Genomic DNA, 54,912 nt, shown 5'->3' with positions numbered 1-54,912 from the left:
TCAGGAAGCGATCGCGGGCAACATCTTGGTGCGTCAGCGCGGGACGAAATTCTATCCGGGCCGTAATGTCGGCATCGGCACCGACCACACTCTCTTCGCGCTCGTCGACGGCCGCGTGGTGTTCCACGACGGCAAGCTCGGCCGAAAGTTCTGTTCGGTCGACATTATGGCGGAAGCGGCCGAATAACATCGGGTAACCAGACGGGTTGCCCACCAGGGCGACCCGGGTTCCCGTAGCGGAACCAGCCAATCAAGGGAGACGGGTCCGCCCCGGCTCCCTTTTTTCTTGCTCCCTCGAAAACCGGTGTCGCGGGCACGTCATCCAGATGTGCTTGAGGCGCGCGCAGGCGAGGAGAGAAGGAATGTTCGCGCGGACGAGAAGGTTGACGCTTCGGCCCGGCTGGCCGGAGGATGCGACGGCATTGACGCAGGCGATCGCGCACGAGAGCGTCGCGATGAAGCTGGCGCGTCTGCCGTGGCCGTATGACGTTGCCGACGCGGAGGCGTTTCTGTCCGTCCCACGCGGGCCGGTCGAAGCGCGCTTCCTGATCCTCAGCCACGACCACGATTACCCGCGACTGGTCGGCGGGATCGGCCTCGGCGCGCTGGATAACGGTGCGCACGAGCTCGGTTATTGGCTGACCCCGGCGGCGTGGGGCCGCGGTTATGCGACCGAAGCGGCACGCGCGGTGCTTCACATGGCGCGGCACGCGTTGCCGGTGCGGCGGATCGAGGCGAGCCACCACGCCGACAATCTCGCGTCGCGTCGCGTGCTGACGAAGCTGGGATTCCGCGAAGTGCGGCGCGAACCGCATTACTCGCTCGCCCAGGGCCGCGACGTCGATTGCGCGGTGCTGGCGCTCGATCTGGACGCGGAGGACCGAACCGACGTGCCGATGGCGGCGTGAACCGTTGAAATCCTCCCCGGCGTGGGAAGGATTGAAATTCCCACTCAAACGGCCGACAGCCTGTGCCATGTCCGTCACCCCTCTCCCCTTGCGCAAACGCCTGTCCCCGGAGGAGTCGCGCGACGCCGCGCTGGAGGCGGCGCGGGCGTTGCTGGTTGAGGTCGGGCCACAGGCGGTGACGCTGAAGGCGGTGGCGGCGCGGATCGGACGGACCCACGCGAATCTGCTGCATCATTTCGGATCGGCCGCCGGGCTGCAGCAGGCGCTGATCGAGCGCATGGCGGCGTTCGTCACCTCGACGATCCGCGACGCGGTGCTGCGCCAGCGCGCGGGCGACCAGAACCCCGCCGAGATCGTCGACATGGCGTTCGACGCGTTCGATTCGGGCGGCGCGGGCGCGCTGGCCAGCTGGATGATCCTGAACGGCAACGAGGATGCGCTCGACCCGATCCTGAACGCGATCCACGACCTGGTCGACGATCTGTCGGTCGAACATTCCAACCCCGAACAGCCGATCGCGGACGAGACGCTGCAGTTAATCCTGATGGCGCTGGGCGATGCGCTGTTCGGCGGGCCGCTGACGCGCGCGCTGGGCGTGCCGCGGGAACGCGCGCGGGAGTTGGCGAAGGGGTTGTTGATGCGGGGGCGGGAAACAACCAAAGATTAGGCGCGTCACGGCAAAGCCGTGCCGTCGGTCGCGATGGATCGCGCCGGCCGGGCGCGCTGCTCTGTCGCTTTAGCGGTGCTAAAGCGCTAGGCAGCGCGCCATGCACTTTCTTGACCAGGCAAAGATCTTCGTTCGCTCCGGCCTCGGCGGCCCCGGCGCGGTCAGTTTCCGGCGCGAAAAATTCATCGAATATGGCGGTCCCGACGGCGGCAACGGCGGCAAGGGCGGGGACATCATCTTCGAGGCGGTCGCGGGGCTGAATACGCTGATCGACTTTCGCTACACCCAGCATTTCCGCGCGCCGCGCGGACACGGCGGATCGGGCAGCAATCGCACCGGCGCCGGCGGCGACGATCTGCTCATCAAGGTTCCGGTCGGGACGCAGGTGCTGTCCGAGGACAAGGAAGAGGTGCTGCTCGACTTCACGAAGGTCGGCCAGCGCGAGATTTTCATGCGCGGCGGCGACGGCGGGCGCGGCAACGCCAGCTACAAGACCTCGACCAACCGCACGCCCCGCCAGCACGGCACCGGCTGGCCGTATGAAGAGGCGTGGGTCTGGCTGCGGCTGAAATTGCTCGCCGATGCAGGGCTGGTCGGACTGCCGAACGCGGGCAAGTCGACCTTCATCAATGCGGTGACCAATGCGCAGGCGAAGGTCGGCGAATACGCCTTCACCACCACGCGGCCGCAGCTGGGCGTCGTGCGCCACAAGCAGCGCGAATTCGTCATCGCCGACATTCCCGGCCTGATCGCGGGCGCGGCCGAGGGTGCGGGGATCGGCGATCGCTTCCTGGGGCATATCGAACGCTGTCGCGTGCTGCTGCATCTGGTCGATGCGAACGACACCGATGTCGGCGAATCGTACCGTATCGTGCGTGAGGAACTCGCGAACTATGGCGGCGGGCTGATCGACAAGCCGCACGTCGTCGCGCTGAACAAGATCGACACGCTCGACGATGAACTGATCGCCGCGCTGTCTGCCGAACTTGAGGAAGCGAGCGGTGCCGAAGTGCTGCCCATCTCAGGCGCGAGCCACGTCGGGATCGACTGGGCGCTCGACCGGCTGATCGAGGCGATCGGACCCGAAGCGGCGAAGATCGCGGCGGACGACGAGGGCGAGGACGCGATCGAATGGTCGCCGGTCTGACGCGCCGCTCTTTAGCCGTTCGCGACCATTAGCGGCGGCGTGGCGTCGAGCGTCGGCGTCGCCGCCCCCATCACGGCCCAACGGGCGCGGAGCGCCGCGTTCAGATACGGCGTATCGATCGCCAGGAACTGGCGCGGCGTCATTCCCAGGAAACGATGCGAATCGCGCAGGAAGTGCGACGCGTCATGATAGACGTCGGGCACCTTTATGTTCTTCGCGCGATCGGGGCGCATCAGCATGGGCACGAAATGGCGCAGGAACCGTCCGCGCATCATCAGCGTCTTGGGCGGAAATCCGAAATATCGTTTCGAGACGCGGCGCAGGTCGTAACCATCGATCCCGATCCGCGCGGCGATGGTCGCGACATCGCCGACCGTGCCGTCCGCGATCAGCGCGAGGACCGACGCGATCAACGGCTCGTCGGGATGCGGCGTCGCCAGGCAGCGGCCGAAGACGTCGTCCAGGATCCCCTTCACATCGCGCGCCTGATCCGACTTCTGCAGGCGCCCGACGATCTCGTCGACGATAGGCTCAGGGATCACCTCGCGCAGCGGGGTCACGCGATCGCGAAACTCCTCCGCGGGCCGGTCGATCAATCGCGCCCATCCGAGCGCGGTCAGGTCCACGCCGACGGTTACCCCGCCGTGCGACTGCACCGGCATCGCGCGGCTGGTGACGCCGTACAGCGCGGGCGTGGGCATCGGATCGTAACGGCGATTGCCGATCTTCACGGAGATCGGCCCATCGGTCAGGATGAACCAGATTTGCGCCCACGCCGGAAGCATCCATTCGCCCTGCCCGCCCGGCAGATCATCGGAATCAAGGACAACATAGCTGGTGATCAGGGATTGCAGCGCGACCGCGGGCTGTTCGTAACGCAGTGCGGTGTGCGGCGGCAGGCCGAACATATCCGCCGACACGCCCGGCGTAAGGCTTCCGCTCTCGATCATTCCGCACCGCGCCCCGTTCGACCCGCGGATGTCATCGCTCCGCAAGTTCGTGTTCCTTCAACGTCATAGCCGCGAAACTGCAAATTTTGCGAATGTTTTGTCCGAAACGGGCGTAATATTTGGCGGCCGATTGATCGGCGGCGATCATCGCGACACCATTGGCGCGAACCGCCGCGCACAGTACGGCGCTGCCGATGCTGTTTCCCCCCGCCTCCGTCCCGCGATTGATCGTGAAGATCGGCTCCGCGCTGCTCGTCGATCCCGACGGCGGCGTGCGGCGCGACTGGCTGACCGGGATCGCGGCCGACATCGCCGAACGGACGCGCGCCGGTCAGCAAGTGGCGGTGGTTTCATCGGGAGCGATCGCGCTCGGTGCACGGCGGCTGGGCTTGGCGAAGGGCGGTCGTGCGTCGCTGGAGGACGCTCAGGCCGCCGCGGCGACGGGGCAGATCGCGCTGGCCGGCGTGTGGGCCGAACTGCTCGGTGCTGAGGGGCTGACCGCGGCGCAGATGCTGGTCACGCTCGACGATCTGGAGGACCGGCGGCGCTATCTGAACGCCGCCGCCACGCTGTCGCGACTGCTGCAATTGGGGGTCGTGCCGGTCATCAACGAAAACGACAGTGTCGCGACCGCGGAAATCCGCTTCGGCGACAACGACCGGCTCGCCGCGCGTGTCGCGCAGGCGGCGGGGGCGCACGGCGTGCTGCTGCTGTCCGACATCGACGGGCTGTATGATCGGAACCCGGCCGATCCGGCAGCGGTCCACATTCCGCGCGTCGATCGGATCGATGGCGCAATCGAGGCGATGGCCGATGGCGGGTCCGCATCGGGCATGGGATCGGGCGGGATGGTGTCGAAGATCGCCGCCGCGCGTATCGCTACCGCCGCGGGCGCACATCTCGCCATCGCCAGTGGTCGCGTCGATCGCCCGCTGTCGACGCCTGCGCGGCATACGATGTTCGTCGCGGAACGTGCCGCTTCCGCGCGGAAGGCGTGGCTGGCGGGCGGCCTGACCGCAAAGGGCGTGCTGCATGTCGATGCGGGCGCGGCGAAGGCGCTGACCGATGGTCGCAGCCTGCTCGCGGCGGGGGTCGTCCGGGCCGAAGGATCGTTTGCGCGGGGCGATCTGGTGACGATCGCCGGCCCATCCGGGCCGATCGCGCGCGGACTGGCGGAATATGATGCTTCGGACGCCGCGCGCCTGCTGGGACGGCGCAGCGAGGATCACGCCGCGATCCTCGGCTATGCGCCGCGCTCCGCGCTGGTGCATCGCAACCACATGGCGCTGCTGTGATCCTCGCGCTGACCGGCGGCACCGGCTTCGTCGGCCGCCGCACGATCGACCGGGCACTCTCCGCGGGGCACCACATCCGCGCGCTGACCCGACGCCCCCAGCCCGATCGCGCGGGCGTCACCTGGATCGAAGGCGCGCTCGACGATCTCCCCGCCCTCGCCCGCCTCGTCGACGGCGCGGACGCGGTGATCCACATCGCGGGCGTCGTGAACGCCGCCGACCGCGCAGGCTTTGTCGCGGGCAACGTCGACGGCACGCGCGCGATCCTCGTCGCCGCGGCCAACAAGCGCTTCGTCCATGTCTCCTCGCTGTCGGCGCGCGAACCGCAACTTTCCGACTACGGTCGGTCCAAACGCGAAGCGGAGCGCGTCGTCGAGGCGAGCGACACCGACTGGACGATCGTCCGCCCGACCGGCGTCTATGGCCCCGGCGACACCGAACTGCGCGACATGTTCCGCCTCGCGAAGCGCGGCCTCGCCTTCCTGCCCCCGCCGGGCAAGGTCGCGCTGATCCACGTCGACGATCTCGCCCGGCTGCTGGTGACGCTCGCCGGACGGCCCGGCGACCGGACGATCTATGAGGTCGACGACGGCGCGGTATTGACCCACGCCGATCTCGCGCACGCGATCGGTGTCGCGGTAGGGCAAAAGGTGCTGCCGATGCATCTCCCCGCCCCGCTCCTGCGCCTCGGCGCGAGACTCGACCGCGCGGTCCGGGGACCAAACGCGAAACTCACCCCCGATCGCGTCGGCTATCTCTGCCACCCCGACTGGACCGCGCGCGCCGACCGTCGCCCACCGCCCCACCTGTGGACGCCCTCCATCCCGACCGCAAAAGGGCTCGCCGAGACCGCCGCATGGTATCGCGCCCAGCGGCTGCTATAAGCGCGCCGGAAAGCCGCCGCATTTGGCTGTCACCACGCAGCCGACACCAGGCATTTATCGTCATAGGGATCCCGCATGAGCGACCGCGCCGCCATCTTCGACACCGTCAAGGCCCAGATCGAACCGTTCAACAAGAAGGGTGTCGCGATCACCGATGCGACCACCTTCCAGGGCGATCTGGAATGGGACTCCTTGACCGTCATGGACTTCGTCGCTGCGATCGAGGACGAATTCGACATCATCATCACGATGAACATGCAGGCCGAAATTGAAACCGTCGGCCAGCTCGTCGACGCGGTCGCGCGACTGAAGGCCTGAGCGCATGACCGAAGCCGCCACCGCCGCCCACGCGCTGCCGATCGAGCCGGACACGATCGCGCCCGAACACAATCTTCTCTCCAAGTTCGACCACCTGATCGCCGAGCGCGAGGCGTTGCTGGCGACCGGCGTGCGCGATCCGTTCGCGATCGTGATGGACGAAGTGAAATCGCCGACGATCGCGACGATCAAGGGGCGCGAGACGATCCTGCTCGGCACCTACAATTACATGGGCATGACGTTCGACCCCGACGTCATCGCCGCGGGCAAGGATGCGCTCGACAAGTTCGGCAGCGGCACCAACGGCAGCCGGATGCTGAACGGCACCTTCCGCGACCATATGGAGGCCGAGGCCGCGCTGCGCGAGTTCTACGGCACGACCGGCGCGATCGTGTTCTCGACCGGCTATCAGGCCAACCTCGGGATCATCTCGGCGATCGCGGGCAAGGGCGAATACATCATCCTCGACGCCGACAGCCACGCGTCGATCTACGACGGCTGCAAGATGGGCGATGCCGAGATCGTCCGCTTCCGCCACAATTCGGTCGAGGATCTCGACAAGCGCCTCGGCCGCCTGCCGAAGGAGCCGGGCAAGCTGGTGGTGCTGGAGGGCGTCTATTCGATGCTCGGCGACATCGCCCCGCTGAAGGAAATGGTCGCGGTCGCCAAGAAGCATGGCGCGATGGTGCTGGTCGACGAAGCGCATTCGATGGGCTTCTTCGGCGAACACGGACGCGGCGTGTATGAGGACCAAGGGCTGGACGGGCAGGTTGATTTCGTCATCGGCACCTTCTCCAAATCGGTCGGCACGGTCGGCGGCTTCTGCGTGTCGAACCACCCGACGTTCGAGGTCATGCGCTTCGTCTGCCGCCCGTACATCTTCACCGCCAGCCTGCCGCCCTCGGTCGTTGCGACCGCCGCCACGTCGATCCGCAAGCTGATGACCGCACACGACAAGCGCGCGCGACTGTGGGACAACAGCCGGACATTGCACAAGGGGCTGACCGATCTCGGCTTCAAGCTGGGCACGAAGACGCCCGAAAGCGCGATCATCGCGGTGATTCTGGAGGATCAGCAGCGTGCGGTGGTGATGTGGCAGGCGCTGCTGGATGGCGGCTTGTACGTCAACATGGCGCGCCCGCCCGCGACGCCGGCGGGCACGTTCCTGCTGCGCTGTTCGCTCTGCGCCGAACATACGCCCGAACAGATTCGCCAGGTCATCGAAATGTTCGCCGAAGCGGGGCGTGCGACGGGCGAAATCGCCTAGAACGGGTTGCTTTTCACCGCACGCGTGATCGGTTATGCACGCGTTGTGGGTGGGATAGAGCGTCTGGACGCGATCAGGGCGAACTGGCGCACCATCATGCTGGTCGTGATGGGCGCGTTGGGAGTCGCGACCGTCGCGGGGCTGATCGTGACGCTGGGTGAAGTGAACCGCCAGCGCGATCGCGCGCTGATCCTGCAATCGCACAGCTACGACGTGATGATCCTGGCGCGCACGCTGTCGGGCGCGATCGCCCGGTCGGAGGCGTCGCTCGGCCGCTACGTCATCTCGGGCGACAAGCAGCAGGGCACGTTGTATTTCGACGAATGGCGTCTGGCGGGTCAGCAGATCAACCGCATCGACCTGTTGACCCGCGACAGCCCGTCGCAAACCGCGCGGATCGCGCGCTTGCGCGCCGCCTATGAAACGCGTGGGGCAGAATTGTCGCTGACCGCGCTCAGCACCAATTACGGCAAGAACAACCAGGCGCTTTCCCGTTATTATGCGGCGCGCAAAGCGGTTTCGCTGATGCAGATCAACGAACTGCTGGACCAGATCATCCGGACCGAACGTGCCTTGCTCGATCGCCGCACGACCGCGGCGATGGCGTCGGTCGAACGATCCAGCCGCACCGCACGCTGGCTGTCGGCGCTCGGCACGTTGCTGGTGATCGGCGCGATCGCGCTCGGCTGGCTGACGATTCGCGCAATGACCCAGCGCGGCGTCGCGCGCGCCGACGCGATCCGCGAACGCGAACGCGCCGACGAACTGTCCGATGCGGTCGACGCCGCCACCGCCGAACTGCGCCAGCAGGAAGCGCGCCTGCGACAGGTGCAGAAGATGGAGGCGGTGGGCCAGCTGACCGGGGGCATCGCGCACGATTTCAACAATATGCTGGCGGTCGTGCTGGGCGGACTCGAATTGGCGCAGCGCAATCTGGCGAACGGCGGCGACGTCGCACGACATCTCGACAGCGCGACTGAAGGCGCGACCCGTGCGGCCGCATTGACCCGCCAGTTGCTCGCTTTCGCGCGCGAGGGCGCGATCAATCCCGAACCGATCGACGCGGGCGGGCTGTTGTCGGGCATGTCGAACCTGCTCGATCGCACGCTGGGGGATGCGATCACGGTCGAGATCGAGGACGCGAGCGACGGCTGGCGCGTGCGCGCGGATCGCGTCCAGTTCGAAAACACGATCCTGAACCTTGCGGTCAACGCGCGCGATGCGATGGATGGGCGCGGGACGTTGACCATCGTGGCGCGCGCGCAGACGCTGGCCGCCAATGCGCACGGTGCCTGCGCGGCGGGCGACTATCTGACGATCGCGGTCACCGACACCGGTTGCGGCATGGCGCCCGACATCGTGGAACGGGCGTTCGAACCGTTCTTCACCACCAAGTCGGTCGGCCAGGGCACGGGGCTTGGACTGAGCCAGATATTCGCCTTCGTACGCCAGTTGAAGGGCGAGATCGCGATCGATTCGTTGCTGGATGAAGGCACGACCGTCACGCTCTACCTGCCGCGTGACCAAAGCGGAGCCGCTGTGCCACGCGTGGTCGACATCGCGCCGCCCGCCAGCACCGCGAGCGAGGCGCTGACCATCCTGGTGGTGGAGGACGACCCGCGCGTGCTGGCCGCGTCGGTCGGCGCACTCGAGGAACTCGGGCACTATCCGATCCCGTGCGACGATCCGCTCGCCGCGCCGCAATTGCTGGCCGAACATGGCGGCGTCGATCTGATCCTGTCCGACGTGCTGATGCCGACGCAGACGGGGCCGGAAATGATCGCCGCGCTCGGTCCCGAACACGCGCATATCGCGGTGCTTTTCGTCACCGGGTTTGCGGGCGAGATGGGTGACGGCGATGCGTTCGGCGGGCAGCACGTGTTGCGCAAACCGTTCACCCTCGTCGGGCTGGAACGCGCGATCGACGCGGCGATGGCGAAGGATCGGCCGGTCGGCCCGGCGCAGATCGCGGCCGAATAAAGCGGGATATTTCGGCTGACGCGAGCGGCACGCACGCCTATAGCCGTCGCACCCCGCCTCGCGCGCTTCGAGTATCGCCCGCCTTCATGAAATCGATCGACCGCTACATGGCCCGGCTGATCGCGCTGCCGCTCATCTCGACGCTGGTCATCGCGGCGATGCTGCTGGTGCTCGACCGGATGCTGCGGTTGTTCGATTTCGTCGCCACGCAGGGCGGGCCGATCAGCGTGGTGTGGAAGATGCTGGCGAACCTGCTGCCCGAATATCTGGGCCTGGGCATTCCGATTGGCCTGCTGCTCGGCATCCTGCTCGCCTTTCGCCGCCTCGCCACGTCCAGCGAACTGGACGTGATGCGCGGCGTGGGGATGAGTTATGGGCGGCTGTTGCGCGTGCCGTTCATGTATGCCGCGGTGCTGGCCGCGCTCAACATCGCGATCGTCGGCTACGTCCAGCCAAAAGCGCGCTATGCGTACGAACAATTGCGGTTCGACTTGCGTACCGGCGCATTGGGGGCGTCGATCAAGGTCGGCGAATTCACCCACCTCGGCGACCGCATGACGCTCAGGATCGAGCGAAGCCGCGAAAAGGGCCGAAAGCTTTCCGGCATCTTCGTCGAGGTGAACACGCCAAAGGGCGACAAGCTGGCGGTGACCGCCGACAGCGGACAGTTCCTGGCGACCGACGATCCCAACGTCATCATCTTCCGGCTGACCAACGGTACCTTGGTCCACGATCGCGCCGGGTTCCGCGTGCCCCGCGTCCTGACGTTCAGCGCGCATGACCTGCCGATCGATCTGCCGAAGTTCGAAAGCTTCCGCGTCCGCGGCGGGCGCAATCTGGAATATACGCTTCCCGAACTGGCCGTGCTCGGCAAGACCGCAGGCAGCGAACAGGCGCGCGACAGCAGCCGGGCGGAATTCCACTTCCGCCTGGCCGAAGTCGCGTCGATGTTCCTGATGCCGCTGTTGGGCGTCGCGCTCGGCGTGCCGCCCAAACGATCGACGTCGGCGCTGGGCGTCTTCCTGTCGATCGTGATGATCGTCACCTATCACAAGGTGAATCAATATGCCGCGGCGTTCGGCGAACTGGGCCGCGTCGACCCGTTCATCGCGCTGTGGGTGCCGTTCGCGATCTTTGCCGGATTGGTGTTCTGGATGTTCTACACGCTTGCCTATGTTCCCGGCGGCCAGCCGATCGGCGCGCTGGAGCGTGTTTCGGGCAAGGCGGTGGCGGCGATCATGCGGTATTTGCCGGGCGCCAGGCGTAAGCGCGCGGAGTTTGTCGCGGCATGACCTCGTTCTTTCCGTCGCGCACCGTGTCCTTCTACATGGGCCGGATGTTCCTGATCCGCACGTTCGGCATCCTCGCCGGGCTGATGATCGTCCTGCTCGCGCTCAACCTGCTGAGTGAATCGGGCAAGATCCTGGCGGTTCCCGGCAATGGCGATGGCGAGGTGTGGCGCTACGCGTCGCTACGCGCGCCCGAACTGATCGCGTTCCTGTTCCCGTTTTCGGTGCTGTTGGGGACGATCCTGACGCTGATCACGATGAACCAGAACAGCGAGATCGTCGCGTTAAAGGCATCGGGCTTATCGGCGCATCAGGTGCTCGCCCCGCTGCTGGTGGCGAGTTTCGGCGTTGCGATCCTCAGCTTCGGGTTCAACGAACGGATCGTCGCGCGCGCCAGCGCGACGCTCGCGCAGTGGCAGCAGGTCAACTACGGCCCGCTGCCGATCGATCGCGGCGACCGGTCGAACGTGTGGGTGCGATCGGGTGACGATCTGATCCAGGTCGCACAGATCAGGGGGCGCGGCGATGCGGCGCAGCTGGGCGGGATAACCTTGTACGACCGCGAGGGCGGCATCCTGCGCACGATCGTCACGGCGCCGCGCGGACGCCGCGACGGCGACGGCTGGCGGATCGGTCCGGCGAAACGGTTCGACGTGGCGCGCGGCACGGTCACCGCGCTGGGCGACCTGACCGTCGGACAGGGCGTCACGCCCGATCAGTTCACGCTGGCGACGGTCGATCCGAACGGCCTGTCCTTCACCGCGCTCCAATCCGCCATCTCCGATCTGTCGGAGGCCGGACGGCCGACCAAGTCGATGGAGGGCGCGTTGTGGCACAAATTGTCCGCGCCTTTATCGTCGGTGCTGATGCCATTGCTCGGCGCGGTCGCCGCATTCGGGATCGCGCGATCGGGGAAGCTGTTTATCCGCGCCGTCATCGGCATGGGGCTGGGCTTCGCCTATTTCGTGGCGGACAATTTCGCGCTCGCGATGGGCAATCTCGGCGCATATCCGCCGTTTCTCGCCGCATGGGCGCCGTTCCTGCTGTTCCTGCTGATCGGCGAGGCGGTCCTGATCCGCAGCGAGGAATGATCTATTTGGCGCGGACCATCGTGCTGCGCCCGATCTTCCACACCAGCCCCGGCAAGCCTTTATAGCTTGCCTTGTGATAAGGGGATTCCCTTTCGAGCGCGGCGGAAATGCGGCGGTGCGCCTCGCCGAGCGCATGATACGGCAAACCCGGCAGCAGGTGATGCAGCGCGTGATACCGCAGCCCGACCGGCGCCCACAACGCAGGCAGCAAAGTCGGCGGCGGCACGTTGACCGTGTCGAGATATTGCGCGGTGACGGTCATCGCCTCGCCCTCATTCTCCCACAGATGCGCGACGAGCGTACGGACCTGATTGAGCACCGCGACGCCCGACGCGACCGCCAGCAGGATCGCGAACGCACGCAGCGGGAGTACACCGGTCGCGACCAGCACGATCAGCGCGATCGCCCAGATGCTCGCGGCGATCTCGATCCGGGTCCATTGCGCCTTGAAATCGCCATCGGGCATCCGGCGGCGGAACGACGGGTTGATCGCCAGCGCCGAATAACGCTCGACCACGATGCGGCGCAGCGGCGGGATGATCGCCGACAGCGGCGACAGGATAGCATAGCGGAAGATCAGCGCGATCGGGGCCAGCGCCGACACGACGATGAACAGCGGCAGCGTCCACGGCTTCATCAGCGCGAGCGGGAGATATTCGGGATCTTCCGCCGTGCCATATCGCGTGCGCGCGTGGTGGAGGGTGTGGACGCCTTCGTACATGAACGACGGCACCAGCATCGGCACGCCGATCAGCGCATTCCACGCGGTGCGAAAGCCGGGCAGCGACGCATGCTTGATATGGGTCAGTTCGTGGATGAAGCTGAGCGCGCGATAAAGTCCCAGCACCGCAAGGACGCCCGCGCCGATCGCCAGCGCGGTCGGCCCCACCATGATCGCTGTGACCAGACCGGCATAACCGACGACGACCGACGCGATGAAGTCGCCCCAGTAAATCGCCGACCGCGGCGCATTCAGTTCGCGCGTCAGTTCCGCCGCCGTACGCAGCATCGTCCGGTCGTCGGCGATCACAGCACGCGTCGCAGGGGCGGCTGCCGGTCGATCGAACGTGAGCGTGGTATCCATAACTCTGTCCATTGCCTGCAGATAATGGCGGCAGCGTGACCTTTACAGACCCCTTGCTCTATGCGCGCCATGCAGAACGCCACTCGCCATGATCGAATGCCCCGATTAGGAAGCCCGCGATGGCCAGCAGCTTAACGATCCGACCCGTCCTGACGAAGCGCGACCGCAAGGCCTTCGTCGACCTTCCCTTCCGGCTCTACGCCGACGATCCGCATTGGATTCCGCCGCTGAAGGGCGAGGCGATCGGGCTTATTACACCCGAAAAGAATGGCTGGTTCAGCCATGCGACGGCGCAATTATTCCTGGGCGAGCAGGGCGGACGCGTCGTCGGGCGAATCTCCGCGCATATCGACACCCTTGCGCTGACGATGCCTGCCGAACAGGGTTTCGGGCCGGGTTGCGGGCAATGGGGCCTGATGGAGGCCGAAAGCGAAGACATCTTCGCCGTGCTGATTGCCACGGCAGAGGAATGGCTGCGCGAACAGGGCATGAAACGCGTCCTCGGTCCGATCAGCATGTCGGTGTGGGAGGAGCCGGGCCTGCTGATCGACGGCTTCGATCATGCGCCGACCGTGATGATGGGTCACGCGAAACCTGAGTACCGCGGCTGGATCGAGGCGGCCGGCTATGCGCCGGTGAAGCAGCTTTTCACTTATGAACTGGATATCACCAAACCCTTCCCGCCGATCGTGAACCGTATCATCCAGTCAGGTGAGAAGAACCCACGGATCGTGGTGCGCAGGGTCGACAAGTCGAAATTCGAACAGGAAGCAGCGATCATCCTGTCGATCCTGAACGATGCCTGGTCCGGCAATTGGGGCTTCGTCCCCCTCACCCCGCCCGAGATCGCCGATGTCGGCGTGAAGTTGAAGCCGATCGTGTTCAACGACTTGATCCGCATCGCCGAACTAGACGGCCGACCGGTCGCGTTCATGATCACGCTTCCTGATCTAAACGAGGCGATCAAGCCGCTGAATGGCAGTTTGTTCCCGTTCGGCTGGGCGAGGCTGCTGTGGTGGCTGCGTGCGCCGCAAGTGCGAACGGTGCGCGTGCCGTTGATGGGGGTCATCAAGGAATTGCAGGCGTCGCGCATGGCGAGCCAATTAGCCTTCATGCTGATCGAGTATATCCGGCGCGCCGCGGTCGAGAACTACGGCGCGGTGCGCGGCGAGATCGGCTGGATCCTCGACGACAATCAGGGAATGCGATCGATCGCCGAGACGATCCAGTGCGACATCAACAAAACGTATCAGATCTACGAAAAGACGCTCTGAACGTCAGCCGATGATCGGCTCCAGTCCGAGTTTTCGCCAATCGGCGAGCGTTCTGCATACACGGCGAGGGTTGTCCGGATCGGTCATCCGATCGTCGAAACAATAGCGCCGCTCGGCGCGGACGCGTCGCGGGCGTGCCGGCGCGGTTAGCGCGATGGTCAACATGGTACGATCGGACCCGCGCGCATCCGCGTCGATCACGGCCGCGCCGGTCGACAGGGACACCAGCGCAGCGGCGGTAAGGATCAACATGGCAACCTCCTTCGATCGCGCCGGCCCGGCGCTGCGCCGGGCCGGCGGTTGGCGCTCACTTGGGGTCGAGCGGGTCGAAGCCTTGCTTCAACCAGTCGGCGCGGGTGCGGCATTCTTTCCGCTCGATCCGCGAACCGGTCGGCGTCTCCACGATGCAGTAGCGCCGGGCTTCGTTCTGCGCGCCGGACGCCGCAGTCGTACCCGACGCGGCGGATGAGTTTACCGACGCGCGCGCCGGTTCGGCCATCGCGGGTGCCGCCGCAACGCCGCACGAAAGCGCCAGACCACTGGCGATCACGAGAGTTTTCATGACTTGCATCCTTTCACGAGTCCGCAGCGCTATCTGCTGCTGACCGTGTCAGTGCATTAGTCATGCCATACACTGAAAGACTTAGTTTTCAGATATTTAGCAAATTCATCGACTGGTGCGATGTGCCAAACCTTAGGCAGATATACCGACTACAAGTGTAATCCACCATCCGTCCAGAAAATGTTCTAAGCAACTCGCTACCGAAGTGTGACCCAAGTCGGCGCATGATCGCTCGCCTTCTCGCGCCCGCGATATTCCTTGTCGACGCCTGCATCGATCAGGCGGTCCGCAGCAGTCGGGCTGAGCAACAGGTGATCGATGCGAAACCCCGCATCGCGTTGCCACGCGCCAGCCTGATAATCCCAGAACGTCCACATGCCGCCATTCGGATGCCGGGTGCGCAACGCGTCGGTCCATCCCTGCGTGACGAGCGATCGATACCCCGCACGACTTTCTGGCTGCATCAACGCGTCGTCCTGCATCGCGCGCACGGAATAGGTGTCATCGTCGTTCGGGATGACGTTGTAATCGCCCGCCAGGACCGCGAGCGTTTCATCGGCCAGCAACGCCTGCGCGCGCGCGCGGAGCCGATCGATCCACCGAATCTTATAGTCGAATTTCGGCCCCGGCCGGGGGTTGCCATTGGGCAGATAGATTGACGCGACCACCAGTCCGCCGACGTCGCATTCGAGGTAACGGCTGTGTTCGTCCTCTGGCTCGCCTTCCAGTCCGCGCAGGCGCTCGACCGGGTCGATGCCCTTCGCCAGCACCGCGACGCCGTTCCAGCTCTTCTGCCCGTGCCACACGACACCATAACCCGCGTCACGAATATCGTTCTCGGGAAAGGTTTCGTCGCTGGTCTTCAATTCCTGCAGACACACAACGTCGGGCTGCTGCTCGGCCAGATATTCCAGCAGACGCGGAAGCCGAGCCTTGATGCCGTTGATGTTGAAGGTGACGATTTTCATGCGCGCGGTATCACACCGCGAAGCTAGTCCCGCAACCGCAGCCGCTGGCCGCATTGGGATTTTCAACCTTGAACGCCGCGCCGCCGAGCGACTCCACGTAATCGACCGCGCACCCGCGGACGAGATCGAGGCTCATGTCGTCGACCAACAGCCGCACGCCGTCGGTTTCGGCGATCGCGTCGCCAGGCTCGGGCGCATCGGCGAACCCGAATTTATACTGGAAGCCCGAACAGCCGCCGCCTTCGACCGACAGCCGCAGGATCGCGGGTTTACCTTGTTTCGCCGCGATCGTCGCGACACGCGCGGCGGCGGCGGAGGTCAACGCGATGTCGGTAGCTAATGTCGCCATGCCGCAGAGATAGGCCCTCGCCCGCGCCGCGGCAACCGGACGATCAATCCTGGGCGGCGGGTCCGCCGGCCGCGACGGGAATCTGGCCGACAGCCTGATCCTTCGACGCCAGCAGATAGTCGGCGGTGGTCAGGAACGGCACCGGATTGACCGCATGGCCATCGATGCGGACCTCGTAATGAAGATGCGGGCCGGTCGAGCGGCCGGTCGAACCCATCAGGCCGATCATCTGCCCGCGACGCACGCGACCGTTGGCGGTCACCATGATCTTCGACAGATGGCCGTAGCGGGTCGAAATCCCCTTGCCGTGGTTCACCTCGATCATGTTGCCATACCCGCCCTGACGATCGGCGTGGCTTACGATGCCATCGGCAGTGGCGTAGATCGGCGTGCCGGAAGGGCCAGGAATGTCGACGCCGGCATGCATCGCGGCTGTGCCGCGGAACGGATCGCTGCGGATGCCGAAATTGCTGGTGAAGGTCAGGTGCTGGACGGGCTGCACCGATGGGATCGAGATTACGCCCTGTTCAAGCGTATCGAGCTTCTTCCAGGTCATGAACAGCGACCGGAACTGCTGATCGGCGGAAAGATCGGCGGTCGCCTCTGCGCTGCTCGCCGGGATCAGCGGACCGCCCATCGCCCCCACAGGCAGGCGACGCACGACGCGGTCGGGGCGGAGGCCGAGCTTGCGAATCTGCTTCGTCGCCATCGCGTAGCGTCGATCGAGCATTTCTTCCGCGGCGGCGGCCAGCGCGACCTGGCGCGCCTCGACTTTCTTCAGCGGCGCAATCGCGTGTGCCGCGACGCGGTCGGCGACGGGATCGATCGCCAGCGTCGCGAGCGCCAATTTCTTCGCATCGCCCTTGCCGGTCATCGCGGCGGCGATCAGCGCCTGACGCTGCTCGATGCGGTCGGCATGCGCCTGCGCGGTCTGGCGGATCGTCGCGACGCGCGCCTGCATCGACGCGACCTTGCGCTCCATCTGCTTCAGCCGCGCTTCGGAAACGGCGGGGGCGACGATACCGGCGGCGGTAGCGGCTTCGGTCGAGGCCTGCGCCGCGCCATAGCCGGCGAGCAGCAGAACCGCGGCGGCGGTTCCGGCGGTGACGCCCTGAACCGCGCCGCCGACGCGAAAGCGCCGCAAGGTACGGCCATCATGGAAGATCAGATCACGCGCGGTGAAAATGGAACGTGCTCGCTCGGTTAGACGGGCGACCGGCGTGTTGGACAAATTGGTCATCGAACCCCGATGCGATAATTATCGAACGAACGACGGGATCCCGCCGTCCGCTAACGCGAACTATAGCCTGGATCGCGACCCCCGCGCCCTGACGATGGTTACTGACCAGCCCGGACGCCCCAAGGCAAGTCCATCATGACGGTCTCGCGTCAAACCGGGAGAGTCATGCGCCGAAGCGTTGGAACGAAGCCCTGCAACCCGCGGAAATGACGGCCATCAGGGCGCGGCGCGCGTGATTTCGCGCCGTTCAAAGCGCTTTCGCGGCGGCCAGAACGGCGTCTGCGTGACCCGGCACTTTCACCTTACGCCAGTCGTTTTTCAGCGCGCCATCGCCGTCAAACAGGAAGGTCGAACGCTCGATCCCCATATATTTCTTGCCGTACATCGATTTTTCGACCCACACGCCGAACGCCTCGCAAACGCTGCCGTCTTCGTCGCTCCCCAGCGGCACCGACAGGTCATATTTCGCCGCGAACTTCGCGTGGCTTTTCGGGCTGTCCTTCGACACGCCGAGCACCGTCACGCCCGCGGCGGCGAAATCGCCCGCCAGCGCAGAGAAATCCTGCGCCTCACGCGTGCAGCCCGACGTATCGTCCTTCGGATAGAAATAAACGACCAGCGGCAGCGGCAGATCGCGCAGCTTCAGCGGCGCGCCATCGGCCCCGGTCAGCGTGACGTCAGGCATCGTATCCATCGCTCAACTTCCTCCATGCCGCCGCCACGTCGTGCCGCGTCGACGCAAACCCCGCAAGCACCGCGCCCCAATCCGCCAGCCCCAGCGCGCGCGCGATCAACGCCCGTGTCGCATCGGCTGCGGGTTCCTGCGCATCGGGCGCGACGAGCCGAAGCGTCACGAGCAAACGTGTCAGCAGATCGTGCGCCGCGCCCATCCCCGGCGGCAGCAGACCACCCAACGCGGCGATCGCGCGATCGAGCGCGGGATCGAAGCCGGTGCGACGCGACAGTTGCGTCGCGTGGACGACGAACTCCAGATCGACCAGCCCGCCTGGCAGCAGCTTCGCATCGAGCGGCCCCGCTGGCGGCTTGTGCGCCGCCATCTCGGCACGCATCGCGACCGCGTCGGCGATGACATCACGTTCGCCGTTAGCCGCCAGCACCTCGGCGATGATGGCGCAAACCTGAACTCTCGCCGTCTCCGACCCGAACACCGGCCGAGCGCGCGTCAGCGCCATATGCTCCCACGTCCACGCCTCTTCGTGCTGATAGCGCGCGAAGCTGTCGAACGTCACCGCCAGCGGGCCTTGCGCACCCGAAGGACGTAGCCGCGTGTCGATCGGATAGAGCGGCCCGGCCGCGGTCGCGACCGACAACGCGCCCGTCACGCGCTGCGCCAGCCGGTTGTAGTACAGCGTCGCGCCAAGTGGTTTCGCACCATCGGATTCAGCCGAGAAATCACCGGTAAAAAGATAGATCAGGTCGAGGTCGGATGCGTGCGTCAGCGCCCCGCCCCCAAGCCGCCCGAGCGCCAGAATAACAAATTCGCTGTCCGGAACACGGCCGTGTGCGCGCGTGAATTCCGCGACGGTCTCCGCGGCCAGCACCTCGATCGCCGCCTCCGCCACACGCGAATAGCCATGCGAAACCGCCAGCGGATCGGCCGCGCCGGCGACGATCTGCGCCCCAAGCGCAAACCTCTTGTCGCCTACGATGCGCCGCACATGATCGAGCCGCGCCTGATAGTCCGCGCCGCGCTCCCCGCGCCGCATCTCGTCCGCCAGTTCGGCGACCGATCCCACCGCGTCGAACGCGCTGGCATCGATCAGTCCATCAAGCAGATCGGGGCGACGCGCCAGTTCGTCGGCCAGCGTCGGCGCGTGGCTCAGCAACGCCGCAAGCAGCGCCGCAAGACCGGGCCGCGCCTCCAGCAGGCGGAAGATGTTGATCGCGCTCGGCAGCCGCTCGAGCAGGGTATCGAGCCGGATGAGCGCCGCATCGGGTGCGGGAGCCTCGGCGAACGCGGCGATCAGGCTGGGCAGCACCGCCTCCAGCGCGGCTTGCGCTGCAGCGCTGCGCAATGCGGGATAACGACCCGCACGCCATGCCTCGACCCGCGCCGCGGCCTTGTCGTCGAGCCCCGCAGCGGCAAGCTGTTGCCGCAGGCAATCGCCATCGACTGACAGCGTATCGCCCCTTGCAGGTGCGAGCCCGTCAAACACTGCCGCTACACGCGCGACGTGCGGTGCGAGCAACTTCAGCAGCGCCGCGCCGTCCTGCAGACCATGAAGCTGCGCCACATTGTCGAGCGCCGCACCGGTCGGCAAATGGTGCGTCTGCCGATCGTCGATCATCTGAACGCGGTGCTCGATCGTGCGCAGCAATTCATAGGCTTCGACCAGCGCGGCTGCATCGTTCGCATCGATCCGCCCCGCAGCCGCCAACGCCCGCAGCGCGCCGCGCGTATCAGGCACGCGGAGCGTCGCGTCGCGGCCGCCGTGGATCAATTGATGGATCTGCGCGAAGAATTCGATCTCCCGGATGCCGCCGCGCCCGCGCTTCAGGTCGTATCCGGGGCCGAACGCCTGCCCCTGCGCGTGATGGTCGCGTATCCGCTGCGTGATCGCGACGATTTCCCCGATCGCACCGAAATCGAGACTGCGCCGCCACAGGAACGGGCGGATCGCGGTCAGGAAACGCTCGCCCAGCGCCACGTCGCCAGCGCAGGCGCGGGCGCGGATGAAGGCGGCGCGTTCCCACGGCAGCGCCTGCGATTCATAATACGTGATCGCTGCCTCGACCGGCAGCGCGATCGGCGTCGCCTCGGGCGTCGGGCGCAGGCGCAGATCGACGCGCAGCACATAGCCGTCACCGTCGCGCGCCTGCAGCAGCTCGACCACGCGCTTGCCGATCCTGACTGCGGCCTCGATCGGCTCCTCACGCGGACGCGTCGGCAGCGTGTCGGGATCGAACAGCAGGATCGGATCGATATCGGAGGAATAGTTCAGCTCGCGGCTGCCTTGCTTCCCCAGCGCGATCGCGACGAAGCCGCGCGGTTCCGCGCCCGGCGTGCGCTCCTCGATCGCCGCACGGATCGCGACGTCCAGCGCTTGGTCGGCAAAGTCGGTCAGCGCGCCGGTAACCGCGCTCAGATCGAGCGATCCCGCCAGATCGCCGACCGCCACCGACAGCGCCAGCCGACGCCGCGCAAGGCGGAGAGAACGGGCGATGGACTGTGTTGCATCCATGGTCGGTGAGGTTCGGCCATAGCGTCCGGCGTCCAGTTCAGCCGCAATTTCAGGCTCGCGATCCAACAGCATTGAAAGGAACGGCGAATGCCCGCGCGCACGCCCTGCCGCTTCGGTAATTGCCGCCAAAACGACTGTTTCCGTCATGCCGCGATCGGCTGTTCATTGCTGCACTGTGTCACCCGACGAAACTTACCGCCGCCTCGGTCGTTTTTACAATCATGACGCGGATGGACCAACTCGGACACACGGAGCAGCATGGCGGATATGTCGTGCGCCGCCCACGTGCGACCGACGCGATCGGTCTGACGTTGAGCCTGGCATTCGCTAACGAGGCAGATCTGCCAAGCGATATGCAACGTTCGCTCGACGCAATCGACCGCCGCGAACGAAACTGACGAACTCAGCGGTCGCGGCTGAGTTCGTCGACCTCGCCCATGATCTCGTCCAGCGTCGTCATCCCCGAATCGTTGTGATGGTCGCGTCGTGATGTCAGGTCGGTACCACTCATCAACGCCTCTAGCGCGACTCGCCCGCGTGCAACGCGGCTTTTGATCGTACCTACCGCCACGCCGCAAATTTCGGCAGCTTCTTCGTAAGCGAACCCGCCCGCACCAACCAGGATCAACGCTTCGCGCTGCGGCTGCGGCAAATGCAACAACGCGCGCTGCATGTCGGCGAGTTCGACATGCTTGTCCTGGCTCGCCGGCGCCGCGAGCAAGCGATCGGCAACCAGATCGTCCCACTCACCTTTGAAGCGTGACCGGCGCATTTGGGACAAATACAGGTTACGCAAAATGATAAATGTCCACGCCCGCATGTTGGTGCCGGCCTGAAAACGTTTGCGCGCGGCCCACGCCTTCAACAACGTTTCCTGCACGAGATCGTCGGCGAGATCGCGATTACCGGACAGCGACCGGCCGAACGCGCGCAGGTGGGGAATCACCTGCGCGAGTTGCGTCTTGAACTCGGGATCGGATAGCGCGACGTGCTCGACCGGCGCGGCGATTTCCGCGTCGTCGTCTTCGCGCATTTCTGCTTGCGTCATGCCGCTTCGATCATCCCCGTCGCGCCGATGGCGGCGCGACCTCCAGTCTCATGATAGGTGCGGCCAGCCGCATTTGCCAGCCGATACATCGATGTACGGGTCGCCTACTTACTGCCGCGCGAAGATCAGGAAGGCGAAGATCGCAACCACCAGAACGAGCGAGATCCCCAAGATATAGCGCGTCATGTGCGGGGTCGCCCCGCCGCGCGCATCGTCGGAATCGATATGAACCTGTTTTTCGTCGTCAGCCATGCAAGCTTAACCCCCCAGAGAATGTTTTGGGTCCGTATCGATCCCGCGAATTGAACAGTTTCCTATTCGACCGGGGCGGTGGATTGATCGAAGAACAGCGCCTGGCTGATCGCGGCCTTCACGGTCGACCGCTGGAACGGCTTCGTGATCAGGAACGTCGGTTCCGGACGTTCGCCGGTCAGCAGGCGTTCGGGGAAAGCGGTGATGAAGATCACCGGCACTTGGAATTCGGCGAGAATGTCCTTCACCGCGTCGATGCCCGAACTGTCGTCAGCCAGTTGGATGTCGGCAAGAACGAGACCAGGCCGGTCCTGCATCGCCAGTGCGACGGCTTCGTCGCGAGTCACTGCTACACCGGTCACTTCGTGGCCGAGATCGCGCACGATCGTCTCGACGTCCATCGCGATGATCGGCTCGTCCTCGATGATCAGCACGCGCGCGCGGGTCTGGTTCTCGATTTCCGATAGCGCGTCGGCGACGAGCGATTCGACCTCGGCCGGCTCAACCTCGATCAGATAGGCTGTATCCTCCGGCGTGAATCCTTCCATCGCGGTCAGTAGCAGCGCCTGTCGCGACAGCGGCGTCATACGGGAAAGGCGCGCCCGAGCGATCGATTCCTGATCGTCGCCAAAGCCGTCGTCGGCATCGTCCTCGAAGTTGGTCGACGCCCAGATCGCCTGAAACGTACGGTACAAGCCGAGCCGCGGATCGACGTCACGCGGAAATTCCGCCGGCGCGGCGACGATCGCTTCTAATGTCGCGCGAACATATTTGTCGCCGTGGGACTGACTGCCAGTGAGAGCACGGCCGTAGCGCCGCAGAAACGGAAGGTGAGGCGCGAGTTGTTGTCCAAGCGACATGAGCCGAAATGTCTCCCTTTTCGAATACCGCCGCGATGTGCGCGCCCGGCCCCGACTTATCAATGCGTTTTCGGCGATTTTCCCGTACGATCGACCGCAATTCGGCGATCGACGAATTTCCTCGCCGGACAGTGGAACCATCAACACGCTCTTTTGTTTCATTGTCTCGCTTGCATGTTGCACATGCGGGCAGTCCGGCCGTATCCGGGCGAATTCAGGGACCGCCCGGCAACGATCCGGGCTTCGCCGGGGGGTTTGTGTTGAGTTCGGGCCACGAAGAAAAGAAGTCGGACCGAAAGAAGGGCGTGCCGCCCGTTCAATCGAAGGATCGTGACATGGGGTCGGCGCTGCGCTCGATCTATCAGAAGACGATCGAAGAAGCGGTTCCCGACGAAATGCTTTCGCTGCTCGGCAAGCTGGACTGAGTTCCCGGTCCGATATGGAACCGATAGCTGACGATCCCCGGATCGGCACGGCGCCCTCCAGCGCGCTCGCACGTTGGCCGACCGGGGCGAAACTGTTTCTTATCCTTTCAGTAGCGCTGCTCCCGCTCGCGTTAATCGCGATTTTCGCAACCCTGAAAACCACCCAGATCGCCGAAACAGAGACGCGTTCGCGCCTGCGCGTCGCCGCGGTGGAAAGCAGCCGGGCGATCGCGATCGAACTGATCGGCGACATGACGGCGCTGCGCGTTGCGGTCGATGCACTCGAGCGCGACGCCGCCGATGCGCCGAGTTGCGCGCGCGCGCAGGGTGTCTTCGCGCAGCAGGCGGCGAATGGCGTGCGCTTTGCGATCTTCGATCGACTTGGCCGCCCGGTGTGCGGCGCCGCCTTCTCCGGTGCGACCGATACCGCCCAAGCGGCGCGCGAAGCCGCCGTTGCGGGTCATCTCGTTCCGGGCGAAGGCCTGCTGCTCGGAGTCGCCGGCCGGGCGCGCACCGTTTCGGCGGCGGCCTATTTCCCCGGCCCGTTTCTCGCCCGGTTGAGTGAACCCAGCGGTTTCGCCTCGCCCTATGCCGCCACGTTGGTGCGTGACGGCGACGGGCTTATATTGCGACCGTTGCCCCGGATGAGCACGCTGGAGCGGCGCGAAACCAGCCGCATCGAACTCGGCATCGCCGATCTGGTGCTGGATATGCAGGTACGCGCCGCGCCGATCACGTCTCCGCTGGTGATCGCGCTGATGCTGCCGTTCCTGATGTGGGCGGCGGCGGCCGGGATATCGTGGTTTGTCGTGGACCGGCTGCTGATCCGCCCCTTGCGTCACCTGCGCGCCGGGATCGCCGCGTTCACGCCGGGCGACGAAGCCGACGCCGCTCTGATCCGCGGATTGCCGGCACAGGAAATCCGCGAACTGGCCGACACCTTTCGCGCGTTGACCCGAACGGTCGCGATCCACGAGGCGGGGCTCGCGGAGGGTCTTGTACGCCAGACGCGACTGACGCGGGAGGTCCACCACCGCGTCAAGAATAACCTGCAGGTGATCTCCAGCCTGATCAACCTTCACGCCCGCAGCGCGAAGACGCCCGAGGCGCTGCAGGCCTATGCCTCGATCCAGCGCCGCGTCGATGCGCTCGCGGTCGTCCACCGCAATCATTTCGCCGAGATGGAGGACAATCGCGGCCTCGGCCTGCGATCCGTCATCGGCGAACTCGCCTCCAACATCCGCGCCACCGCTCCCGAAGGAAGCCGGCTCGCGATCATGCTCGACGTCGACGCCTATTTCGTGTCGCAGGATACCGCAGTGGCAATCGCCTTCCTCGTTACCGAGACGATCGAACTGGCGATGAGCTGCGACGCCGCGGCGCACATGCGCGTGTCGGTGAAGCCAGGCGCGACCGAAGATCGCGCCGTCCTGCGCATCTCGTCACCGGCGCTGATCGAAGGTGAAGCGCTGCGCGATGGTTTGGCGCAGCGGTACGGACGCGTGATGGAGGGTTTGTCGCGCCAGTTGCGTTCGCCTTTGCACCACGACCCGCTTTCTGGCGCCTATGAAATTGCGATTGTGGTGATCGGACGCGACTAGACGATTTTTTTCTGCGTTGGATGGAACCGACATTCGACAGGTCCGTTCTACTGTTCGGATAGCGACATTATGCCCCCCCGCTCTCGCTATCCAAGTCATAGGCCCGGAAACGTCAACCCTCCCCCCCGGTGACGTTTCCGGGTCTTATTTTTTGCAATCCTGACGGATGTCGGACGCGACGTGAAATCGAAGCGGTTGCGGAACGATATTCCGGGACGCGCATTTGCACCGAGGCAGTCATGCCCGGTTTCGAAAGGTAAATTTCATGCGCAAGATCGTTTCCATGCTCGTCGTCGCCAGCGCACTCGTCGTGTCGGCGTGCAACACCGTCGAAGGCGCCGGCAAGGACGTCCAGTCGGCCGGTCAAGCAGTGGAGAAGGCTGCGGACTGATCGTCCCACCTTTGCGGCTTCTGGGGCGGGTCGAGCGAAAGCTTGGCCCGCCCTTTTCGTTTGCGCCGACTATTCGCCGGGCTCTAGCGCAACTTCAGCTTCACGCGCGCGGCGGCGTTCGGTGAACCAGATCGCGATCAGCGCGAATTCGTAGAGAATGCACAAAGGTATCGCGAGCAGCAGTTGCGACCCGACATCTGGGGGCGTCAGCACCGCCGCGATGGCGAAGGCGGCGACGATCGCGTAGCGCCGCGCGCCGACCAGTTGCTTGCGGGTCACGATCCCGGCGCGCTCCAGCAGCATCAGCAAGACCGGCAGCAGGAAAGCGATCCCGAAGCCGAACAGGAATTGCATGATGAACGACAGATAATTGCCGATCGCAGGCAGCGCCTCCTGACTGATCCCCCCGACGTCGCCCTGAAAGCTGAGCAGGAAGTGAAGCGCCATCGGCACCGCGATGAAATACGCCATCGATGCGCCCATGCCGAACAGCACCGGCGTCGCCAGGATGAACGGCAGCAGCGCGCGCTTTTCCTTCCGGTACAGGCCGGGCGCGATAAACTGCCACAATTGGTTCGCGATTACCGGGAACGACAGCATCATCGCGGCAAAGAACGCGACCTTGATCTGGACGAAGAACGCCTCGAAAATCTGCGTATAGATCAGCTTCTTTTGCCCCACCGCCAGCAGCGGCTGGACAAGGAACGCGAAGATATTTTCCGCGAAGTAATAGCAGACGAAAAACGCCAGCAGGATCGAGCCGACGCACCACAACAGCCGACGGCGAAGCTCGATCAGGTGATCGAGCAAAGGTGCGCGGGTGTCGTCGAGATCCTTCACGACGCCGCACCGTGCGAAGGTTTATCAGAGTGTTCGGGACCGCTTTCCCGCGAAGGCGATGCGTCAGCGGCAGGTCGCACCAAAGGCTGTTCGACCATCAACGGCAATGGGGGCTGATCGTCGTCCATGGCCGTCGTGCCCGGCTCGACGGGAGCCGGATCATCCGCCGGAACCGGTGCGGCCAGCGCGGCGGTGGCAGTTGCGGGTGCGCTATGTTCGCGCATGATCCGCTCGTTTTCCTCCTGCCACTTCTTTTCCATTTCGGCGAGTTCGGCCTCGCGCACCATTTCGTCGAAGCCCGCGCGGAATTGACGCGCGACGCCGCGCGCCTTGCCGATCCAATATCCCGCGACGCGCAGCGCCTTGGGCAGATCCTTCGGCCCGATGACCAGCAGTGCGACGACTGCGACCACCGCCATTTCGGTCAGGTTGAAATCAAGCATCGACGGCCTTCGCGCGGGGTTGGTCGCGGCGAATCAGCGCGCGTGGATCAGCGCGGCGCCTTCTCTTCGTGGATCACGGTTTCGCTGGCGGGACGCGCTGCCTGCTGCGCCTCGATCCGGCTGGCGGGCTTGGCGGCGGCGGCCTCTTCCTCCTCCTCCGACATGCCCTTCTTGAAGTTCTTCACGCCCTTTGCGACGTCGCCCATCATGCTCGAGAAACGTCCGCCGCCGAGCAGCAGAATCGCGACGACCGCGAGAATGAGGATATGCGGAAGGCTGAAACCGCCCATGGGTAATCTCCTGAAGTCCGCTCTATCTAGTCTTCCTCTCCCTCCTTTTCTACAGTGAGTTGATCGAAAGCGAGATCGACCGGATCAAGCAGCCCCGCAGCGCACAGGTCGTCGATACCGGGCAGATCACGACGGCTCGCCAGTCCGAAATGAACGAGAAATTCGGTCGTCGTCGCATAGGTGAGCGGGCGTCCCGGCATGTCGCGCCGTCCTGCGGGGCGAATCCAGTTCGCCTCCATCAGCACGTCCAGCGTGCCCTTGGATATCTGCACCCCGCGAATCGCCTCGATCTCCGCGCGCGTGACGGGTTCGTGATACGCTACGATCGCCAGCGTCTCGATCCCGGCGCGACTGAGCTTGCGCGCCTCCTCGCGGTCGCGACGGAGCAGGTGCGCCATGTCGGCGGCGGTCTGGAACTGCCAGCGCCCGCCGCGCTCGACCAGATTTACCCCGCGCCCCGCATAATCGGCTGCGATCTTATCCAGCGCGGCGCGCACGTTGCCCGCGCCGGTGTGCGCCGCGATCGTGTCGACCGTCAGCGGTTCGGCGGCGGCGAACAGCACCGCCTCCACCGCGCGCGCCAGATCATCGGGCGGCGTCATGCGGGCGCGCGCAGATAAAGCGGCGCGAACGGTGCGTGTTGGCGCAATTCGACCCGCCCCTGCCGCGCCAGCTCAAGCGAGGCGACGAAGCTGGACGCCAGCGCCGATTTACGGAGCGGACCATCGTCATCGGGCAGGAACGCCTCAATCGTGCGCCACTCGATCGCCTGACCGATCAGCGCCGAAACGCGCGCGATCGCCGCCTCCAGCGTCATCACCTGCCTATCGGCGACGACGTGCATCACCGGCCGCGTGCGGGCCGAAATCCGGCCATACGCCGCGATCAGATCGTAGATTTCGGCCTGCCAGCGCGCCTTGCGCACCGTCCGCAGCCCCTCCGCCGCATCGCGCTTGAACACATCGCGCCCGACCCGGTCGCGCGCCATCAGCCGCGCCCCCGCCTCACGCATCGCATTCAGCCGTTCGAGCCGCAGTTGCAGCCGCAGCGCTAGTTCTTCGGGGCTCGGCTCGACCTCGGGATCGCGCGGTAGCAGCAGCGCCGATTTCAGATACGCCAGCCACGCCGCCATCACGAGATAGTCCGCCGCCAGCTCCAGCCGCAACGCGCGCGCCTGATCGACGTAGCCAAGATATTGCTCGACCAGCGCGAGGATCGAAATCTCGCGCAGGTCGACCTTCTGCGCCCGCGCGAGCGCCAGCAGGAGATCGAGCGGCCCTTCCCAGCCGTCCAGATCGAGAGTTAGCGTGTCGTCGGTCACGCGGCGCGCGCCCTTGGTTCGCGGGTCGTCGATCCGGCGCGCGTGGGCCGCGGCGACCGCGAATGTTGAGAATGTTGAGACGCTGGTACGATTTTGTGTGCGCCGACGGGGTGACGTGGCCGGGCCGAGGGGGCGGGCGAAATGGGGTCGGCACGACGGCGGGTCATCCCGTCATGCTGACAGATCGCGGCGATGTAGGACAGTCTGGCGCGGACATGGCCGGGATTGGTGGTCAGACAGGCCGCTTTTAGCTCGATCCGCTGGTTAGCGAGCATTCTGCTTCGTGCCTGCCGATGTCGTCGGCCAAAACAATGCCCCGAACATTCCCGTCAAAGCTACCCCCGACATGCCCAGAAAGATCGGAAAAGCAGGGTCGTCCAGCCGAAGAGACGCAAACATCAAAGCGCTCGAGATCAATGCCAATACTCCCGCGAGAGTAGGCCTGTGCGTCTTCAAATAGGGTGATACCCAAACCGCCGTCGCCCAAATCAGCGGCGGCGTAATCAGCGCCGGCCAGTCCATTCCGGCGTCTCCTTTCGGGCCACCATCCGCGTTTTCCTACATGATGCCGATCTGCTAGGGGTTTCTGGCTGTTTCTCATCGCTGGATGACGACGATCCACCGCCGCGTGCAGATACGTGCGCAGGTGCGACTTTATGGCGACTTTTGACGCATGCCGAAATGCCGTCTTGGCCTAACCTTAGCCTAACCTTCCGCGAAAACCTTCGTTTCGAATACATGGCCTCCCGACCGCTTCTAAGCGAAACCTGCCGTCCGTCATACCAGCGCCAACAGCGCATCCCGCTTAACCACCGCTTCCGCAAAGTCCCCCTCGCCCGCGCCCACGCTCGCCATCGCCGCATCCAGCCGCTCGCGCGACCGCGGGGAAATCTCGCCCAGCCGTCCCGCGATCTCGACCATCTCGTCCATCCGCGCCCAGCAATCGAGCACCACGTCGCACCCGGCCGCGATCGCGCCCGCCGCTTTCTCGCCCGCCGTGCCCGACAGCGCCTTCATGTCGATGTCGTCGGTCATCAGCAGCCCGTCGAACCCGATCCTGCCGCGGATGATTTCCTCGATCACAATCGGCGACAGGGTCGCGGGGCGCTCGCGGTCCCAGGCGTCGAACACAATGTGGCTGGTCATCCCCATCGGCGCATCCGACAGCGCGCGGAACGGGGCGAGATCGTCCTCCAGTTCGACGTCGGAGGCGGTCACGGTCGGCAGATGGTGGTGCGTATCGACCACCGCTCGGCCGTGCCCCGGCATATGCTTTATAACCCCGACGACGCCCGCCGCGGCCAGCCCCTCCAGCGTCGCGCGCCCCATCGCCGCGACGCGCATCGGTTCGTGGCCGTAAGCGCGGGTGCTGATCGCGTCGGTCGTGTCGGCGCGCGCCACGTCGAGCAACGGCAGGCAGTTCACGGTGATCCCCACCTCCGCCAGCATCAGCCCCAGCGCGGTCGCATTGGCGCGCGCCGCCTCGATCCCCGACATCGGCGCGATCTCGTACAGCGCGTCGAACGCCGGACCCGCGGGAAAGGCGGGCCATTCGGGCGGTCCCATCCGTGCGACGCGCCCGCCCTCCTGATCGATCAGGATCGCTACATCCTCGCGGTCTTCGAGTTCACGCAACGAGGCGGTCAGCGCACGCAGTTGCGTCCGGTCGACGACGTTTCGCTTGAAGAAGATATAGCCCGCCGGTTTCGCCTCGGCGAAGAAGGCGCGTTCCTGCGGCGTCATGACGGGGCCGGACAGGCCGAAGATCACGGGTTTCATGCGCGCGTCATACGCACGCCCGCGCAGACCTTCCACCCCGCGTCCCTCACGCCCATATTGCGTGCATGGCCATCCAGATTCGCACCAATCTCGAAGAACCCGAATCGAGCGAAACCTTCATCCCCCACCGCCCCGCCCGCCCCGACAAGGCCGAGGGCGGAAAGCGTTTCGAGATCGTCAGCGAATACACCCCGAGCGGCGATCAGCCGACCGCGATCCGCGAACTGGCCGACGCCGCGAAGGAAGGCGAGCGCGATCAGGTGCTGCTGGGCGTCACCGGCTCCGGCAAGACCTTTACGATGGCCAAGGTCATCGAGGAACTGCAGCGCCCCGCGCTGATCCTCGCCCCGAACAAGATCCTCGCCGCGCAGCTCTACGGCGAAATGAAGTCGTTCTTCCCCAACAATGCGGTCGAATATTTCGTCAGTTACTACGATTATTATCAGCCAGAGGCGTATGTCGCGCGGTCGGACACGTATATCGAGAAGGAATCGTCGACCAACGAATCGATCGACCGGATGCGGCATTCGGCGACGCGCGCGCTGCTGGAGCGCGACGACGTGATCATCGTCGCATCGGTGTCGTGCCTGTACGGCATCGGATCGGTCGAAACGTATAGCGCGATGATCTTCGATCTGAAAAAGGGCACGACGGTCGACCAGCGCGAGATCGTCCGGAAACTGGTCGCGCTGCAATACAAGCGCAACGACGCTGCGTTCCAGCGTGGGAATTTCCGCGTGAAGGGCGACACGCTGGAAATCTTCCCCTCGCATTACGAGGACAGCGCGTGGCGGATCAGCTTCTTCGGCGACGATATCGAGGAGATCGTCGAATTCGATCCGCTGACCGGCAGCAAGGTCGCGTCGCTCAATTCGGTGCGCGTTTACGCCAATTCGCACTACGTCACGCCCGGGCCGACGCTGAAACAGGCGGGCGAGGCGATCAAGCATGAATTGGCCGAACGGCTGAAGGAACTGGTGACCGAGGGTAAATTACTCGAAGCGCAACGACTGGAGCAGCGCACCAACTTCGACCTGGAGATGATCGCCGCCACCGGGTCGTGCGCGGGAATCGAGAATTACAGCCGCTTCCTGACCGGCCGGATGCCGGGCGAACCGCCCCCCACCCTATTCGAATATCTGCCAGAAAACGCATTGCTGTTCGTCGACGAAAGCCACGTCACGATCGGCCAGATCAACGGCATGTCGCGCGGCGATCACCGGCGCAAACTGACGCTGGCCGAATATGGCTTCCGCCTGCCATCGGCGATCGACAACCGCCCGCTGCGCTTCAACGAATGGGACGCGATGCGCCCGCAAACGACTTACGTCTCCGCGACGCCGGGCGGTTGGGAGATGGAGCAGACCGGCGGCGTCTTCGCCGAACAGGTCATCCGCCCCACCGGGCTGATCGACCCGCCGGTGGAGATCAAGCCGGTCGAGGAACAGGTCCAGGATCTGATCGTCGAATGCCGCAAGACGACCGAGGCCGGATACCGCACGCTCGTCACTACGCTGACCAAGCGCATGGCGGAGGATCTGACCGAATATATGCACGAGGCGGGGATCAAGGTCCGCTACATGCATTCGGATGTGGAGACGCTGGAGCGTATCGAACTGATCCGCGACTTGCGGCTTGGCGTGTACGACGTGCTGATCGGCATCAACCTGCTGCGCGAGGGACTCGACATCCCCGAATGCGGGCTGGTCGCAATTCTCGACGCCGACAAGGAAGGCTTCCTGCGCAGCGAGACCTCGCTGATCCAGACGATCGGCCGCGCGGCGCGCAACGTCGACGGCCGCGTGATCCTGTACGCCGATCGCGTCACGGGTTCGATGGAGCGCGCGATGAACGAAACCTCGCGCCGTCGCGAGAAACAGCTCGCGTACAACGCCGAACACGGCATCACCCCGACGACGATCCGCCGCAACATCGGCGACATCATCAAGGACGTCGCCAGCCGCGATCAGGTGACGGTCGAAATCGACGAAGAACGCCCGCACATGGTTGGCCACAATCTACGCGCGCATATCGAAGACCTCGAAAAGAAGATGCGCAAGGCTGCGTCCGACCTGGAGTTTGAGGAAGCAGGTCGCCTGCGCGACGAAATCCGCGCGCTGGAGCAGGAGGAACTGGGTCTGCCGGTCGAACAGCACAAAGCGCCGGTGATGGGGCGGAGCAACGAGGGCAAGCCGGGCACGCGGAAGACACGTTACGGAAAGAGCCAGAAGATCAGGATGGGCGCGCGGGGCGGGGGTCGCTCCTAGTGCCGTGATGAACTTGCGCCTCCACCCCCTTCCGACCGATCGCGCATATTCTTTTCGATTAACGCGCAGTGGCGCATATGCTTCGTCTGGAAGGACGGAGGCGCATATGACGTCGAAATCACCGACTATCACTTATCCGGAATGGCTCGAGAACGAACACGCCGGTCAGCTGCTGGTCACCGAATTCCACAAACCGGAGGAGCCGACGATCGAACAGCTTGCCGGTGACGTGGGCGTATCGCCGGAGCGGATCGCTGCGGTGGTCGAGGGCGTTCGTCCGGTCGACGCCGAGTTGGACCTGCGCCTTGCGCGCTATTTCCGGATGTCGGAGGGCTTCTTCCTGCGCCTGCAGAACCGCTATGAAATCGTAAAGGCGCGGCGCGCGCTGAACGGCGCGCTGGACCGGATCGTTCCGCGCGCCGCCTGACGGATGCGACAACCGTCGCTTCCATCCTATAATTTCCGCCGCCATCGCGTCATCCTAACGCCGATCGGTGGAGGATCAGGACGGCATGGCGACGCTCGCGCCCGTTCGCGCCGCGCCTATTGGCGCTGAAGATCGCTTTTTCGGCGGGATGGCGCTGGCGATGGTTGCGATCACGTTTGTCGGTTTCGCGCCGTCCTATTATTTCATGCGCTTCACCGCCGCGCCGGCGCTGTTGCCGATCGTCCATCTGCATGGGCTGGTATTCACCGGCTGGATTCTCCTTCACGCCGGTCAGACCGGCTTGGTGGTGTCGCGGAGGATCGATCTCCACCGGCGGATCGGCGTGTTCGGAGCGGTGCTGGCAGTGGCGGTGGTCGTGCTTGGCTTCATCACGGCTCTCGTGACCGCGCCGCTCCACGGACTGCCCGGACACCGTGCGCCGCCGATCATCTTTCCGTTCATGGCGGTGTCGACGTTCGGCATCCTGTGCGCGGCTGGCGTGGCGTGGCGTCGCAAGCCCCAGCACCACAAGCGCATCATGCTGCTCGCGACCTCGGCGCTGATCATTACGCCCGGAGCGCGGATCGGCCGGATGGTCGGCACCGAACTACCGCCGCCGGTTTTCGGAATGCTGCTGACCGATGTTCTGCTCGCAGCACTCGTCATTTTCGATGTGCGAACGCGCGGGCGTTTGCATCCCGCGACGATCGCGGCGGGCGGCCTGTTCCTGGCCACCCAGCCGCTTCGCGTCGCAGTGTCGCATTGGCCCGCGTGGCAGGCGTTTGCGGCGTCGATCGGCGCGCGTTAACTCTTGTCCGAACCCGGTGCGCGATCCGCGGCTGGTTCCGCATCGATCGTCTGTGGTGGGGTCGTGTTGCCCTTTTCGGGCGCGTCGGGGTCGGTCAGCAGTTCCTCGACCGCTTTCTCGATCCCGCGTTCCTTATTGTCGCCCATTGCGATCAATCCTTCATCGCGGCGGGAACCACGCCGCCGTTCTTTTCCAGCTCACGCATCACCGCCTTGTGGAGCCAGATGTTCATTTCGGCCGAGCCATCCTTGTCGCCGCTGTAGCCGAGCTCTGTCGCGAGTTCCTTGCGATTGGCGAGGCTCGAATCGAGGTCGAGCAGCTTCATCAGATCGACGATCGAGGTGCGCCAATTCAGTTCCGGGCCGCCCTTCTTCTGCGCGATGCCGGTCAGCACCGCCTCGACATCGACCGGCTGCGCCGCCGTGGCGGGAACTGGCTTGGGCTGCGCCGCCGGAGCGGGCGCCGCCTGCGTCGGTTGCGCGCGCGGCATAGGGGCGGGCGCAGGTGCGGCGGGCGCGTCCTTCTTGCCGCTGAACTGGCCGCCCAGCGGGCCGTTCGCGCCGAAGATCGCATCCTTGATTTTGCTGAAGATACTCATGGCCTTACTCTCCTGTGATCGCTCAGTCGGACGAAACGTCGGCGGCGCTGACGCCGTAATAGCTCGCGACGCGGTCGGCATAGGCCTGGTCGAAGACCGGCGCGTTGTTCGACCAACTCGGGCCGCCCTCCAGCAGACGGCGGTCGATCGTGACGACGTATAGGTCGCGCACGACGTCAAAACTCAGCAGCTCGAACGGCAGCGGATAGAAGCTTTTGCCCATCCCGAGGAACCCGCCAAGCGACAAGACCGCGTGAGTCACGCGGCCGGTAGCTTTATGCACCATAAAAGCGTGGACGGTCCCGATATTGTCGCCGTCGCGGCTCTCGACTTTGACGGTGGTCGCGACGTTGGACTGGATCAGCAGCAGGGTGGCGGTGTTCGGTTCGGCCATGAAAGGCTCCCAGGATAAGGTTGTTACGCGGCTGAACCGACGTGGGGCGCGGCGGTTCCGGTTGAGCGCGGACGATTGGTGCCGCATAGTCGCGCGATGCGTCATCTTGTACTCATCTCCGCCCTGCTCGCCCCGCTCACCGCGTGCGTCGCCCCGCCGCGCGAACAGGCCCCGCCGCCCGCGCCGATCGTCCAGCGGCCGTCCCCGGTGCCGACCACCGCACCGCTGGCGAGCGACTGGCAGGACTGGCCGCTGACGCCCGGCTCGTGGAGCTACGGTCGCGACGCGCGGGGCACGCGGGCGATGTTCGGGCAGGCGAATACCGACGCGCGCCTCGTTCTGCGCTGTGACATGGCCGAGCGTCGCATCTATCTCTCGCGCGCCGGATCGGACACCGGTGCGCTGACTGTCCGCACCTCCAGCGCGACGCGCGCACTGCCGGTCCAGCCGACCGGCGGCGCACTGCCTTATGTCGCGACAGCGCTGCCGGTGCGCGATCCGTTGCTCGACGCGATGGCGTTCAGCCGTGGGCGGATCGTAGTGGAACAGGCGGGATCGCCGCCGCTGGTCGTGCCGAGCTGGGCCGAAATCGCGCGGGTGACGGAGGATTGCCGGGCCTGACGCAGCGCGTCGGGCGGCGGCGGAAGAGAATCGTCGAAAACGCGGCGCAATACAAGACTTGTATCGCGCTTTCGAATGACTCAAATAGATGGCGTGGCAGGCAGTCACGCAGTGTATCAAACAGCGAAAGGAGGTGATCCGATGTCTCATGGTTCAGCAGTGAGTTCGGTTCGGTTCGTTCGGGGGACGCGTCGCTAGATCCGCCGGACCCGGCCGGGGGGTATCCTCCTCCAGTCAACGGTTGGGTTCACAGGATTTGCGGCTCGCATGGTCCTCCGGGCTGGAGCTCTCCGGCCGCTGACCATGTCTGGAGGTTGCCGGGTCGCCTGATGGCGCCCGGCAACCTCTTTTCATTTGTGAGGTATGTCTAGCACGCGCTACGTCACCCCGAACGATAGAGGGTGACACATGAAATATCCGGCTCTGGCGGCGGCGATCCTGGTTCTTTCGACGACCGCGGCGCACGCCGCGCCCGCCAATCCGAAAGCCGAAGCGCAGGCGCTCGACATCGCCAAGCGTGCGATCGCATTCAAGAGCGTCAATTCGCCCGGCGGACAGACCCCGCAACTCGCGGCGTATCTGAAACAGGTGCTGGTCGCGGGCGGGTTCGCCGACGCCGACGTCACGATCACCCCGGTCGACAACACCGCCTACATGATCGCGCGCTGGAAGGGCAGCGAGCCCGCCGCCAAGCCGCTCGTCATCTCGGGCCATATCGACGTCGTCGCGGCCAACCCCGCCGACTGGCAGCGCGACCCGTTCACGCCCGTCGTCGAGAACGGCTATCTCTACGGCCGCGGCGCGACCGACATGAAGCTGGACGCCGCGATCGTCATTGCCACGCTGATCGAGCTGAAACGGCAGGGCTACAAACCGCGCCGCGACATCGTCCTCGAATTTTCGGGCGACGAGGAAACGACGATGAAGACGAGCGCGATCATCGCCGAGCAATTGAAGAACGCCGAACTGGTGCTGAACATCGACGGCGGCGGCGGGTCGCTGAACGAAGCGACCGGCAAGCCCGAATATTGGACTTGGAACGGCGCCGAAAAAACCTACGCCGATTTCGAGCTGACCGTCACCAACCCCGGCGGGCATTCCTCCGCGCCGCGCAAGCTGAACGCGATCAACCAGCTCGCCGCCGCGCTGGTGAAGATCGGCGAATATCAATTCAAGCCCGAGGTCAGCGACCTGACCCGCGCCTATTTCGTGGAGGCCGCGAAATACGAGGATAAGGAGACCGGCGCGGCGATGCGCGCTTTCGCCGCCAATCCGGCGGACAAGGCCGCGATCACGACGCTGACCGCAAATCCTTCGACGATCGGCAAGATCGGCACAACCTGCGTATCGACGATGATCAACGGCGGGCACGGGCTGAACGCGCTGCCGGAACGCGCTACCGCCAACATCAACTGCCGCATCTTCCCCGGCCATCAGCCCGCCGCGATCATGGCCGAACTGCAAAAGGTCGTCGCCGACCCCGCGGTCCAGTTCAAGGATGTGACCGAAGGATCGATCCCCAACGCCCCCTCCCCGATGCGCCCCGATTTCGTCGCGGCGGTGAAGAAGGCGCTGGGCAAAGTCTATCCCGGCGTGCCCGTCTTCCCGAGCCAGTCGTCGGGCGCGAGCGACAGCATGTGGTTCCGATCGAAAGGCGTGCCAAGCTACGGCGCGAGTCCGGTGTTCATCAAGGATTCGGACGATTTCAGCCACGGCCTGAACGAACGCACGCCGGTGAATAATATCGGTCCGGCGGTCACGTATTATTTGTCGCTGATCACCGATTTGTCGAAGTAACAAATCCTCCCCGGGACGGGGAGGTGGCAGGCCGAAGGCCTGACGGAGGGGGCGGGCCGCGAGGTGATCGCTCGCGGCCCGCCCCCTCCACCACGCCGCTACGCGTCGCGGTCCCCCTCCCCGTGCCGGGGAGGATTTAGGATCGCCGCAATCTGTGCCTCCGCGATCCCCCGCGCCTCATCCGCCGCGAACGTTCCCGGCGACAGGCACAATTCCAGCCACAACCCATCGACCAGAGCGGTCACCGCAATCGCCGCCAGCCGCCGCTTGCCCTCACACACCCCGCAACCGGCAAGCAACGCCTCCAGATCGCGCCGATACCCGGCATAAACCTCGTCATGCAGCCGCGCGATTTCCGGGTTGGCGGTGACCAGACTCCAGAACGCGATCCATGTCGCCAACAACGCCGGGTCCGCGATCGGCGGGACGAAGCTCGCCCCGACATAGGCCGACAGCCGCGCACGCGGATCATCCCCCGCCCCGGCGACCGCCGCGTCCAACGCGGCCTGCACCTCCGCCCCCACCGCGGCATAGGTTTCCGCGATCAACGCATCGACCCCGCCGAAATAATGCCCGACCAGCCCCGGCGACACCCCCGCCTCCGCTGCGATCCCGCGCACCGACGCCGCCCCCGCGCCGCCGCGCGCCAGCATGCGCTTCGTCGCCGCGATCAGGCTCGCGCGACGCGCATCGGGTTCGGCGCGGGAATATGCGGGCTTGTGCATCGGCGAACCTTATTATACGATCGTACAACAAGCAACGGGAGGCATCATGGCGCATCGTTACGCGGACCTGTCAGCCCCCGATCCGGACGCCGACTGGAGTCTCCCCGGCTGGCTCTACACAGACCCGGAGTATTTCGAGGTCGAGACACAGCGCATCATTCGCCCGTCATGGCAGATCGTCTGCCACGTCAGCGACCTGGCTAATCCCGGCGACTGGCGCACAATCGCGTATCTCGGCGAGAACATCGTCGTCGTCCGCGGCGAGGATCGCGACATTCGCGCGTTCCACAACGTCTGCCGCCACCGCGCGATGCGGCTGGTCGAGGGCGATGCGGGCTGCGCGAAGAAACTCGTCTGTCCATACCACGCCTGGACCTACGACCTCGACGGGCGGCTGACCGGCGTGCCGATGCGCCGCGACTATCCCGCGCTCGACATGGCCGCGACGGGCTTGGTGCCGGTCGAGACCGAAACTTGGAACGGCTTCGTCTTCGTCCGGCTGGAAGATCAGGGTGGACCGTCCGTCACGCAGATGATGGCCCCCTACGCCGACGAAATCGCGCCGTATCGCTTCGAGGACATGAGCACGATCAGCACCGTCCGCACGCGCGAGCGGCAGGTGAACTGGAAAAACGTCGGCGACAATTATTCCGACAACCTCCACATACCCGTAGCGCACGATGGCCTGTCGCGGTTGTTCGGCAAGAGTTACGCGATCGAGGCGCAGCCGTATGTCGACAAGATGAGCGGGCGGCTGGTCGATCGTCCGTCCGACAATGTGTCCGAGCGCTTCTATCAAAAGCACCTGCCGCGCGCGGCGCATCTGCCGGACGAGAACCAGCGGCTGTGGCTATATTACAAGCTCTGGCCGAACATGGCGTTCGACCTTTACGCCGACCAGATCGACTTCATGCAATGGCTGCCGCTGACACCGACGACGTCGCTGCTGCGCGAGATGGCGTTCGCGATTCCGGACGACCGCAGGGAGATGAAGCTGGTCCGCTACGCCAACTGGCGCATCAACCGGACGGTCAACGCGGAGGACACTTGGCTGATCGAACGCGTCCAGCATGGGATGGCCTCTTCCAGCTATACCGCCGGTCCGATCGGCGCGAGCGAGGTGTGCCTGCGGTCGTTCGCGAAGAAAATCCGCGAGGCGATTCCCGAAGCGCGGCAGCACCGCGCGCCGGTGCCGGGGTGGAGCAGGCGGCCGCGGGCCGCTTGATCGACCAACAACCCCACCTCCGTTCGGCCTGAGCGAAGTCGAAGGCTATGCGGCAAACCATGTGCTTCGACTTCGCTCAGCACGAACGGATGTTTGTACGATGACCAAATCCTACGACGCACTCATCATCGGCGGCGGGCACAACGGCCTGGTCTGCGCCTTCTACCTCGCCCGCGCTGGGCTGAAGGTTCGCGTGCTCGAACGCCGCCACATCGTCGGCGGCGCGGCGGTGACCGAGGAATTTCACCCCGGCTTCCGCAATTCCACCGCCAGCTACACCGTCAGCCTGCTGCGGCCGAAAGTCATAAAGGACATGCGCCTGCACGAGCGCGGCTGGCGGATCATAGAACGCACGATCAGCAATTTCTTCCCACACGAGGACGGCTACCTGAAGCTCGGCGGCGGCACCGCCCGCACGCAGGCGGAATTCGCGCGCTTCAGCAAGAAGGACGCCGAAACCTTCCCCAAATACGAAGAAGCGCTCGAACGCGTCGCGCAAGTGCTCCGCGACCTCGCGCTGAAAACCCCGCCCAATGCGGGCGGCGGCGTCCGCGCGCTGATCGCCGCCGCCACGCAGGGCAAGCGCCTGGCGGGCATGGACATCGAGGCGCAGCGCGACGTGATGGACCTGTTCGTCAAATCGGCGCGCAGCTTTCTCGACAGCTGGTATGAGAACGAACACGTCAAGGCCGCGTTCGGCTTCGACGCGGTGGTCGGCAATTACGCCAGCCCCGACACACCCGGCAGCGCTTACGTCCTGCTCCACCACGTCTTCGGCGAGGTGAACGGCAAGATGGGGATGTGGGGACACAGCGTCGGCGGCATGGGCGCGATCACGCAGTACATGGCAGAGGCGTGCGTCGAGGCGGGCGTCGAGATCAGCCTCGAAGCGCCGGTCGCCAAGGTGCTGGTCGACGGCGGCAAGGTCGCGGGCGTGCGGCTGGAAAGCGACGAGGAGATCGCGGCTGGCATCGTCGCGTCGAACGCAGGCCCGGCGCTCCTATTCCGCGAACTCATCGACCGCGCAGACATGACGCCCGACTTCGCGCGACGGATGGACAACTTCAAGGCGGGATCGGGCACGTTCCGGATGAACGTCGCGCTTAGCGAACTGCCCGATTTCACCGTCCTGCCGGGCAAGGAAAAGGCCGAACACCACACCGCGGGCATCATCATCTCGCCCACGCTCGACTACATGGATCAGGCGTTCACCGATGCGAAGGCGTTCGGCTGGTCGAAGCAACCGATCGTCGAGATGAAACTCCCAACGTCGGTCGACGATACGCTCGCCCCGTCCGGCCAGCACATCGCCAGCCTGTTCTGCCAGCAATTCGCGCCGGTCCTGCCCGACGGCCGCAACTGGGACGACGAACGCGAAGCCGCCGCCGACCTGATCGTCGACACCGTCACGAAGCACGCGCCCAATTTCAAGGGCTCGATCATCGCGCGCCAGATCCACTCCCCGCTCGATCTGGAGCGGAAATTCGGGCTGATCGGCGGCGATATCATGCACGGCCACATGACGCTCGACCAGTTATGGGCCGCGCGCCCGACGCTAGGCCACGGCGACTACCGCGCCCCGATCAAGGGCCTCTACATGTGCGGCGCGGGCACCCACCCCGGCGGCGGGGTCACCGGCGCACCGGGCCACAATGCCGCGCACGAGATTTTGCGCGACCGGAGCTTCGTGGGGCGGATGTTGGGATAACAACTAGCCCTTTCCCGGAAAGCGACTCATAGTCGATTCGAACATGGCTCGGGGATATGACTCGGGCGTCCATTTTTGCCGACCGACGGTCGTCAGTTGACGAGGTTTTCCAAAGCGCGACGTATTTCCGCATTGCTATCCAGCACGAGGCCAAGTGAGTGATGTTTGGTTGCTTGCGATCGTGTTTTCGCCGCTGCTGCTAACGCACGCCGAGCGGATGGCATCGCTTCGTCTTTGGATCCAAGCCCTTCGAGTAGCAGGGCATTCAAACCGAACTGTTTGAACTCGTTCATTGGAAAGATTGGGTTACAATCCCAGAAATCCGCTAATCCAGTCAGCGCATCCTCATAACGACTTAGCATTCTCCTACACCAGACCAGCTCGGCGAAGCTGAAATGTGCGTTTCCCCGAAGGCCAGGATCTACCCGCACACGATCAAGGCTGCTCGCGTAGGTGTCTAGCGCCGGATCGATTTCGCCGAGTGACCGCAAACAATCTGCCTTCTGTTCCAGCAACCAAGCGGGCAAATGAGCCGGGTAATCGGCGATTGTCCGATCGATCATCTTCAACGAGAGATCGTAAGCGCCTGTGGCATATAAGGCACCTGCCTGAATGCGCATATATTCTGGGCGCGACGAGCGCGCACGTTGCAAGCGCCGCTCGAACTCCTGCCTGTCCTCATCTGACAAGCATGGCCGTCTGAACCAATCGTCGTTGGCGCTCAAGGCTTACCCTTTCTCACCCACAGATATACCGGCAACCCCAGCAGCATCAGCCCCAGCCCCCACAAATCCGCCTTCAGCCCCAGCCCCCACACCATCCACAGCACGAATCCAGCCGCGACGACCGACGCCACCACCAGCGGCCGATCCCCCGGCAATAGGCGGATCGCCGCCAGCGCGCTCGCCAGATACGCGGCCATTCCTGCGGCGAGCGAAATCGTCGCGACATCCTGAAACAATTGCCCGGTGCTGCCGGTATAGTTCAGCAGCATCACCACGCTGACCAGCACGCCCGACACCAGATGCGCGCGCGCCGGGGTGCCGCGGCGGCTTTCCTTCCCGAACCACGCGGGGAACACCCCGCCGCGCGCCATCGCCCACGGCATTTCGCCCTGCAGCAAGATGAAGCCGTTGAGCGCCCCGAACGCGCTGATCGCCGCGAACAACGCCACCACCTCCGCCATGCCGGTTCCCAGCGTCGCGCCGAGGAACGCCGCGACCGGCGCGGGCGACGTTGCGGTGACGTCCGCTGGCATCAGCAACGCGACCGCGGCGGCGACGCAGAAATAGACCACCCCGGTCAGCGCGGTGCCGATCAGCGTCACGCGCGGCACGACGCTGGCCGCGTTCGCCACCTTGTCCGCCGGAACAGTCGCCGATTCGACGCCAAGAAAACCCCAGAAGGTCAGCGCCGCCGCCCCCGCGATCGCCCCCGCGCCCAGCGGCACCGGCGTGGCGGGCGCCACTGCGGCGGTCCCATCGCGGAGCAACAGCCAGGCCGCGAGCAGGATCACCCCCGCCAACGGCACCAGCTTCAGCACCGTAGTCACCACTTGCACCCGCCCGGCGAGCGCGACGCCGCGAATGTTGATCACCACCAGCAGCCACACGATCGCCAGCGCCGAGGCTGCCGATGCAATTCCGCTGCCTATCACGGGGAACACCAGGCTGAGCGCGCTGACGACCGCGATCGCGATCGCGCCGTTCCCCGCCCACACCAGCACCCAGTAACTCCACGCGACGAAGAACCCGGTCGTCGCCCCGAACGCGGCATTGGCATAGGCATAGGGCCCGCCCGCCAGCGGCAGCTTCGCCGACAGCCGCGCGAACACGAACGCCAGACACATCGCCCCCGCGATTGTCACGCCCCACCCGATCAGCGCGTTGGCTCCCAGCGGCGCGAGCGTCGCCGGCAACAGATAGATGCCCGACCCGATCATGTTCCCCACGACCAGCGCGAGCGCGGTCCAGAAACCCAATTGCCCTGTCTTTGCGCCTGCCACCTTCACTCCACCCCGTTGGCGTTGGTCGCCCCTTGCCCGCTTGATCCGATCCGCGCCACATGGTTTCTGCGCGCGATGGCCACCGCCCCCGCCCCCCGCTGGCCGACCGCGCTGATGGATGCCGCGCTGGCGCTCCACGACAATCGGTTGCCCGACGCCGAACGCGGGCTGAAGGCGTATCTGAAGCAGAACCCGTTCGACGCGCGAGCAATCCGCATGCTGGCCGAGCTTGCCGGACGGATCGGGCGCAACCGCGACAGCGAGGCGTTGCTGCGCCGCGCGCTGGAGATCGCCCCCGGTTTCACCGCGGCGCGCGCGAATCTCGCGCTCGTCCTGTACCGGCAGAATCGCCCGGCGGAGGCGATCGCGGAACTCGACGCGTTGAACGAGCCGGACCACGTCGGCCACGCCAACCTGAAGGCCGCCGCGCTCGGCCGGCTCGGCGGGTTCGAGGGGGCGATCGGGCTGTACGAACGCGTGCTGGCCGATGCGCCGCAGCAGCCGAAGGTCTGGATGAGCTACGGTCACGTCCTGAAGACGGTCGGGCGGCAGGTCGACGGCGTCGCCGCCTATCGCCGTGCGCTGGCGCTGAAACCTGATCTGGGCGAGGCGTGGTGGAGTCTTGCCAACCTGAAGACCGTGCGCTTCGACGAGGGCGACATCGCCGCGATGGAGGCCGCGCTCGCCGACCCGGCGATCGGCGACGAAGACCGCTTCCACCTCGATTTCGCGCTGGGAAAAGCGTTCGAGGACCGTGCCTACGCCGACGACGCCTTCGCGCATTACGTCGCGGGCAACGAACTCCGCCGCAAGAGTCTGGCCTATGACGCGGGCGAAACCACGGCCTTCGTCGATTGCAGCATCGCGCTCGCGTCCCCCGATTTCTTCACCGCGCGCGCCGGGCAGGGCTGCCCCGTTTCCGACCCGATCTTCGTCCTCGGGATGCCGCGCGCGGGATCGACGCTGATCGAACAAATCCTCGCCAGCCACAGCCAGGTCGAGGGCACCACAGAACTTCCCGACCTGCCGCTGATCGCGCGCCGGACCGACGACTATCCGAACGGCCTCGCCAGCGTTTCGCCCGATCGCCTGCGCGCGCTGGGCGAAGAATATCTCGGCCGCGCCGCGGTGCAGCGAAAGACCGACCGGCCCTATTTCGTCGACAAGCTGCCCAACAACTGGGCGCATTTGTCGCTGATCCACCTGATCCTGCCGAATGCGACGATCGTCGACGCGCGGCGCGATCCGATCGCCTGCTGCTTTTCCAATTTCAAACAGCATTTCGCGCGCGGGCAGGGGTTCAGTTACTCGCTCGACGACATGGGGCGCTATTATCGCGATTACGTCCGCCTTTCCGCGCATCTTGACCGCGTGCTGCCGGGCCGCGTTCACCGCGTGATTCATGAGGCGTTGGTGGAGGATACCGAAACGCAGGTCCGCGCGCTGCTGGCCGCGTGCGGGTTGGACTTCGAACCCGCCTGCCTCGCCTTTCACGAAACCGACCGCGCGATCCGCACCGCCAGTTCGGAACAGGTGCGGCGGCCGATCTCACGCGAAGGTCTGGACGCGTGGCGTGCGTTCGAACCGCACCTCGCGCCGCTGCGCATCGCGTTAGGCGAAGACCTGATCGCCGCCTATCCGGACGCCCCCTTCTCCGCCTGAAACAGATCGTCACGCAAGCGTTGCAATTCTGTCACGCTGCACCGCAAAATCCCGACCTGCTCCGGCCTTGATTGACGTGCGTTGCGCGCACCATCACGTTCACGAAACGATCGATCATATGGGGAATGTTCGCGTGACCAATTCGTACCGTCGGACACTTGCGGCCACTCTGCTCGCGACGACGACGCTAGCCGCGCCGTCCTATGCTCAGACCGCCGAAACACCCCCATCCGCCGAACGGCCCCCCGCCGAACAGACCAACGCGCTTCCCGACGACCGCGACGACATCGTCGTGACCGCGCAGAAGCGCGAGGAGAACGTGCAGGACGTGCCGATCAGCATCCAGGCGATCGGCACGCGGAAACTCGATCAGCTCAACATCTCGAACTTCAACCAATATACGCAGCTTTTGCCCTCGGTCGCGTTCCAGACCGCGCAGCCCGGCGTCACGACGGTCTATATGCGCGGCGTCGCGAGCGGCGGTGACGGCAACCATTCAGGCTCGCTTCCCTCGGTCGGCAGCTATCTCGACGAACAGCCGGTCACGACGATCGGCGGCACGCTGGATGTCCACATCTACGACATCGCGCGCATCGAAAGCCTCGCTGGGCCGCAGGGCACGTTGTATGGCGCGTCGAGCCAGGCGGGCACGATCCGCATCATCACCAACAAGCCCGATACCGCGGGCTTCTACGGCCGCGTCGACGGCGAGCTGAACACCGTCCGCAAGGGCGGGATGGGCGGCAAGATCGAGGGCATGATCAACACGCCTTTCAGCGACCGCGTGGCGCTGCGCGTGGTCGGTTTCTATCAGCGTGACGCGGGCTTCATCGACAATGTGCCGGGGACGCGCAGCTTCCTGCCCCAGCCCGGCGGGATCACGGTGAACAACGACCAGTTCGTCGAGAAGGATTACAACGACACCGAAATCTGGGGTGGGCGCGCCGCGCTGAAGATCGATCTCGACGATACGTGGACCGTCACCCCGACCGTTCTTTATCAGGATACGCGCAGCAACGGCAGCTACGCCTTCGATCCGCTGGTCGGCGATCTGCAGGTGCAGCGCTTCTACCCCGAATATCGGCGCGATCGCTTCATCCAGGGCGCGCTGACGATCGAGGGGCAATTGGGCAATTGGGACGTCACCTATGCCGGTGCGTATCTAGATCGCAAGGCCGCACAATCGAGCGACTATACCGATTATTCCGAAGCCTATGATTCGCTCTATTCATCGGTCGGCGGGCTGGCGGGCTATTTCTATTATCAGGACGCGGCCGGCAACACGATCGACCCGCGCCAGAACGTTCTTTCGACCGATCACTTCCGCAAGCTGAGCCAGGAACTGCGCGTCGCGTCGCCGCAGGACCAGCCATTCCGGGTCGTCGCGGGCGCATTCTATCAGCGCCAGTCGAACCTGATCCATCAGGATTACCAGATCCCAAACCTGGGGCCGAACGTGTCGGTCAACGGTTTTCCCGGCACGCTGTGGCTGACGCAGCAGAAGCGCGTCGACAAGGATTATGCGATGTTCGGGGAGGCGAGCTTCGACCTGACCCCGACGCTGACCGTCACCGGCGGCGGGCGCGCGTATATCTACGACAATTCGCTGATCGGCTTCTTCGGGTTCGGGCGTAATCCGGGCAACGGATTTTCCGATTCGCCGCCGAATGCCGCGGGCAGCAATCGCACCGGGGTCGCGCAATGCTACACCACGGCGTTAGAACGCCTGTATGACCGGGATACCGACACCTACAGCAGTTCTCTGACGCTGCTGCCGCCCGCAGTTTCGGGCAGTCCCTGCACCAATCTTGGGACATTGGCGGGCAATAAAATCGTGCCCGTCCGGACACAGGGCCAAGGCGTCACTTATCGCGCGAACATCACCTGGAAACCGGTCGAGGACGTCCTGCTTTACGGTACGTGGTCACGCGGTTTCCGGCCGGGCGGGATCAACCGCCGCGCCGACGTTGCGGCGTATGACGCGGATTTCCTGACCAACTATGAAATCGGCTGGAAGACGACGTTGCTGGACGGCAAGCTGCGGTTCAACGGCGCGGTCTATCAACAGGCCTGGGACGCCTTCCAATTCTCGTTCCTGGGCGAGAACAGCTTCACCGTCATCCAGAACGGCCCGAACGCGCGGATTCGCGGGATCGAAATGGACGCCAATTTGGGGGTCGGCCCACTGACGCTGACCGCATCTGGCTCTTATACCGATGCGAAGACACGTCAGGGTCTGTGCGAACAAGACGTCTGCGGCCGCCCGGGCGCAGGTGATCTGCTCGCTCCCGAAGGCACGCGTCTTCCGATCACCCCGCGGTTCAAGATCAACGGCACTGCGCGCTACACCGTCCCGATCGGCACCGCGCGCGGCTATGTCCAGGGCTTGGTCGCGCACCAGAGCTCGGCGTCGTCCGATATCCGCGTTGAAAAAGCCGCGGCACTGGGGCGGCTCAAACAATATACCAGCGCCAATGCGTCGATCGGGGTGGAATTCACCAATTTCAACCTGGAGGCGTTCGTCCAGAACATCTGGGACGAACGCGGGCAGTTGACGCGATTCCAGCAATGCGGCGCGTGCGACCAGCGCATCTACATCTTGCCGATCCAGCCGCGCACGATCGGCATTCGGGCGGGGGCGAAGTTCTAGGGTGTATCCGTCGATCCGGCCGAACCCGATCGGGTTCGGCCGCGATGTGAATTAGACTCTAGCGCGATCAGTTTCGGTCAAATCAAAATCTTCCCCTGCAAGGGGAGGTGGCGCGTATCGCCGGAGGGGTATCGCGCTATCGAGAGGGAGTGTCGGATCAAACGCGCCCCGCGCGTTTGAGGATTGCCGGGGGCAATCCGACCCGCCACTCCCCTCCGTCAGCGCTTCGCGCTGCCACCTCCCCTTGCAGGGGAGGATTTACGAGCGTGCACACCTGATCGGCTTCGACTTTAGCGCACCGGAGTAGAAACCTCAGATCATCCCCAACGCCTGCATATACGTCTCCAGGATCGCTTCCTCCTCCTGATATTCTTCCTTCTTCTTCTTGCGGATCGACAGGATCTTGCGGATCGCCTTGGGATCGTAGCCACGCGATTTCGCTTCGCCCATCACATCCTTGATGTCGTCGGCGATGCCCTTTTTCTCTTCTTCCAGCCGTTCCGCGCGCTCGATCAGCAGCCGCAGTTCATCCGCCGCGACGTGTCCGCCGCCCATGCCTTCTTGCCGTTCCTCGGCCATGATCCCGTCCCCGTAAAATGCGCCGCTTGCGCCCGGTGCGTTGTGCGCCGGGCGAGCGGCTGGATTGACCCTGTAGGGTGCGGCGGCGCGTCTAAGCCAGCGTCACGCGCCGCTCAAGCGTTACTCGGTGAGCGGTTTGGCGATCTGCCCCCGATGCATGACGAACGACACCTTTTTCAACCGCTCCACGTCCTCCAGCGGCGATCCGTCGACCGCGATGATGTCGGCCGCCTTGCCCGGTGCGATCGTGCCGACCGTCGCCTCCTGCCCCAGCACGTCGGCCGCGACGACGGTCGCGGCGCGGATCGTTTCCGCCGGGGTCATCCCGACGACGTTGACCAGCAACGCGAATTCCTCGGCGTTGCGGCCGTGCTTCGACACGCCGGTGTCGGTGCCGAACGCGATCTTCACACCCGCGCGATAGGCCTTGCGGTGGCTCGCCTGCATCGCTGCGGCTGCGGCCTCGGCCTTCGGGATCGTCGCGGGCGGCAGCGCCCCCGCGCGCGCCTGCGCCAGCGCGGCGACGGGCGCCATCTCGGTCGGAACCAGATACGCGCCAGTCTTTTTGAACAAGGCGATCGTCTCGTCGTCCAGGAAGCTGCCGTGTTCGATCGTGTCGGTCCCGGCCTCCAGCGCCGCCTTCGTGCCCTCCGCGGCGTGGCTGTGCGCGGCGACCTTGCGGCCCAGTTCGTGCGCGGTCGTCACGATCGCGCGCATCTCCTCGGGCGTGAAGGCGCGGCCGAGACCGCCCGAGACGTTCGACAGCACGCCGCCAGTGGCGGTGAATTTGATGACCTGCGCGCCGAGTCCGACCTGCCGCCGCACCGCGCGCCGGCAATCATCGGGTCCGTCGCAGGTGTTCTCGACCGTCGCCGCGACGGCATGGGCATAGGGTTCGGCCAGGCCATTCAGCGGATCGCCATGCCCGCCGGTCACCGAAATCGCGGTGCCCGCATTGACGATCGTCGGACCGTCGACGTCGCCGCGCTCGATCGCGTCGCGCAGCGCGCGGATGCCGCGCGGCTCCCCGCCCAGATCACGCACCGTCGTGAACCCGGCCATCAGCGTCGCGCGCGCATTGCCCGCACCGTACAGCACGTCATCGGCCTGTTCGTTATTCAGCGCGGTCAGCCGCGCGCGCATCGGATCGCCGCCGATGCCGAGCAGGTGGACGTGCAGGTCGATCAGGCCGGGCAGAACGAATTTCTTCGACAGGTCGACCAATGCCGCGCCCGCTTCGGCCGGGACCAGGCCGTCCCGAATCTCGGCGACCTTTCCGTCGCGCACGACGATCGTGCTTGGCCCCCGTGCCGTTTGACCCGGCCGGTCGAGCAATGCGCCTGCATGAATGAAGGTGACCTTGCCCGCCGCCGTTAAGGGCTGCTGCGCCTGTGCGAGTAGCGGGGCTGCGACGCCCAGCGAAAGCGCCGCAATGACCGATCGAACCATTGATACCCCCTTTGTTATCAGGCGTTCTTCTTCACGCTCTCCGCCATGCGCGCAAGCTGCTCCGGCGTCGCCTCGCCCTGATGATGCGTCTTCCACTCGGCATACGGCATCCCGTAGATCGCCTCGCGCGCGGCATCCTTGTCCAGGGCGCCCGCCTCGCCGATCCAGTCCGACAGGCAGTTGCGGCAGAACCCCGCCAGCCCCATCAGATCGACGTTCTGCGCGTCCTCACGGTGGCGCAGATGCCGCACCAGACGGCGAAAAGCGGCGGCGGCGGTTGCGTCGTCCAGCGTATCGATCGGGTCCATTTCTTCGCTCCAAGGTTGATCGAGGTCAGATAGCGGCTATGGCCACCGCGGCAACGCCCGAGGAACCGTTTACATGACGAAGGCCATCAGTCCCCGCTCGCGCAAGGTGCGTGTGCTCGCGACGCTGGGTCCGGCGAGCAGCACGCCCGAGATGATCGAGACGCTGTTCGAGGCGGGCGCGGACGCGTTCCGCGTCAACATGAGCCACGGCGACCAGCAATCGAAGGTCGCGGTGATCCAGGCGATCCGTGCGCTGGAGAAGAGCCTCGGACGTCCGTCGACGATCCTGGCCGATCTGCAGGGGCCAAAATTGCGCGTCGGGAAGTTCGATGGCGGACGGACGATGCTGGTGACCGGGGCGGCCTTCACACTGGACCGCGACAAGACGCCGGGCGACGCCACGCGGGTCGAGCTGCCGCACCGCGAGATCTTCGCCGCGATCGAACCCGGTGCGCGGCTGCTGCTCGACGACGGGAAGCTGGTGCTGCGCGTGATGGAGCATGACGCCGACCGCATCGTCACGCAGGTCGAGGTCGGCGGGGCGCTGTCCGACAACAAGGGGCTGAACGTCCCCGACGTCATCCTGCCGATGGCCGCGCTGACCGAAAAGGACCGCAGCGACCTGGCGTTCGCGGTCGATCAGGGGGTCGACTGGATCGCTTTGTCGTTCGTGCAGCGGCCCGAGGATCTGGCCGAGGCGCGGCTGCTCATCGGCGGCCGGGCGGCGCTGCTCGCCAAGATCGAGAAGCCCGCCGCGATCGAACGGCTGGAGGAGATCGTCGAGGCGTGCGACGGCGTGATGGTCGCGCGCGGCGATTTGGGCGTCGAACTCCCCCCGCAATCGGTGCCGCCGCTGCAGAAGCGCATCGTCGAAACCGCCCGCCGCCTCGGTCGCCCGGTGATCGTCGCGACGCAGATGCTCGAATCGATGATCAAGTCGCCCTCGCCGACCCGCGCAGAAGTGTCCGACGTGGCGACCGCGGTCTATGACGGCGCGGATGCGATCATGCTGTCGGCGGAAAGCGCGGCGGGCGACTGGCCGGTCGAATCGGTCGCGATGATGAACGCGATCGGCGAAGCGGTGGAACGCGATCCGATGCACGGCGACCGCATCCACTTCACCGTCACGCGCCCGGACCCGACCACCGCCGACGCGCTGGCCGAAGCCGCGAAGAACATCGCCGCGACCGTGTCGGCAAAGGCGATCATCTGCTTCACCACCAGCGGCTCCACCGCGCGCCGCATCGCGCGCGAACGCCCGTCGGTGCCGCTGCTGGTGCTGACGCCGAAGATCGACACAGCGCGCCGCCTTGGCATCCTGTGGGGCACGCACGCGGTCCATACGCGCGACGTCGATTCGTTCGAGGACATGGTCGCGAAGGCCAAACGCATGGCGCTGCGCCACCGCATCGTCGAAGCGGGCGACCGCGTGGTCATCATGGCGGGCGTGCCGTTCAAGACGCCGGGTTCGACCAACGTCCTGCATGTGGTGCGCATCGTCGGCGACGAGTTGAAGGGTTACGGCTGATACGCGAGCGGGTGACTGAATAGCTTGTCGTCACGCGTAACCAGCCGGGCGCGCAGCCGCTGCGCATGGACTAGCAGCATCTCGTCGAAAGGATCGTTGTGGACCAATGGCGCTTCCAGAACTGTCGTGCAGTCCAGCGGGTGCAAAGACGCGATTTCGACATTCTGCGCCTCGTAAAAGGCGGTTAGCGCGACGGGCCCGATCGCCAGGTCGGTGCGTCCCCGCCGCGCCTCCGCCATCGCCTTTGTCCGAACTTCCCAGATCGAAATCACCGAAAGAACAAGGTCGACCGACGGATCGACAAACAGCGCGCGTTCGCGGGCCGTTAGCAAAAGCTCATCCGTCGCCAGCCAGACCGCAATATGGGTGTCGAGCAGCAACCTCACCCGCGATACGGCTCCCAATCGTCATCGAGCCCCAGCGCCTCGCGGGAAAACGCCGGGTCGTCGAACGCGCGACGCCATTCTTCGTCAAGCGGATAGGCAGGCGGCTTGATCCCAAGGCGGGCGCGCGTTTGCGCGGCCTTCGTCCAGTCGATCCCGCCTTTGCGCACCTGCGGCGGACCGATCTCAGCAACCGGCTTGCCATTCTTGGTGATGGTCACGCGTTCGCCGCGTTCGGCGGCGGCTAGCGCGGTGGCGAATTGCGCACGGGCCTCGCGGACGGACAATTCCATGGGACGGCTCCTTGTGGACACCGTGTACACGATCCGCCAACGCTACTCAAGCAGTCCCAATTCAACAAAGCGCGCACGCAACGTCGCGGCATCGACAAAGCGTATACCGGTCATCCCCACCGCATCCGCACCGTCGACATTCTCCTGCCGGTCGTCGACGAACACCGCCTGCCGCGGCTCCAGCCCGAAGCGCTCCAGCGCAAGGCGGTAGATGGCGGGGTCGGGTTTCACCACCTGTTCGTCGCCCGACACCACGATGTCGCGGAAGCGACCGAAGAACGCCGCTTCCTGCGCGCGGAACGGGGCGAAGAACTCGCCCGAGAAATTGGTGATCGCGTACAGCGGCACGCCGCTCGCGTGCAGTTCGTCGACCAGCGCGGGCATCCCCGGCATCGGTCCCGGTATCTGTTCCGAGAAACATGGACCCCAGGCGGCGATGAGGTCGGCGTGTTCGGGATATTCGGCGCTCAGCTCGGCCGATGTCTCCGCAAAGGGCCGTCCCAAATCATGCTGGAAATGCCATTCGCGCGTGCAAACGTCGCGCAGGAACGCGTCGAGCGCCTCACCATCGGGGATGAGGCGCTCGTACAGGATCCGCGGATCCCAATCGTAGAGGACGTTGCCGATGTCGAAAACGACAGCGGCCGAAGCAATTGTCTTGGTCGCGGCACCGGCCCGCTCCCCCTCCCGACCGCCCACAGAATATCCTGAATGGGTGGTCGGGAGGGGGAGCGGGCCGGTGCCGCCCATAACAATCAGCCCTGGCGCGCCTTGAACCGGCGATTCGTCTTGTTGATGACGTAGGTGCGACCGCGACGGCGGATCACGCGGTTGTCGCGATGCCGGTCCTTGAGCGACTTGAGGCTGTTGCGGATCTTCATGAGGGGATTCGCTTCTTCGTGTTTCAGGTGATCTGGAAAGACGCGGCGGTTAGTGTCAGGGCGGTTCCAAGTCAAGCCGGACCCGGCGCGCACGCGGTGCGTTCGGTCACGTGAACAGCGAAGAGGTTGCGGGTGATGCGTAAGGTACTATCGATCGGATTGCTGGCGGCGGCGCTGTCGGCGTGCGCCACCGGCCCGTCGCGCTTTCCGGTGCAGGCGACGCGCTTCCACTATGATCCGATGGCGGCGCGCGGCACGATCCGGGTCGAGGCCCCGCCGAACGAGGAGGGCGTCGCCTTCCGCAGCTATGCCGCGGCGGTCGAGCGCGAACTGGCGCGGCTCGGCTACACGCCTGCCCCTGCAGGCGCGACGCCGCAATTCACCGCGACGGTGGGTTACACCCGCTCGCTCCAACCGCTCGCCCCGCGCCGTTCACCGGTGACGATCGGCCTTGGCGGCGGGGGCTTCAGCGGTGGACGCGGCGGTGGCGGCGTTGGGCTGGGCGGCGGGATCGGCTTTCCGCTGGGCAGCAGCCGCGGACGCGACGGGATCGCGACGAACCTGTCGGTCCGAATCCGGCAGGGCGCGGACGCGAAATGGGAGGGCGAAGCGCGCTCGCTGACCGACGCCGGCGCGCCCGACGCCGATCCCGATTCGGTCGCGGCGCGGCTGGCGGCGGCCTTGTTCGCGGACTTCCCCGGCGAGTCCGGGCGCACTATTGAGGTGAAATGACCCTATCGATCAACGCCGCTTTCGACGGCGGCAACATCCGCGTCATCGGCATCGACGGCGACATCGTGAACCTGGAGATCGTCCCCGATCACCAGAGCGATTTCTACCAATGGTTCTATTTCCGCGTCGCGGGCGCGGCGGGGCGTAGGCTGACCTTCCGCATCCTGAACGCGGGCAAATCGGCCTATCCGCTTGGCTGGCCCGGCTACAAGGCGCGCGCCTCGACCGATCGGCAGGCGTGGCGGATGATCGAGACGCGATACGAAGGCGAGGTGCTGGAGTTCGACTGGCCGGGCGACAGCGACCTGGTGTGGTTCGCCTATTTCGCGCCGTACACGATGGAGATGCACGCCGATCTGATCGCGCGCACGGCGCTGAAGCCGGGCGTCGAACACCGCGAGCTGGGCCTCAGTCTGGACGGTCAGCCGATCGATTACCTGCGTATCGGCAGCGGCAAGAAGCAGGTGTGGCTCTACGCGCGCCAGCATCCCGGCGAATCGATGGCCGAATATTGGATGGATGGCGCACTCGACTGGCTGACCAGCGACGCGGCGGCAGGATTGCTGGCGAAGGCGACGGTTCACATCGTTCCCAACATGAACCCCGACGGCACGCGCCGCGGGCATTTGCGCACCAACGCCGCGGGCGTGAACCTCAACCGCGAATGGCATTCGCCGAGCGACGAACGCAGCCCCGAGGTGAAGTGCGTGCTGGCCGCGATGGACGAAACCGGGGTCGATTTCGCGATCGACGTCCACGGCGACGAGGCGATCGCGGCGAACTTCATCGCCGGGTTCGAGGGCGTCCCGTCGTGGACCGACGTGCACGGCGAGAAATTCTATGAGTTCGGCCGCCGCCTTGCCGAGCGTACGCCCGATTTCCAGACCGAGAAGGGCTATCAGAAATCCGCCCCTGGCCGCGCGAACCTGTCGATGTCGACCAACCAGCTTGCCGAACGCTTCGGCGCGGTGTCGGTGACGCTGGAGATGCCGTTCAAGGACCACGATCCCAACCCCGACGCCGAACATGGCTGGTCGGGCGAGCGATCGGCGAAGCTGGCGGTCGCGTGTCTCGAAACGCTCGACGGGATGATGGACGTCATCTGATGGAGATGCGCGAGGGCATCTTCGACGATCCGCAGGTCGTTGCGCTGCTCACGCTCCATGCCGACGGGATGCTCGCGAATTCGCCGGTCGACAAATGCCATTTCCTCGATCTGTCGGGGTTGCAGGCGGCGGACGTGACGTTCTTCACCTTGTGGGATGGCGAGGCGCTCGTCGCGATGGGCGCGCTGCGGCGGCACGATGCCGAACTTGGCGAGATCAAGTCGATGCGCACGATCCCCGCCCGGCTCGGCGAGGGCCATGCCCGCACGATGCTGGCGCATATTGTCGTGACCGCCAAGCGAAGCGGACTTCGCCGCCTGAGCCTCGAAACCGGCTCTGGCGCACCGTTCGAACCCGCGCTTGCGCTGTATCGCAATCACGGCTTCGTCGCGTGCCCGCCGTTCGGCGACTATGTCGCGACCGATTTCAACCAGTTCATGTCGTTCGACCTCGAAGGAAATTGAATGCCAACCCTCGTCCTGATCCGCCACGGCCAGTCGTCGTGGAACCTCGAAAACCGCTTCACCGGCTGGTGGGACGTCGACGTGACCGAAAAGGGCGTGGCCGAGGCGAAGGCGGCGGGGGAGTTGATGGCGGCGAAGGGCCTCGATTTCGACCTGACCTTCACCAGTCTCCAGACGCGCGCGATCAAGACGCTCAATCTGGCACTGGAGGCGATGGGGCGGCTGTGGCTGCCGACCGAAAAGCATTGGCGATTGAACGAGCGGCATTATGGCGGGCTGACCGGGCTCGACAAAGCCGAAACCGCGGCGAAGCATGGCGACGAGCAGGTCCATGTCTGGCGTCGCAGCTTCGACATCCCGCCCCCCGCGATGGAAACGGGCAGCGATTTCGACCTGTCGAACGACCGCCGCTATGCCGGGATCGCCATCCCGCAGACCGAAAGCCTGAAGGACACGATCGCGCGCGTCCTGCCTTATTGGAACGATCGCATCGCGCCCGCGCTGCAGGATGGTCAGCGCGTCCTGATCAGCGCCCACGGCAATTCGCTCCGCGCGCTGGTGAAGCATCTGTCGAAC

General features: G+C 65.3%; 61 protein-coding genes (2 of these 61 only partly in view). 29 read left to right on the top strand and 32 right to left on the bottom strand.

Annotated elements, in window-relative coordinates:
• From rpmA to obgE, 4 genes are all read left to right on the top strand, one after another.
• Positions 1-187, top strand: the 3' portion of a protein-coding gene (gene rpmA, locus M0208_RS14550) for a 50S ribosomal protein L27 (protein ID WP_258892392.1). The gene continues 83 nt to the left of window position 1, outside the view; 187 of the gene's 270 nt are visible here — the last part of the coding sequence; its start codon lies beyond the left edge, outside the window; the stop codon is at positions 185-187.
• 196 nt (positions 188-383) lie between these two features.
• The gene (locus tag M0208_RS14545) at positions 384-908 is read left to right on the top strand and encodes a GNAT family N-acetyltransferase (protein WP_258892391.1); all 525 of its coding nucleotides are present in this window, start codon (positions 384-386) and stop codon (positions 906-908) included.
• A 67-nt stretch (positions 909-975) separates the two neighbouring features.
• On the top strand, positions 976-1,575 hold the full coding sequence (locus tag M0208_RS14540) for a TetR/AcrR family transcriptional regulator (protein WP_258892390.1): 600 nt from the start codon (positions 976-978) through the stop codon (positions 1,573-1,575).
• Between the two features lie 100 nt (positions 1,576-1,675).
• Positions 1,676-2,722, top strand: coding sequence for a GTPase ObgE (gene obgE / locus M0208_RS14535; protein WP_258892389.1), 1,047 nt, complete (start codon positions 1,676-1,678; stop codon positions 2,720-2,722).
• Positions 2,723-2,733: 11 nt separating this feature from the next.
• Here obgE and M0208_RS14530 read toward each other — a convergent pair whose 3' ends face one another.
• The gene (locus tag M0208_RS14530) at positions 2,734-3,672 is read right to left on the bottom strand and encodes a hypothetical protein (RefSeq protein WP_258892388.1); all 939 of its coding nucleotides are present in this window, start codon (positions 3,670-3,672) and stop codon (positions 2,734-2,736) included.
• A gap of 194 nt (positions 3,673-3,866) precedes the next feature.
• Here M0208_RS14530 and proB point away from each other — a divergent pair, with 194 nt between their 5' ends.
• The 7 genes from proB (at position 3,867) to lptG (ending at position 11,796) form a co-directional block, all read left to right on the top strand.
• Complete coding sequence (gene proB, locus M0208_RS14525; RefSeq protein ID WP_258892387.1) at positions 3,867-4,967, top strand: glutamate 5-kinase; 1,101 nt, start codon at positions 3,867-3,869, stop codon at positions 4,965-4,967.
• On the top strand, positions 4,964-5,851 hold the full coding sequence (locus M0208_RS14520; RefSeq protein WP_258892386.1) for an NAD(P)-dependent oxidoreductase: 888 nt from the start codon (positions 4,964-4,966) through the stop codon (positions 5,849-5,851). The genes proB and M0208_RS14520 overlap by 4 nt, the downstream gene beginning before the upstream one ends.
• Before the next feature lie 75 nt (positions 5,852-5,926).
• A complete protein-coding gene (locus tag M0208_RS14515) occupies positions 5,927-6,169 on the top strand; it encodes an acyl carrier protein (RefSeq protein ID WP_258892385.1) in 243 nt (80 codons plus the stop codon).
• 4 nt (positions 6,170-6,173) lie between these two features.
• A complete protein-coding gene (spt, locus tag M0208_RS14510) occupies positions 6,174-7,436 on the top strand; it encodes a serine palmitoyltransferase (protein WP_258892384.1) in 1,263 nt (420 codons plus the stop codon).
• Positions 7,437-7,532: 96 nt separating this feature from the next.
• Positions 7,533-9,416, top strand: coding sequence for an ATP-binding protein (locus M0208_RS14505; protein WP_258893269.1), 1,884 nt, complete (start codon positions 7,533-7,535; stop codon positions 9,414-9,416).
• A gap of 86 nt (positions 9,417-9,502) precedes the next feature.
• On the top strand, positions 9,503-10,708 hold the full coding sequence (gene lptF / locus M0208_RS14500; RefSeq protein ID WP_258892383.1) for an LPS export ABC transporter permease LptF: 1,206 nt from the start codon (positions 9,503-9,505) through the stop codon (positions 10,706-10,708).
• On the top strand, positions 10,705-11,796 hold the full coding sequence (gene lptG, locus M0208_RS14495; RefSeq protein WP_258892382.1) for an LPS export ABC transporter permease LptG: 1,092 nt from the start codon (positions 10,705-10,707) through the stop codon (positions 11,794-11,796). Before lptF ends, lptG begins: the two co-directional genes overlap by 4 nt.
• Before the next feature lies 1 nt (position 11,797).
• Here the strand turns inward: lptG and M0208_RS14490 are convergent, their stop codons facing one another.
• Positions 11,798-12,880, bottom strand: coding sequence for a fatty acid desaturase (locus M0208_RS14490; protein WP_258892381.1), 1,083 nt, complete (start codon positions 12,878-12,880; stop codon positions 11,798-11,800).
• Between the two features lie 119 nt (positions 12,881-12,999).
• On the opposite strand from M0208_RS14490, the gene M0208_RS14485 reads away from it, so the two are divergent.
• A complete protein-coding gene (locus tag M0208_RS14485; protein WP_258892380.1) occupies positions 13,000-14,154 on the top strand; it encodes an N-acetyltransferase in 1,155 nt (384 codons plus the stop codon).
• Positions 14,155-14,157: 3 nt separating this feature from the next.
• Here M0208_RS14485 and M0208_RS14480 read toward each other — a convergent pair whose 3' ends face one another.
• From M0208_RS14480 to M0208_RS14435, 10 genes are all read right to left on the bottom strand, one after another.
• Entirely contained in the window at positions 14,158-14,406 is a 249-nt protein-coding gene (locus M0208_RS14480; protein ID WP_258892379.1) for a hypothetical protein, read from the bottom strand.
• A 55-nt stretch (positions 14,407-14,461) separates the two neighbouring features.
• Positions 14,462-14,716 carry a hypothetical protein gene (locus M0208_RS14475; RefSeq protein WP_258892378.1) on the bottom strand — a complete coding sequence of 85 codons (255 nt, stop codon included), beginning with the start codon at positions 14,714-14,716 and terminating at the stop codon, positions 14,462-14,464.
• A gap of 197 nt (positions 14,717-14,913) precedes the next feature.
• Positions 14,914-15,684 carry an exodeoxyribonuclease III gene (xth, locus tag M0208_RS14470; protein ID WP_258892377.1) on the bottom strand — a complete coding sequence of 257 codons (771 nt, stop codon included), beginning with the start codon at positions 15,682-15,684 and terminating at the stop codon, positions 14,914-14,916.
• A gap of 10 nt (positions 15,685-15,694) precedes the next feature.
• A complete protein-coding gene (erpA, locus tag M0208_RS14465) occupies positions 15,695-16,033 on the bottom strand; it encodes an iron-sulfur cluster insertion protein ErpA (RefSeq protein WP_258892376.1) in 339 nt (112 codons plus the stop codon).
• Positions 16,034-16,076: 43 nt separating this feature from the next.
• Positions 16,077-17,273 carry a M23 family metallopeptidase gene (locus M0208_RS14460; protein WP_258892375.1) on the bottom strand — a complete coding sequence of 399 codons (1,197 nt, stop codon included), beginning with the start codon at positions 17,271-17,273 and terminating at the stop codon, positions 16,077-16,079.
• A 247-nt stretch (positions 17,274-17,520) separates the two neighbouring features.
• Entirely contained in the window at positions 17,521-17,967 is a 447-nt protein-coding gene (locus M0208_RS14455) for a peroxiredoxin (RefSeq protein ID WP_258892374.1), read from the bottom strand.
• Entirely contained in the window at positions 17,951-20,623 is a 2,673-nt protein-coding gene (locus M0208_RS14450) for a bifunctional [glutamine synthetase] adenylyltransferase/[glutamine synthetase]-adenylyl-L-tyrosine phosphorylase (protein ID WP_258892373.1), read from the bottom strand. The genes M0208_RS14455 and M0208_RS14450 overlap by 17 nt, the downstream gene beginning before the upstream one ends.
• Positions 20,624-20,879: 256 nt before the next feature.
• Positions 20,880-21,524, bottom strand: coding sequence for a sigma-70 family RNA polymerase sigma factor (locus M0208_RS14445; protein WP_258892372.1), 645 nt, complete (start codon positions 21,522-21,524; stop codon positions 20,880-20,882).
• Positions 21,525-21,632: 108 nt separating this feature from the next.
• Positions 21,633-21,776 (bottom strand): hypothetical protein, encoded by a 144-nt coding sequence (locus M0208_RS14440; RefSeq protein WP_258892371.1) that lies wholly within the window; start codon positions 21,774-21,776, stop codon positions 21,633-21,635.
• A gap of 62 nt (positions 21,777-21,838) precedes the next feature.
• The gene (locus M0208_RS14435) at positions 21,839-22,636 is read right to left on the bottom strand and encodes a response regulator (RefSeq protein WP_258892370.1); all 798 of its coding nucleotides are present in this window, start codon (positions 22,634-22,636) and stop codon (positions 21,839-21,841) included.
• Between the two features lie 8 nt (positions 22,637-22,644).
• Between M0208_RS14435 and M0208_RS14430 the strand changes: the two genes are divergently transcribed.
• The 3 genes from M0208_RS14430 to M0208_RS14420 all read left to right on the top strand — a co-directional run bounded on the left by M0208_RS14430 (position 22,645) and on the right by M0208_RS14420 (position 25,053).
• Positions 22,645-23,061 carry a NepR family anti-sigma factor gene (locus M0208_RS14430; protein WP_258892369.1) on the top strand — a complete coding sequence of 139 codons (417 nt, stop codon included), beginning with the start codon at positions 22,645-22,647 and terminating at the stop codon, positions 23,059-23,061.
• A 14-nt stretch (positions 23,062-23,075) separates the two neighbouring features.
• On the top strand, positions 23,076-24,662 hold the full coding sequence (locus M0208_RS14425) for a sensor histidine kinase (RefSeq protein ID WP_258892368.1): 1,587 nt from the start codon (positions 23,076-23,078) through the stop codon (positions 24,660-24,662).
• Between the two features lie 283 nt (positions 24,663-24,945).
• Positions 24,946-25,053, top strand: coding sequence for an entericidin A/B family lipoprotein (locus tag M0208_RS14420; RefSeq protein WP_408988154.1), 108 nt, complete (start codon positions 24,946-24,948; stop codon positions 25,051-25,053).
• Positions 25,054-25,122: 69 nt separating this feature from the next.
• Here M0208_RS14420 and tatC read toward each other — a convergent pair whose 3' ends face one another.
• The 7 genes from tatC to M0208_RS14385 form a co-directional block, all read right to left on the bottom strand.
• Positions 25,123-25,893, bottom strand: coding sequence for a twin-arginine translocase subunit TatC (tatC, locus tag M0208_RS14415; RefSeq protein ID WP_258892366.1), 771 nt, complete (start codon positions 25,891-25,893; stop codon positions 25,123-25,125).
• Positions 25,890-26,336 carry a Sec-independent protein translocase protein TatB gene (gene tatB, locus M0208_RS14410; RefSeq protein ID WP_258892365.1) on the bottom strand — a complete coding sequence of 149 codons (447 nt, stop codon included), beginning with the start codon at positions 26,334-26,336 and terminating at the stop codon, positions 25,890-25,892. The genes tatC and tatB overlap by 4 nt, the downstream gene beginning before the upstream one ends.
• 47 nt (positions 26,337-26,383) lie before the next feature.
• Positions 26,384-26,626 carry a twin-arginine translocase TatA/TatE family subunit gene (locus M0208_RS14405; protein WP_258892364.1) on the bottom strand — a complete coding sequence of 81 codons (243 nt, stop codon included), beginning with the start codon at positions 26,624-26,626 and terminating at the stop codon, positions 26,384-26,386.
• A 26-nt stretch (positions 26,627-26,652) separates the two neighbouring features.
• A complete protein-coding gene (gene scpB / locus M0208_RS14400; protein ID WP_258892363.1) occupies positions 26,653-27,228 on the bottom strand; it encodes an SMC-Scp complex subunit ScpB in 576 nt (191 codons plus the stop codon).
• A complete protein-coding gene (locus tag M0208_RS14395) occupies positions 27,225-27,947 on the bottom strand; it encodes a ScpA family protein (RefSeq protein WP_258892362.1) in 723 nt (240 codons plus the stop codon). The genes scpB and M0208_RS14395 overlap by 4 nt, the downstream gene beginning before the upstream one ends.
• 264 nt (positions 27,948-28,211) lie before the next feature.
• Positions 28,212-28,469, bottom strand: coding sequence for a hypothetical protein (locus tag M0208_RS14390; protein ID WP_258892361.1), 258 nt, complete (start codon positions 28,467-28,469; stop codon positions 28,212-28,214).
• Positions 28,470-28,724: 255 nt separating this feature from the next.
• A complete protein-coding gene (locus tag M0208_RS14385; RefSeq protein WP_258892360.1) occupies positions 28,725-29,726 on the bottom strand; it encodes a glycoside hydrolase family 3 N-terminal domain-containing protein in 1,002 nt (333 codons plus the stop codon).
• Positions 29,727-29,791: 65 nt separating this feature from the next.
• Between M0208_RS14385 and uvrB the strand changes: the two genes are divergently transcribed.
• The 3 genes from uvrB to M0208_RS14370 all read left to right on the top strand — a co-directional run bounded on the left by uvrB (position 29,792) and on the right by M0208_RS14370 (position 33,228).
• On the top strand, positions 29,792-31,993 hold the full coding sequence (gene uvrB, locus M0208_RS14380) for an excinuclease ABC subunit UvrB (RefSeq protein WP_258892359.1): 2,202 nt from the start codon (positions 29,792-29,794) through the stop codon (positions 31,991-31,993).
• Positions 31,994-32,099: 106 nt separating this feature from the next.
• Entirely contained in the window at positions 32,100-32,420 is a 321-nt protein-coding gene (locus M0208_RS14375; protein WP_258892358.1) for a HigA family addiction module antitoxin, read from the top strand.
• A gap of 67 nt (positions 32,421-32,487) precedes the next feature.
• Positions 32,488-33,228: a hypothetical protein gene (locus M0208_RS14370; RefSeq protein WP_258892357.1), complete on the top strand. Its 741-nt coding sequence runs from the start codon at positions 32,488-32,490 to the stop codon at positions 33,226-33,228.
• Here M0208_RS14370 and M0208_RS14365 read toward each other — a convergent pair.
• The 3 genes from M0208_RS14365 to M0208_RS14355 are packed head-to-tail and all read right to left on the bottom strand — an operon-like array spanning position 33,225 to position 34,220.
• Positions 33,225-33,374, bottom strand: a complete 150-nt coding sequence (locus M0208_RS14365; RefSeq protein ID WP_258892356.1) for a hypothetical protein — start codon at positions 33,372-33,374, stop codon at positions 33,225-33,227. The two genes, M0208_RS14370 and M0208_RS14365, sit on opposite strands and share 4 nt — an antisense overlap.
• Positions 33,375-33,379: 5 nt before the next feature.
• The gene (locus tag M0208_RS14360) at positions 33,380-33,826 is read right to left on the bottom strand and encodes a DUF3597 domain-containing protein (protein ID WP_258892355.1); all 447 of its coding nucleotides are present in this window, start codon (positions 33,824-33,826) and stop codon (positions 33,380-33,382) included.
• 22 nt (positions 33,827-33,848) lie between these two features.
• Complete coding sequence (locus M0208_RS14355; protein WP_258892354.1) at positions 33,849-34,220, bottom strand: PRC-barrel domain-containing protein; 372 nt, start codon at positions 34,218-34,220, stop codon at positions 33,849-33,851.
• A 96-nt stretch (positions 34,221-34,316) separates the two neighbouring features.
• Between M0208_RS14355 and M0208_RS14350 the strand changes: the two genes are divergently transcribed.
• Both M0208_RS14350 and M0208_RS14345 read left to right on the top strand, forming a co-directional pair.
• Positions 34,317-34,841, top strand: a complete 525-nt coding sequence (locus M0208_RS14350; protein WP_258892353.1) for a hypothetical protein — start codon at positions 34,317-34,319, stop codon at positions 34,839-34,841.
• A 408-nt stretch (positions 34,842-35,249) separates the two neighbouring features.
• On the top strand, positions 35,250-36,638 hold the full coding sequence (locus M0208_RS14345; protein WP_258892352.1) for a M20/M25/M40 family metallo-hydrolase: 1,389 nt from the start codon (positions 35,250-35,252) through the stop codon (positions 36,636-36,638).
• Between the two features lie 98 nt (positions 36,639-36,736).
• Here M0208_RS14345 and M0208_RS14340 read toward each other — a convergent pair whose 3' ends face one another.
• Positions 36,737-37,363 carry a TetR family transcriptional regulator C-terminal domain-containing protein gene (locus M0208_RS14340; protein WP_258892351.1) on the bottom strand — a complete coding sequence of 209 codons (627 nt, stop codon included), beginning with the start codon at positions 37,361-37,363 and terminating at the stop codon, positions 36,737-36,739.
• A gap of 46 nt (positions 37,364-37,409) precedes the next feature.
• Here M0208_RS14340 and M0208_RS14335 point away from each other — a divergent pair, with 46 nt between their 5' ends.
• Positions 37,410-38,588: an aromatic ring-hydroxylating dioxygenase subunit alpha gene (locus M0208_RS14335; RefSeq protein WP_258892350.1), complete on the top strand. Its 1,179-nt coding sequence runs from the start codon at positions 37,410-37,412 to the stop codon at positions 38,586-38,588.
• 100 nt (positions 38,589-38,688) lie between these two features.
• On the top strand, positions 38,689-40,296 hold the full coding sequence (locus tag M0208_RS14330) for an NAD(P)/FAD-dependent oxidoreductase (protein WP_258892349.1): 1,608 nt from the start codon (positions 38,689-38,691) through the stop codon (positions 40,294-40,296).
• 92 nt (positions 40,297-40,388) lie between these two features.
• Here the strand turns inward: M0208_RS14330 and M0208_RS14325 are convergent, their stop codons facing one another.
• On the bottom strand, positions 40,389-41,021 hold the full coding sequence (locus tag M0208_RS14325) for a hypothetical protein (RefSeq protein WP_258892348.1): 633 nt from the start codon (positions 41,019-41,021) through the stop codon (positions 40,389-40,391).
• Complete coding sequence (locus M0208_RS14320; RefSeq protein WP_258892347.1) at positions 41,018-42,301, bottom strand: amino acid permease; 1,284 nt, start codon at positions 42,299-42,301, stop codon at positions 41,018-41,020. The genes M0208_RS14325 and M0208_RS14320 overlap by 4 nt, the downstream gene beginning before the upstream one ends.
• Positions 42,302-42,376: 75 nt before the next feature.
• On the opposite strand from M0208_RS14320, the gene M0208_RS14315 reads away from it, so the two are divergent.
• Complete coding sequence (locus M0208_RS14315; protein ID WP_258892346.1) at positions 42,377-43,963, top strand: tetratricopeptide repeat-containing sulfotransferase family protein; 1,587 nt, start codon at positions 42,377-42,379, stop codon at positions 43,961-43,963.
• 133 nt (positions 43,964-44,096) lie between these two features.
• Positions 44,097-46,613 (top strand): TonB-dependent receptor, encoded by a 2,517-nt coding sequence (locus M0208_RS14310; protein WP_258892345.1) that lies wholly within the window; start codon positions 44,097-44,099, stop codon positions 46,611-46,613.
• A 312-nt stretch (positions 46,614-46,925) separates the two neighbouring features.
• Here M0208_RS14310 and M0208_RS14305 read toward each other — a convergent pair whose 3' ends face one another.
• The 3 genes from M0208_RS14305 to M0208_RS14295 form a co-directional block, all read right to left on the bottom strand.
• Positions 46,926-47,192 carry a DUF2312 domain-containing protein gene (locus M0208_RS14305; protein WP_258892344.1) on the bottom strand — a complete coding sequence of 89 codons (267 nt, stop codon included), beginning with the start codon at positions 47,190-47,192 and terminating at the stop codon, positions 46,926-46,928.
• 120 nt (positions 47,193-47,312) lie between these two features.
• Positions 47,313-48,641 (bottom strand): amidohydrolase family protein, encoded by a 1,329-nt coding sequence (locus tag M0208_RS14300; protein ID WP_258892343.1) that lies wholly within the window; start codon positions 48,639-48,641, stop codon positions 47,313-47,315.
• Between the two features lie 17 nt (positions 48,642-48,658).
• A complete protein-coding gene (locus M0208_RS14295) occupies positions 48,659-48,949 on the bottom strand; it encodes a DUF1244 domain-containing protein (RefSeq protein ID WP_258892342.1) in 291 nt (96 codons plus the stop codon).
• A gap of 73 nt (positions 48,950-49,022) precedes the next feature.
• On the opposite strand from M0208_RS14295, the gene pyk reads away from it, so the two are divergent.
• Complete coding sequence (gene pyk, locus M0208_RS14290; RefSeq protein WP_258892341.1) at positions 49,023-50,477, top strand: pyruvate kinase; 1,455 nt, start codon at positions 49,023-49,025, stop codon at positions 50,475-50,477.
• Here pyk and M0208_RS14285 read toward each other — a convergent pair.
• The 4 genes from M0208_RS14285 to ykgO are packed head-to-tail and all read right to left on the bottom strand — an operon-like array spanning position 50,468 to position 52,034.
• Positions 50,468-50,857: a type II toxin-antitoxin system VapC family toxin gene (locus M0208_RS14285; protein WP_258892340.1), complete on the bottom strand. Its 390-nt coding sequence runs from the start codon at positions 50,855-50,857 to the stop codon at positions 50,468-50,470. The two genes, pyk and M0208_RS14285, sit on opposite strands and share 10 nt — an antisense overlap.
• A gap of 2 nt (positions 50,858-50,859) precedes the next feature.
• On the bottom strand, positions 50,860-51,153 hold the full coding sequence (locus M0208_RS14280; protein ID WP_258892339.1) for a type II toxin-antitoxin system Phd/YefM family antitoxin: 294 nt from the start codon (positions 51,151-51,153) through the stop codon (positions 50,860-50,862).
• Positions 51,154-51,195: 42 nt separating this feature from the next.
• On the bottom strand, positions 51,196-51,852 hold the full coding sequence (locus M0208_RS14275) for an HAD family phosphatase (RefSeq protein WP_258892338.1): 657 nt from the start codon (positions 51,850-51,852) through the stop codon (positions 51,196-51,198).
• Positions 51,853-51,908: 56 nt separating this feature from the next.
• The gene (gene ykgO / locus M0208_RS14270; protein ID WP_003046794.1) at positions 51,909-52,034 is read right to left on the bottom strand and encodes a type B 50S ribosomal protein L36; all 126 of its coding nucleotides are present in this window, start codon (positions 52,032-52,034) and stop codon (positions 51,909-51,911) included.
• Between the two features lie 135 nt (positions 52,035-52,169).
• On the opposite strand from ykgO, the gene M0208_RS14265 reads away from it, so the two are divergent.
• The 4 genes in view from M0208_RS14265 to gpmA are tightly spaced (each overlapping or abutting the next) and all read left to right on the top strand, a layout consistent with a single transcriptional unit that may run on beyond the window.
• Complete coding sequence (locus M0208_RS14265; RefSeq protein WP_258892337.1) at positions 52,170-52,766, top strand: hypothetical protein; 597 nt, start codon at positions 52,170-52,172, stop codon at positions 52,764-52,766.
• Entirely contained in the window at positions 52,763-53,872 is a 1,110-nt protein-coding gene (locus M0208_RS14260) for a M14-type cytosolic carboxypeptidase (RefSeq protein WP_258892336.1), read from the top strand. Before M0208_RS14265 ends, M0208_RS14260 begins: the two co-directional genes overlap by 4 nt.
• Positions 53,872-54,336 carry a GNAT family N-acetyltransferase gene (locus M0208_RS14255; RefSeq protein ID WP_258892335.1) on the top strand — a complete coding sequence of 155 codons (465 nt, stop codon included), beginning with the start codon at positions 53,872-53,874 and terminating at the stop codon, positions 54,334-54,336. The genes M0208_RS14260 and M0208_RS14255 overlap by 1 nt, the downstream gene beginning before the upstream one ends.
• On the top strand, positions 54,337-54,912 hold the 5' portion of the coding sequence (gene gpmA / locus M0208_RS14250) for a 2,3-diphosphoglycerate-dependent phosphoglycerate mutase (RefSeq protein WP_258892334.1). The gene runs 111 nt beyond the window's last position; the window shows 576 of its 687 coding nt (coding positions 1-576); the start codon lies at positions 54,337-54,339; the stop codon falls past the right edge of the window. It abuts the gene before it with no gap.

Source organism: Sphingomonas sp. SUN019 (assembly GCF_024758705.1).
GTDB lineage: Bacteria > Pseudomonadota > Alphaproteobacteria > Sphingomonadales > Sphingomonadaceae > Sphingomonas.
The sequence above is the reverse complement of the archived record's forward strand: the minus strand, read 5'-3'. Positions and strand labels throughout refer to the sequence as shown.

Excerpts from the sequence above, each read along its gene's own strand:
- scpB (WP_258892363.1), bottom strand. The coding sequence starts at position 27,228 with ATGACGCCGCCCGATGATCTGGCGCGCGCGGTGGAGGCGGTGCTGTTC.
- M0208_RS14280 (WP_258892339.1), bottom strand. The coding sequence starts at position 51,153 with ATGGAATTGTCCGTCCGCGAGGCCCGTGCGCAATTCGCCACCGCGCTA.
- M0208_RS14440 (WP_258892371.1), bottom strand. The coding sequence starts at position 21,776 with ATGGCTGACGACGAAAAACAGGTTCATATCGATTCCGACGATGCGCGC.
- M0208_RS14460 (WP_258892375.1), bottom strand. The coding sequence starts at position 17,273 with ATGACCAATTTGTCCAACACGCCGGTCGCCCGTCTAACCGAGCGAGCA.
- M0208_RS14480 (WP_258892379.1), bottom strand. The coding sequence starts at position 14,406 with ATGTTGATCCTTACCGCCGCTGCGCTGGTGTCCCTGTCGACCGGCGCG.
- lptF (WP_258892383.1), top strand. The coding sequence starts at position 9,503 with ATGAAATCGATCGACCGCTACATGGCCCGGCTGATCGCGCTGCCGCTC.
- M0208_RS14340 (WP_258892351.1), bottom strand. The coding sequence starts at position 37,363 with ATGCACAAGCCCGCATATTCCCGCGCCGAACCCGATGCGCGTCGCGCG.
- M0208_RS14365 (WP_258892356.1), bottom strand. The coding sequence starts at position 33,374 with ATGGGCGACAATAAGGAACGCGGGATCGAGAAAGCGGTCGAGGAACTG.
- M0208_RS14445 (WP_258892372.1), bottom strand. The coding sequence starts at position 21,524 with ATGACGCAAGCAGAAATGCGCGAAGACGACGACGCGGAAATCGCCGCG.
- M0208_RS14315 (WP_258892346.1), top strand. The coding sequence starts at position 42,377 with ATGGCCACCGCCCCCGCCCCCCGCTGGCCGACCGCGCTGATGGATGCC.
- M0208_RS14515 (WP_258892385.1), top strand. The coding sequence starts at position 5,927 with ATGAGCGACCGCGCCGCCATCTTCGACACCGTCAAGGCCCAGATCGAA.
- M0208_RS14390 (WP_258892361.1), bottom strand. The coding sequence starts at position 28,469 with ATGGACTGGCCGGCGCTGATTACGCCGCCGCTGATTTGGGCGACGGCG.
- M0208_RS14455 (WP_258892374.1), bottom strand. The coding sequence starts at position 17,967 with ATGGATACGATGCCTGACGTCACGCTGACCGGGGCCGATGGCGCGCCG.
- M0208_RS14350 (WP_258892353.1), top strand. The coding sequence starts at position 34,317 with ATGCGTCATCTTGTACTCATCTCCGCCCTGCTCGCCCCGCTCACCGCG.
- M0208_RS14330 (WP_258892349.1), top strand. The coding sequence starts at position 38,689 with ATGACCAAATCCTACGACGCACTCATCATCGGCGGCGGGCACAACGGC.
- M0208_RS14490 (WP_258892381.1), bottom strand. The coding sequence starts at position 12,880 with ATGGATACCACGCTCACGTTCGATCGACCGGCAGCCGCCCCTGCGACG.
- xth (WP_258892377.1), bottom strand. The coding sequence starts at position 15,684 with ATGAAAATCGTCACCTTCAACATCAACGGCATCAAGGCTCGGCTTCCG.
- erpA (WP_258892376.1), bottom strand. The coding sequence starts at position 16,033 with ATGGCGACATTAGCTACCGACATCGCGTTGACCTCCGCCGCCGCCGCG.
- ykgO (WP_003046794.1), bottom strand. The coding sequence starts at position 52,034 with ATGAAGATCCGCAACAGCCTCAAGTCGCTCAAGGACCGGCATCGCGAC.
- spt (WP_258892384.1), top strand. The coding sequence starts at position 6,174 with ATGACCGAAGCCGCCACCGCCGCCCACGCGCTGCCGATCGAGCCGGAC.
- M0208_RS14360 (WP_258892355.1), bottom strand. The coding sequence starts at position 33,826 with ATGAGTATCTTCAGCAAAATCAAGGATGCGATCTTCGGCGCGAACGGC.
- pyk (WP_258892341.1), top strand. The coding sequence starts at position 49,023 with ATGACGAAGGCCATCAGTCCCCGCTCGCGCAAGGTGCGTGTGCTCGCG.
- M0208_RS14295 (WP_258892342.1), bottom strand. The coding sequence starts at position 48,949 with ATGGACCCGATCGATACGCTGGACGACGCAACCGCCGCCGCCGCTTTT.
- M0208_RS14540 (WP_258892390.1), top strand. The coding sequence starts at position 976 with ATGTCCGTCACCCCTCTCCCCTTGCGCAAACGCCTGTCCCCGGAGGAG.
- M0208_RS14385 (WP_258892360.1), bottom strand. The coding sequence starts at position 29,726 with ATGAAACCCGTGATCTTCGGCCTGTCCGGCCCCGTCATGACGCCGCAG.
- M0208_RS14485 (WP_258892380.1), top strand. The coding sequence starts at position 13,000 with ATGGCCAGCAGCTTAACGATCCGACCCGTCCTGACGAAGCGCGACCGC.
- M0208_RS14335 (WP_258892350.1), top strand. The coding sequence starts at position 37,410 with ATGGCGCATCGTTACGCGGACCTGTCAGCCCCCGATCCGGACGCCGAC.
- M0208_RS14345 (WP_258892352.1), top strand. The coding sequence starts at position 35,250 with ATGAAATATCCGGCTCTGGCGGCGGCGATCCTGGTTCTTTCGACGACC.
- lptG (WP_258892382.1), top strand. The coding sequence starts at position 10,705 with ATGACCTCGTTCTTTCCGTCGCGCACCGTGTCCTTCTACATGGGCCGG.
- proB (WP_258892387.1), top strand. The coding sequence starts at position 3,867 with ATGCTGTTTCCCCCCGCCTCCGTCCCGCGATTGATCGTGAAGATCGGC.
- M0208_RS14405 (WP_258892364.1), bottom strand. The coding sequence starts at position 26,626 with ATGGGCGGTTTCAGCCTTCCGCATATCCTCATTCTCGCGGTCGTCGCG.
- M0208_RS14355 (WP_258892354.1), bottom strand. The coding sequence starts at position 34,220 with ATGGCCGAACCGAACACCGCCACCCTGCTGCTGATCCAGTCCAACGTC.
- M0208_RS14425 (WP_258892368.1), top strand. The coding sequence starts at position 23,076 with ATGGAACCGATAGCTGACGATCCCCGGATCGGCACGGCGCCCTCCAGC.
- M0208_RS14260 (WP_258892336.1), top strand. The coding sequence starts at position 52,763 with ATGACCCTATCGATCAACGCCGCTTTCGACGGCGGCAACATCCGCGTC.
- M0208_RS14475 (WP_258892378.1), bottom strand. The coding sequence starts at position 14,716 with ATGAAAACTCTCGTGATCGCCAGTGGTCTGGCGCTTTCGTGCGGCGTT.
- M0208_RS14375 (WP_258892358.1), top strand. The coding sequence starts at position 32,100 with ATGACGTCGAAATCACCGACTATCACTTATCCGGAATGGCTCGAGAAC.
- M0208_RS14435 (WP_258892370.1), bottom strand. The coding sequence starts at position 22,636 with ATGTCGCTTGGACAACAACTCGCGCCTCACCTTCCGTTTCTGCGGCGC.
- tatB (WP_258892365.1), bottom strand. The coding sequence starts at position 26,336 with ATGCTTGATTTCAACCTGACCGAAATGGCGGTGGTCGCAGTCGTCGCA.
- M0208_RS14505 (WP_258893269.1), top strand. The coding sequence starts at position 7,533 with ATGCTGGTCGTGATGGGCGCGTTGGGAGTCGCGACCGTCGCGGGGCTG.
- M0208_RS14450 (WP_258892373.1), bottom strand. The coding sequence starts at position 20,623 with ATGACGGAAACAGTCGTTTTGGCGGCAATTACCGAAGCGGCAGGGCGT.
- M0208_RS14300 (WP_258892343.1), bottom strand. The coding sequence starts at position 48,641 with ATGGTTCGATCGGTCATTGCGGCGCTTTCGCTGGGCGTCGCAGCCCCG.
- M0208_RS14430 (WP_258892369.1), top strand. The coding sequence starts at position 22,645 with ATGTCTCCCTTTTCGAATACCGCCGCGATGTGCGCGCCCGGCCCCGAC.
- obgE (WP_258892389.1), top strand. The coding sequence starts at position 1,676 with ATGCACTTTCTTGACCAGGCAAAGATCTTCGTTCGCTCCGGCCTCGGC.
- M0208_RS14420 (WP_408988154.1), top strand. The coding sequence starts at position 24,946 with ATGCTCGTCGTCGCCAGCGCACTCGTCGTGTCGGCGTGCAACACCGTC.
- M0208_RS14255 (WP_258892335.1), top strand. The coding sequence starts at position 53,872 with ATGGAGATGCGCGAGGGCATCTTCGACGATCCGCAGGTCGTTGCGCTG.
- uvrB (WP_258892359.1), top strand. The coding sequence starts at position 29,792 with ATGGCCATCCAGATTCGCACCAATCTCGAAGAACCCGAATCGAGCGAA.
- M0208_RS14305 (WP_258892344.1), bottom strand. The coding sequence starts at position 47,192 with ATGGCCGAGGAACGGCAAGAAGGCATGGGCGGCGGACACGTCGCGGCG.
- M0208_RS14265 (WP_258892337.1), top strand. The coding sequence starts at position 52,170 with ATGCGTAAGGTACTATCGATCGGATTGCTGGCGGCGGCGCTGTCGGCG.
- M0208_RS14530 (WP_258892388.1), bottom strand. The coding sequence starts at position 3,672 with ATGATCGAGAGCGGAAGCCTTACGCCGGGCGTGTCGGCGGATATGTTC.